This is a genomic window from Candidatus Binataceae bacterium, from assembly GCA_036495685.1.
GTDB lineage: Bacteria > Desulfobacterota > Binatia > Binatales > Binataceae > JAFAHS01.
Genome location: DASXMJ010000066.1, coordinates 1 through 49,966, shown reverse-complemented (window position 1 = coordinate 49,966; position 49,966 = coordinate 1). Strand labels below are relative to the sequence as shown.

The window sequence follows — 49,966 nt, the reverse complement described above, 5'->3', positions numbered from 1 at the left end:
CGGAGAGTTGATGCATCCGAGCATCGACCGCTCTCCCAGGTAGCGCCAGTTATAGTTTTCATTCTTGCCCGCGAAGCACTCGAAATCGTCGGGGTTGTAAGACTCGGGTCCCGCGTCCTGATCGGTGCTCATCAACGTGTCATTAAGCCGGCGCAGCCGATGGGCGGCGGGCAGGTAGCTCCAGGCATCGTCCGCCCGGTTAGGATCCGCGTAGCGATAGCGGAGGAACCCGGCTCCGGCGCCGTCTTGGGGAGCGAGCTGGGGATAAAGTCCAGTCATCGCGTAGCGTCCCGAATGCAGAAAGTCGGGATCAACTGGCATGGGCTGCACTTCAGTGCGGCCCACTTCGTTGTAACCGGCGTAGTGCCCGGTCTGATAGTACCAAAGAGATTTGTATGGCTTACCCTTCCCGGCGTACACGCTCTCCGCATCGAAGAAGCGAAGGTCATAGTCATCGGTGGAAATTGGCCGGAAGAAGTAGTTCCACATGATCTTGGTGGCGACTTCCGGATCGTTGGGATCCATCAGTGGAAACGGCTGCCCCGCCACATAACCGACGAGCGAACGATGGTCCGCAGTTAAACGAACCTGCGGCGAGTACTTCTCAGTTGCCTCCTTGTAGGGCGGGGGCCAATCGATGCGTTCGGTCGGAACTATCCTGATGGTCATGCCGTTTTGAAGACGCCAGAGCACGCCAGGGCAAACGAGGTCTTTTACCTTGTTGGCGTTGTCGCTGTTGATGAAATCCCCGGGTTTGACCTCGGCCGCAACCGGGCCGGCGAGCATGAACAGCAACGCTCCGAGTACAACGAAAAACTCCACAAACCAGGCCCGCAATTCGGTATCACGATGCATAGTTAGCCCCTTCCCCCGGTGTCCGCGCCGGGTCCGTCTTGAGTTGACCTTCCTGCACTATCCCCCGATCGGCAATTAGTAACCTTGCGGACATAAGTCAATAACTCTAATGATAAGCAAAATGCAGCACCATAAAGTCCTTTGTTTAAAGGGAAAAATGATACCTGGTTCACGCTGCCGAGGTGTATGGCAGATTCAGACATTATTAGCGGCTCATTGCAGCCCTGATGACTGTCGCTAATGTGATTGGCGCTGCCTCCCAACCATTAAACGATCGGTACGTGAGGCTTGCCCGCGCAACCAGTCGTCGCGGTTCGTCGGGTGGCGAGGCCTCGCCGGGTCGTTCCAAAACGATTGATTGGAAAATGCGGCGCGCTTCCGATAGTGATATGAGCCAAGCCGTTTGAAGGGTTCGGTGCAGTGGAGACTTGGCTTCCGATCGTGGTGACTTTCGTTGTCGCCGGCGTTATCGCCGGAGTCATGGTTACTATCAATCGGATCGTGGGTCCCAAACGCCCGAGCAAGGTCAAGGGCGAACCTTTCGAATGCGGAAACCCGCCGAGCGGCTCGGCGTGGGGGCGTTTCACGGTTCATTTCTACCTGACGGCATTGCTGTTCTTGGTGTTCGATGTGGAAGTGGTGTTCCTGTATCCGTGGGCGGTGGAGCTGCGAAAGCTCGGTATGTTTGGATTCGTTGAAGCCTTGGTCTTTATCGCTATCCTCACCGTCGGTCTCATCTACGCCTGGCAGCGCGGGGCTCTCGACTGGAACTAACTGAGCATCCGCGCCGTCCGCGTCGCCCCGGTGTCGCTTCGGAGAATCGTGCTCGGAGCCTAACGTCGCCGTCGAACGGAGCGGTCGATCGGACTGCCTGGAAGAAGCGCAATGTTGCTTGAAAAACTGAAGGAACGTTTCGGCGTCGAAATTCTGCAGGCCCAGGAGGCTCATGGCGCGGACTGGGTCGTGGTTTCGCGCGATCGCGCGGCTGAGCTTCTCAAAAATCTGCGCGATGAGCCGGATTTCGCCTTCGACATGCTGACCGATCTGACCGCGGTCGACTGGCTGGAGCGCACGCCCCGCTTCGATGCGGTCTACCACTTGAACTCACTAAAGTTGCGCCATCGTCTGTGCGTGAAGGTGCAAGTCGATATGGCGGATCCGTGGGTGGACAGCGTGATCGAGATCTGGAAGGCGGCGGATTGGCTGGAGCGCGAATGCTACGACATGTTCGGGATTGAGTTTCGCGGTCATGGAGATTTGCGCCGCATTCTGCTGTACGATTCATTCGAGGGTCACCCGCTGCGCAAGGACTATCCCTATCAACGGCGCCAGCCGATCGTTCCCGAAACCGATTCCGTGGTGGCACCGTTGCCGCCCTCGCGCTGACCACTCCAGGTACCAAGTCGTATGGCACTTCCCGCGCGCTGGCAGCAGAAGATCGAAGCGTCGGATCCGATCGAGGAGATCATGGAGATGCAGATGGGACCGTCCCATCCGGCCTCGCACGGCACCATCAAATTCAACCTGAAGCTCGACGGCGAACGCATCGTGGACTGCGATGTGGAAGTCGGCTACCTGCATCGCGCGTTCGAGAAAATGTGTGAGCAGGGTACCTGGACACAATGCTTCCCGTACACCGACCGGCTGAACTACGCGTCGCCGTGTATCAACAACGTCGGGTTCGCGCTCGCGGTGGAGAAGCTGCTGAACATCGAGCTCCCCGAGCGATGCCAATTCGTACGCACGATCATGAGTGAGGTTTCGCGCATCACCGATCATCTGACCTGCCTCGGCATGGCCTCCAGCGAAGTGGGCGCGACCACGGTGGCCTTTTACATGCTCGAGGCGCGTGAGTTGTTGTACGACCTGGTGGAGGCGGTGACGGGAGCGCGCCTGACTGTAACCTGGTGCCGGCTCGGCGGAGTGAGCCACGACCTTCCCGCGGATTTCAACGAGCGGATCGCGCACGCATTCGAAATGCTGGATTCGGTGTTGAGCGACTGCGACAAGCTGCTGTCGCGCAATCGCGTCTTCATCGATCGGATGAGCGGGATCGGCATCATGTCGCACGAAGATGCAATCTCGTACGGACTCACCGGACCGTTGCTGCGCGCGACCGGGGTCTCTTACGACGTGCGCAAGGCGTATCCCTACCTGGTTTACGATCGCTTCGATTTCGAGGTTCCGACTGGAGAGAAAGGTGACAACTACGACCGCTTCAACATGCGCTTTCACGAAATGTACCAGTCCAAGCGCATCATCGAGCAGGCCATGGCGGCTCTTCCCCAGGGACCGATCTCAATAACCGATCCCCGCATCGTGCTGCCCCCCAAACATCAGGTCTACAACTCCATCGAGGGCCTGATGAACCATTTCAAGCTGATCATGGAAGGCGTCAAGGTACCCCCCGGTGACGTCTACTGCGCCGTCGAAGGCGCGAACGGGGAATTGGGCTTCTACGTGGTCAGCGACGGCAGCGGCCGTCCCTATCGCGTGCGGGTGCGCCCACCGTGCTTCTTCGGTATGGCGGCGCTCAACAAAATGCTCATCGGGCGGATGATTCCCGACATCGTCACCACCTTCGGCATGATCAACATGATCGGCGGTGAGTGCGATCGCTGATTAGCCTCTTCCCGGTTTCGGCGCACCGGACCAACCTTTCCGGAGCGCTCCGGTGCAGTTATCATCGTGTGAACGAAGCCGATGGGCATCGCTGAGGAGACCGCCAACCCGCCACGCCGCGTTCTGATCGTTCTGCTGGGCGCGATCGGCGATGTGGTGCGGGCGCTCCCGCTGCTCGGCAGAATCCGCCTGGGATGGCCCGACGCGCATATCGCGTGGGCGGTCGAGCCCAAGGCGAGTCCGATGGTTGAGCGCCATCCGTGGCTCGACGAGGTGATCGTGTACGATCGCAGGCTGGCGCCGTGGTCCTTCGCGCCCTTCCTGCGTGCGGTGCGCGCACGCCAATTCGACCTGGTGCTCGATCTGCAGCGACATCTGAAGAGCGGCGTCACGTCATTCGCGTCTGGCGCCCGCGAGCGCATAGGCTTCGCTGCGGCGAATACCAAGGAGTTGAACCATCTGTTTTCCACCCGCCACATCGCGCCGCAACCGAACATGCGCTTGAAGCTGCTGCAATACCAGGCGTTCGCCGATTCGCTCGGGCTGCCGGCGGCGCCGATCGAATTCGGGCTGCGCGCATCAGCGCAAGAACAGGAACGTGCGCGAGGTCTGCTGCGCGCCACTCCCAGGCCCATCCTGGGAGTCATCCTGGGGTCGTCGTGGCCGAGCCGCCTTTATTTTCCGGAGTCCGTAGCACAAGTGGTTCTTTCGCTCGCACGCCCGGCCAGCGGAACGGCAGCGCTGTTCCCGGTGCTGCTCGGCGGCCGCGCCGAGACCGGAATCGCCGCCGAGGTGATGCGCTTGCTGGGTGAGCGGCCCGCGCTAAACCTCGCCGGGCAAACCACGCTGCGCGACCTGATCGCGATATTTCCGCAATGCGCGGCCGCGTTTGGCCCTGATTCAGGACCGATGCACATCGCAGCCGCGGTCGGATGTCCGGTAGTTTCGCTGTGGGGCTCGACCGCGGCGGAACGTTCCGCGCCCTGGGGTTGTGCAGATTTCGCGATCTCAAGTGACATCCGCTGTCATCCGTGTTACCTGCGCGACTGTCCGATCGGCCGCGAGTGCATGCGACGCATCGAACCTGAAAGGGTTGCGGCGACAATCCGCCGCGCGATCAGCGCCTACCCCGCCGGCATTAGGACCCTAGGTGTGTTGGCACCAGACCGCTTAGGTGGCTCGCTATGAAGGGTGGCGCTCACTTGGAAAGGACGCAGCTAGGAACCCGGTGCCACTAGATGGCCGTGCCCCATGGTTCACAAATAGCGGACCCTCTAACAACCGCGCAGCAAAACGGCTGGATACTCACGCTCGCGGGAACTGTTGCACCCCAATTACGCCAATCACTAATCAGGCTCGCCCTCGACACCACGGCCGGCACCGCAGGGAAGCGGGTGCGGCACTCGCTGCACGCCGACACCTCGCTGGTAGAACTTGGCAACCAGGATCTCTTCGTCAAGATAATTCGTCCCCGGCACGGTCTGAAACGGCTCAGCCGATGGGTCCGCGGCGGAGCGGCTGAGCACGTAGTCGCGATTGCCGCGGCTTTGCAGCGCGACGGGTTTCGAGCTCCAGCGCCTATGTTATGGGGCTCGGAGCTGCGTGGCGGTCGCGAAATCATCGTGACCGCGCGCGCGCGCGGTATTCTGATGCCGCGTTTTCTGCGCGAAGCAGGGCGCGACCTCAAGCGCAAACGTTCGCTCCTGCATGCCCTGGGCGCGGAGATCGCCCGCCTGCACCTTCGCGGCTACCTCCACGGGGATCTAACGCCCTTCAATATTCTTTCGAGCCGTGACGAACCCGACCGGTTTATCCTCCTGGATCACGAGCGAACCCGCCGAACCTGGCTCTCCCGTTTCACGCGGCCACGGCTCAGAAATCTGGTCCAACTTGGGCACTCTTCTTTGCCCGGGCTTACCCGCACAGATCGGATGCGCGTGTGGTGCGCCTACGCGGAGGTTTACCACAGTACCGGGCGGCGGCGCTCCGAGGTGCGCCGCCTGGGGCGAATGATTCAGCAGCGACTCGCGAAAGACTTGCGTAAGACCGCACCACCTGCGGATCGTATGGTTGCGCGCGCTGACGCAGAGAAGGTCCCATGGAGACCGCGAAGATCTCTGTAGTGATTCCCGTCTACAACGAGGTCCACACCATCGGCACGGTGATCGATCGCGTGTTCAACTGCGGTTTCGATGTGGAAATCATCGCGGTGGATGATGGCTCGACGGACGGCAGCCGGGAATTTCTCCAGCGCCTGGAGGATCCGCGAGTGCGCGTATTCTTTCATGCGCGGAACAAAGGCAAGGGCGCCGCGCTGCGGCTGGGCTTTGCCGCTGCCAGAAATCCCTACGTCTTCGTGCAGGACGCCGACCTCGAGTACGATCCGCGCGACTATCACGAAATGATTCGGCCCCTTCTCGACGGCCGCGCCGACATGGTTTACGGCTCGCGCTTTTTGGGTGGACCCCATCGGGTGCTGTTTTTCTGGCATTACGTCGGCAACCGGTTTATCACGCTGCTCTCGAATGCGATTAGCGATTTGAATCTGAGCGACATGGAGACCGGGATGAAGGGGTTCGCGCGCGACAAACTCATGCAGCTCAAGCTTTCCGCCGACCGATTCACCATCGAACCGGAAATTACTGCCAAGGCCGCACGCGCTAAATGGCGGATCTTCGAAGTGGGAATTTCCTACTCCGGCCGATCCTATGAAGAAGGCAAGAAAATCGGCTGGCGCGACGCGATCACAGCCACCTTTGCAATTTTGTACTACCGGTTCTGGGATTGACGACCCGCTGATGCCTGACGCCAAGGCATATAACGACCGCGAGCGTCTCGCGATCGATTCGACCGCGATGCCGCTGCGCGTTGCGGGCGTCGATCCTGAGCGCGAGTTCGCCGGCGGGCAATCGCAAGTGCTCGGGCTCACCCGTGAGCTGCTGCGGATGGGGCATCGCGCCGAGCTGATCTGCGATCCGGCGGGAAAACTTTTCGAACGCGCCGCCTCCGAAGGCATTCGCTGCCACCGTCTGCGATTGCGCAACTCGGTGGACCTCGCCGGAGGGATGCGGCTCAGAAGCATCCTGGCCCGGGAGGGCTACGACGTCGTGCACTTTCATACCGCGCGCGCCCATGCGATGGCGCCCTTTGCCCGCGGTCTCGCACGCGCCCTGATCGCGACGCGCAGGATGGACTACCGGCCCAACCGGCTGTTTGCGCCGTTTCTGTACTCGCGCGCGGTCGATGGTGTGGCCGCGATTTCCGACGCCGTCGCGACTGCGCTGACTTCCGCGGGTGTTCCCCGCGAGCGCATCACGGTCATCCCGAGCGGCGTGGACTGCGAATATTTTCGCCCGCCATCGAACGAAGAGCGGATTGCGGCACGCCAGGCGCTGGGACTTGCGGCGGAGACCATTGCGGTGGGGACCATCGGGGCCCTGGAAGAGCGCAAAGGGCATCGACATTTGCTGGAAGCGATCGCGCCAGCTATGGGTGCGGTGTTGTGTTTCATAGCCGGCGAGGGTTCGTTGCGCTCGGAGCTGGAGCGACGAGCCGAGGTGCTGGGAATCTCGACGCGTACCCGGTTCCTGGGGAGAATCGAAACCTCTCGCGATCTGCTATGGGCACTGGATATCTTTGTGTTTCCGTCGCTCTGGGAAGGTTTGGGGGTCGCGGCGCTGGAAGCGGCGGCAAGTGGGGTGGCCACGGTTGCCAGCAATGCCGGGGGAATCGCAGAAGTGGTGCACGACGGCGAGACTGGGGTGCTGGTCGCACCTGCGGATGCCCGGGCACTGCGCGACGCGATCGCGCGGCTGGCTTCCTGCGCCGGTGAGCGAAAAGCGCTGGGCGAGGCGGCCAGAAAACGGGCCGTCGCTCAGTTTGCGATGGGCGCAATGGCGCGGCGTACAATGGCCCTTTATCGGGCATGTTTGGGGGCGAGGAAGGATCGAACCTAATGCGCAGTATGACCGGATTCGGCCGGGCGCTGGTCGAGCGCGACGGAATTCAGGTGACCGCGGAAATTCGCGCGCTCAATCAGCGGTTCTTCGAATTGAAGCTCAACCTGCCGCGCTCGTGGGGTGAGTACGAGGCGGACATTCGCAAGCTTATTCAAAACCGAGTCGCGCGCGGACGCGTCGAGTTGTTCGTGAAAGCCGTGTCCGTGCGTGCGCCCGCTGCGCGGCTGCAGGTCAACGAGAAGCTGGCCAATCAATACGTCGAGCAATTGCGGCGGCTAGGCAAGCGTCTGCACTTGAACGGTAACCCTGGAATCGAAGCGATCCTGAACCGGCCCGAGATCTTTCACGTGGTCGAAGAAGAGCGCGATGCAGCGGATGCGCCACAGCTGGGAATGGTGGCCATACAGCGGGCGCTGAAGGTCCTCGACATCGAACGCCAGCGGGAAGGCACCAGCCTCAAGAAGGACTTCTCCGCGCGAGTGAAGAAGATCAGGACCGCGATTCCGAAAATCGAGCGACTCTCCGAGCAGACCCGGACGGAAATCATGAAGACCTTTCAGGCCCGGGTGCGGGAGCTGCTCGCCAATCTTCCGGTGAACGAGAAACGCCTCTACGAGGAGGCATCCTCGGCTTCACAACACGGAGACATCAGTGAGGAAATCACCCGACTCAAGACCCATCTGGACGGACTCCACGGGCTCCTGCGCCGGGAAGGGCCGGTCGGAAAGTCGATCGAGTTTCTGTTGCAGGAGATCAATCGCGAAGTGAACACGATGGGCTCGAAGTCGCAGAACGCAGCGCTTTCGCATCTGACGGTGGCGGTGAAGGCGGAGGCGGAGAAGATGCGCGAGCAGGTGCAGAACGTCGAGTAGATATAGTATAAAACATTATTTCCGATTATAACGGACGCGCATAAAGTGGCCCGTGCAAGCCATACTTCGCGGCCCCGACGCGGTATACTCTTTATACTCGCTGCTCCTTCGGGGGCGGGAAAAACCACGATTTGGCGCGGCGCACTTAAGGCGATCGCCAGTCTTGAATTTTCGGTTTCACTCACCACCCGGGGGCCGCGCGAGGGAGAAAAGCCCGGCTTCGATTATCATTTCGTGAGCGAGGAAGAATTCAATCGCCAGCTTGAAAGTGGGGAACTAGCGGAACACGACCGCCATTTCAACGCGGCCTACGGCACGCCGCGCGCGCCTCTGGACAATGCGGTTCGCGAGGGACGTGACATTTTGCTCGACATCGACGTGGAAGGGGCGCGCCAAATCCGCGCGCGCTATGCGGACGATGCGGTGGCGATTTTCCTGCTGCCACCGAGCCCCGCCGATTTGGAGCGCCGGCTGCGTGGGCGCCACACCGAGACCGAGGAAACCATCCAACCCCGCCTCCAACGCGCGACCCGCGAGGCTAGTGAATACCCGGTCTACGACTACCTGATCATCAACTATGATGTCGACCAATCCATTCACGAGCTGGCGGCGATCGTTGATGCCGAGCGGCTCAGAACCTCGCGCCTTCGCGGGAAGATCGCGCCGTGGCAGAGCTAGCCCGAGAGACACCCGACCAGCTCGAAGAGCTGATCCAGAAGGTTGGTACCTACAACCCCCAGGCCGACCTCGGCTTGATTCACAGCGCTTATGAATTTGCGGCAGGCAAACACGCCGAGCAGAAACGTCTCTCCGGCGAGCCGTTCGTCAGTCATCCGCTCGCCGTAGCCACCATCGCGGCAGAGCTCAAGCTTGACGTCGCATCGATCGTGACCGCTCTTTTGCACGACGTGGTGGAAGACACCGCCACCCCGCTCGACGAAGTTCGCGAGAAGTTCGGCTCCGAGGTGGCCGAGCTGGTCGATGGAATGACCAAGGTCTCCAAGATCACCTTCCAAAGCCGCGCCGAGAAGCAAGCCGAGAATTTCCGCAAGATGATCATCGCGATGTCGCGCGACATCCGGGTGGTCCTCATCAAACTCGCCGATCGCCTGCACAACATGCGGACCCTGGATTCGTTGAGCAGCGAGCGGCAGTCGGAAATTTCCCGCGAAACCTTGGAAATCTATGCTCCCATCGCACATCGCCTCGGAATCTACTGGCTTAAGTCGGAACTCGAGGACAACGCATTCCGCTATCTGAACCCTCCCGCATACTCGACGCTCAAGGCCTTCGTTGCCAAGACGCGCAAGGAGCGCGAGGAATACATCCGCGACGTGATCGCGATCCTGTCGCGCCGGCTCGAGGAATCCGGGGTCAAAGCCGAAGTAACCGGCCGGCCCAAGCATTTCTATTCCATCCACGGCAAGATGAGCGACCTGGGTCTGTCGTTCGAGCAGATCTATGACCTGGTCGCATTCCGAATCATCGTGGCTACGGTGCGTGAATGCTACGAAGCCCTCGGCGTGGTGCACGCGAGTTGGAAGCCGGTGCCTGGGCGGTTCAAGGACTATATCGCGCTGCCCAAGGCCAACATGTATCAGTCGCTGCACACCACCATGATCGGTCCACGCGGACAGCGCATGGAAGTGCAGATTCGGACCGCAGAGATGCACCGGGTGGCGGAAGAAGGAATCGCGGCGCACTGGAGCTACAAGGGCGGCAACGCGGGTGCGAAGGATCTGCGCGAGACCGAACGCTTCGCATGGTTGCGGCGGCTGATCGAGTGGCAGCAGAACCTGAAAGATCCCCAGGAATTTCTTTCCACCGTCAAGGACGACCTGTTCCCCGAGGAAGTCTTCGTGTTCACCCCCAAGGGCGACGTCCTCAACTTTCCGCAAGGGGCGTCGGTAATCGACTTCGCCTACCGCATCCATTCGCAGGTCGGCAACCACCTCTCCGGAGCGCGCATCAATGGCCGGATGGTTCCCCTGCGTCAACGACTACGGTCGGGGGATACCATCGAAGTACTCACCTCCGAACGGCAGACCCCCGGCAAAGATTGGGGGAACTACTGCGTCACGGCGCGCGCGAAGTCACGGATCCGACAATGGTTGCGGGCGCAGGAAGCTGAACGCTCGCTCGCTCTCGGCATCTCGCTCATCGATCATGAGCTCACCCCGCTCAGGCTAAACGTCGCGGAACTGCGTAGCGCAAAGCGCCTCGAAACGGTGCTCAAAGACTTCTCGCAGAAGGACGTCGATAGCCTCATCGCCGCGGTGGGGTATGGCCTGGTGACCCCCGGCCAGCTGCTCGCGAAACTGCTCACGCCCGACGAACTCAAGGTCTACCGCGAATCGAAGCTTCCCGCCTCCGCCCAGCCGGCGCTCAAGGATCGGGGCGCGCGCAAGCCCGCCAGTGGTGCGGTCGTGGTGTCGGGGGTCGGTGACGTGCTGGTGCGGTTTGCGCGCTGCTGCAATCCGCTTCCCGGCGAGGCGATCACCGGATTCATCACCCGCGGGCGCGGTGTGACGATTCATCTGGCAGGCTGTCCCCACGCCCTGAATACCGACCCCCAACGGCGGGTGCCAGTGGTGTGGAAGGATGGTGATGAGTCTCCGCGTCCAATTCGACTGGAAGTGCTCTGCGTTGATCAGCCGGGTCTGCTGGCCGCGATGACTCGGACCATCGCGGCGGCCGGGGTGAACATCTCGACGGCCGAGGTGAAGACGCGCGGCAATGACGGTCGGGCGCTGTCGCTGTTCGAGGTGAGCGTCACCAGCGCGCGTCAGCTCAATAACCTGATGAGTTCCATCGGCGCGATCGAAGGGGTGATGCGCGTGTCGCGCATCGGCTACCAGAACGGCAACCGCTTCCTGGCCTGACTCACGATGAAACCCATCCAGACCTCGGGCGCTCCTGCGGCGATTGGTCCCTACTCGCAGGCAATCGAGGAGCAGGGATGGGTGTTTTGCTCGGGTCAGATCGGACTCGATCCGAAATCCGGTGCACTGGTTGCGGGTGGTGTTGAGGCGGAAACCCGCAGAGCACTGGAAAACCTGCACGAGGTGCTCGCGGAGGCGGGGCTCGGGTTTCAGAATATCGTCAAGACCACTATCTTTTTGGCCGACCTCGGTGACTTCGACGTGGTCAACCGCATTTATGGCGAGCACCTCTCGCCGCCGTACCCGGCCCGTTCCACCATGCAAGCCGCGGCACTTCCCCGCAAAGCCCGCGTTGAGATCGAAGCTATCGCGATGAAGCGCGCTTAGCTTGCCGGACCGCACCCGCGGTGCCACCGACCCGTCGACTCCCGGTCCACCCGCTGCCACCAGCACCTGCGCGTTGCGCTCAGCCCCCCCCTTTTCCTGATAGCCCGACCCCCTTAGCAGCTCTCGACTAAGGGGGCACCTTCGGCTTGCGCGCTCCGAGCGAGAAAATCAGCGGGATCAAATCACCTCTGATATGCCACAGACCTGGCCCGGCGCGTTCGCAGAAGGGAAACATCTGCCATGGACACGCGGAATGCTCGTGAAAGAATTCGATCTGGAGCCCGGCCTCGATCAGTGCGCTAATGATACTGTCGACCGTGTGAATCCATTCGGCATTATCATGCTCGTTCTTGTATGAAGGGTCAGCGTAGTCTTGACCGCCAGAAGTAGTGATCATCTCATGGTGGAAATAGGGATATTGGATTGCTAGCTGGGACGAATCGTCCCGATTATCGAAGATACTGGCCAAGGGATGTTGGTCAGCAATATAGAAGAATCCGCCGGGTTTGAGTGACCGCGCGATGATCTGCCCCCAGCGCGGCATATCGGGCAGCCAAGTAATTGCCCCGTAGGAAGTGAAAACTATGTCGAATTGTTGGTCGACCGCCGACGGTACCTCGTAAATATCGGCGCAGATAAAGCGCGCAGGAATTTTGATCTCATTGCTGAGAGATCGTGCAAGCTTGATTGCCTCGTCAGAGAAATCGAGGCCCGTAACCTCTGCTCCGAGTCGTGCCCATGACAGGGTATCGAGACCGAAGTGGCACTGCAGATGGAGCAAGGACTTGCCTCGTACGTCACCGACCTCCGCAAGCTCGAGCTCATGGAGTCACCGACCTCCGCAAGCTCGAGCTCATGGAGCGAGATTCGTCCAGCTTTGAAACCTGCGACATCGTACATCTTGGAGCGAGCGTGCAATGGCACCACCGCGTTCCATTTCGTTAGGTTGGTTCTCAGCCGCTCATCCATGGTGACTCGATAGCAGTTCTGTTGTGAGAATGGTGGCTAGTTAGGCTTGAGCGTGCAGCAGAATGTAACTCGACAACTCGTCAGACATCAATTCTATCCCAGACATTATTAGTGATGGAGTTCATCCACTGGGCGCATCAATGGCGAGCACCTCTCGGCGCCGTACCCGGCCCGTTCCACCGTGCAAGCCGCGGCACTTCCCCGCATAGCCCGCGTTGAGATCGAAGCCATCGCGATAAAGCGCGCTTAGCTTGACGGACCGCACCCGCGGTTCCACCGACCCGTCGACCTCGCCCGGGCCAAGCCGCTACCACCCGAACCGGCGCTGGGCGCTCGGCCCGAGTGATACCGGCTTGCTCCTCCTGGAGGGTGTGAAAAAATGAACAACTATGAGTGGAAAGTGGGATTGGGACAACATTCGGTTCTTCCTTGCCCTCTGCAGAGAGGGCAGCCTTTCCGGAGCCGCGCGGGTGTTGGAGGTCGACCACGTCACGGTGGCGCGGAGGATCGCGGTGCTCGAGGAACGGCTTGCAGCGAAACTGCTGAGCCGCACGCCGGAGGGCTTTTCGATCACTGCAGCGGGGCAGTCGATCTTGCGGCAATGCGAGACCATGGAGTCTGCCGCCGTGAACCTGGAGAGGTTAGTGGCGGGTCACGATACCCGTATCGCGGGATCAGTCCGGCTTACCTCGACCGATGCGCTCGCATACGCGATCATCGTGCCGAGCCTCGTTGCGCTTCGAGAAACTCATCCCGAGTTGCAAATAGATCTCCTTCCGGGAGTTCGCGCGCTCGACATCGCGCGGCGCGAGATCGACCTGGCGGTGCGTTTCAACCTCAGTCGACCGTCGGGTGCAAGCCTAATCTGTCGAAAACTGGGAGCGGTCGGCTTTGCGCTGTATGTGTCGCCCCAATACCTGGCTGCACGCGGAACTCCCACGCGGGGCGAGGGTCTGCGCGGGCATGACATAATCACTTACGCAGGATGGCCCCAGGGAATGGGGCCCCGCTTCACCGGCGAATCGCTCGACGGCGCCCGCACCACGGTGCGGAGCAACGACCGGTTCCTACAGGTGAAGGCCACCGCCGTGGGCTTGGGCATCAGCGAGCTGGCCTGCTTCCTGGGCGACGATTTTCCGGAATTGGTGCGGGTGTGGCCCGATCAGGTGCCAACGCTTCGAAGCGTGTGGCTGGTCATGCATGAAGACCTGCGGCGGACTGCTCGGGTGCGCGCCGTGGCTGCCGCAGTCGCTGCCGCGTTCGAGCAGAACGCAAGCTTTCTGCGTCACGGCCGGCGGGCGCAACGCCGGACTCCATCCCGGGTTTGACACCCGATCCCGAGTCGCCCCTGTGAAAAAATGCACAGGCGCTGTGCGCGTTTTTCCAGTTTCACGAGCGGCGCTGCGTGAGAAAGATGGTTGGGCCGAGTTCGCGCGAACCATAATCGAGCTCGCGAGCGGCGAGGTGAACCATGGCCGAAGAAAGCAAAGAGCGTTGGTTGATCCTGGTGACTCTGTTCGCAACGCTGTTTTTGATCTGGGGACCGGTGAACGCGGGCGGAGTGTTCTTCCTCCCGGTAGTGAGACACTTTGGATGGAGTCGGGCATGGTTTTCGGCATTGAGTGCGGTGGCGCCGCTGGCGGCCGGACTGAGCAGCCCGCTGCTAGGGTCGCTGCTGGATCGGATTGGCGCGCGCCCGGTGATGATCGCGGGCGCCGCGATGGTGGGGGGCGGCTATATGGCGCTCAGCCGTGCGAACTCGGCGGCCGCCTTTCTTCTGATTTTTGTCGTGCTGGGGGTTGGGATTACCGCCTCGACGATCATCCCCACCGCGCTGGTAGTCACCAACTGGTTTCGGGCCCGGCGCGGAGCGGCGCTGGGAGTAGCATTCGCCGGAATTCCGCTCGGCAGTACCGTGGTGACGATCTGGGCCAACTACCTAGTCCTTCATTTCGGCTTTCGGGTTGCGTTTTTCGCCATGGGCATGCCGATCTTGCTGATCGTGATTCCACTACTGACGGCATTCCTGCGCACGCGGCCCGGCTCGTTCCCCTCGCAGATCGCCGCCGAATCGACTCTCCCGGGTCTCGAAGTCGGCGAGGCGCTGAAGACGAGATCGTTCTGGATGATCGCCATCGCGGAGGTGCTCTTTGCGACCGCCGGAGTCGGACTCAGGGTACACCTGGTTCCATACCTGAGCGGAATCGGTTACACGCCGACCGTGGCCGCGGGGATCTTCGGCGCGATGTTCATTTTTGGTGCGATCGGCAGTTTTTCCATCGGTCTTTTCGCGGATCGTCTCGGCGGGCGTGCCACCCTTGCGAGCGTTTTCGTGGCAGGCGCGATTGGCATTGCGGCATTGCTGCGAGCATCATACCCGGCTGCGGTCGCCGCATTCCTGCTGACCTTTGGCTTGACGAGAGAGACACCGGTCTACCTCAACCCTCTGGCAATCGGCGAATCACTCGGCAACCGGCGGCTCGGAGCCCTGCTGGGAATAGTGGCGTTCTTTAACACCCTCGGGTTTGCCGCCGGACCAGTAATCGCCGGACGGATCTTCGATCGATCCGGCGCGTACACCGGAGCGTGGCTGCTGTTTGCATCCATCGCGCTTGTGAGCGCAGCGGCGATGCGGGCGACGCTGCCGTTGGCAAAAGAGCGGGCGCGAATCGTGATCGGAGAAACCGCTGCGGCGTAAGAGGGCGGGTCAGCTCACATCCAGAATCGATAGGGCACTCGCGTCGAAGTAGCGACCCGCGGGATCGAGCTTGCGCGCCGAGCGCAACAGGCGCCGCGCGTTTGCGCTGCGCAGTGACGGATGCAGCGAAGCATCGTAGATGCGCGCCTTGTCGAGATCGAGGATCATCACTTTGAAGCTCTCGCCCGCCTGGGTGACCATAAGATTGTGCAGATTCAAGTCCGCGTGAAACACTCCCTTGTCATGCATGGTCACGATCGCGACGCGAGCTGCCATCAGCACGTGCTTCAGCACTATCGGGTCATCATCGGTACGGACGAAGTCCCACAGCGTCATTCCCGCGATGGCACGCGATAAAAAAAATCCGCGATACAGTCCCGGCGCGAGCCACCAAACCATCGCGCCCATCGGCTCCGCGACGGGGACACCGCGACGGAACGCTTTGGTGGCAACGATCACTTCGTTGAAAGGGCGTGCGCTGATTCCAAAAAAGGTCTCGCGCACCAGGAAACGCGCCAGTCCACCCCGTCTCGCCTGCCGGGCGAAAAGTTCGGGACCGTCGTCCAGCTTCAAGCGGTGTCCGCTGCCACGATTGCCCGTACCCGGGGAAGCGCCCGGCGAGATCTTCTCGCGCAGCGCTGCCACGATCGTCGGAGCATGTCGCAGAATATCGCGGCGCAGCAGAACCACGCGCCGTCCCAGGGTGAGCCGCGCGAAGCTGGGATCGGGTTTCCATTCGGTTTGCGCCTGCGGCCTCATACTAGAACCCGCCGATAATTTATCCTGCGTGATCAGCTTGCGCCGAAATCGGAACCGATGCCATCGGATTTCGCGTCCGGGCCAGCGCGACGAGCGCGACTGCGGCCAGCACCATCAGTGATGAGACGAAATTGGCCGAGTAATAGAGGGCGATCCGGTTCAGTCGACGTCCAGGCAGGAAGTTCAAAAGCACCGACCCGACCAGCAGCGCCCACGCCGCGGCGGAAAGCCTTCGCGGTCCCCAGAGCTCATCGGTCAAGAGCATGTAAGGAACCACAAGCGCGGCAAAATAGCTCTTCCAGGAAATTGGTGCGAAACTCGGCATCAGGCAGAAGAATCCCGCCACCGCGTAGCGATCGCCGAAGGTCCGGCTTTCGTCGGCACACGCGCCGAGCACCGTCCACAGTGAGACCGCTCCGACCAGGAGTCCTTCGATCACCATCCCGATGCGGAATGGCGCGGCTCCCTCGGCCTGCGTCGGATCCACAAAGCGGACCATCAGGCGCGCAGCCGCTGCTACCGCCGATTGGTTGGTGAGCATGGTGCGGTACTGGGTGGTCATAGATGCGACCGTGCGCAGGTACGCGGAACTTTGCTCCCCCAGTCGGCCGGCGCCGAAGAAGAAGATCGGGAGGACAAACATCGCCGCACCGGCAATGAGTGCACACCCAAGCGCGGTCCACTTTCTTCGCAGGCCAAGATAGAGGGTGGCGAGCAGTGCGAACGGCTTGACCAGGACTGCCGCAGCGAGCATCACGCCCGCCAACCGGGGGCGGTCTTCGCGCGCATACACGATTGCCCACGCGCATAGCGCCAGGATGGGCAAATTAATCTGGCCGTGCTCGATATTGTTTCCGATAAATCGAACGGAAAGCAGCACTGGAATCGCGAGCAGCGGGGCGGACAGGCGGCGCGCGCGGCCGAACAACATGATGACCGTACCGCTGATGAACGCGACCAGACCCAAGGCGTTGAAAACAAACCATAACCCCTGCGCCGCGTGCCTCGGAAGCAGCGCGAAAGGCGCGAAGGCGATGGCGAAGATCGGTGCGTAGAGAAAGCGATCGGTGTCGTCTGCGGGATAGATAGCCAGCCCGTGCAACACGCGGTGCCCGGCGCGGTAGTAAACAAAAAAATCACCCTGCAGGCGCAGCACCGCGGAGATTCCCAGCCCGACGATGTAAACCCCGAGCGCCAGCCACGCCAGCCGCCGCGCGCGCTCGCTATCCAACCAACTCATTATGGGTGCGGCATTGGCCGATAACGGAGGTTCCGCGGGCGCGCCCCGCTCACTTGAGCGGCTGGGCCTCCTCGATGAGCATGATCGGGATGTCTTCCTTGATGGGGTAGACCAGCTTGCACGCCTCACACGCCAGGCCGTCCTTGGCCGCGGTCAGGTGCAAGTCGCCCTTGCATTTGGGGCAGGCGAGAATGTCGAGCAGCTCCTGGCTAACGGGCATTGTCAGAGACCTCCTGTGCGGCCGCGCTCTCAATTTGTCCTGGCACCCGCAGGCGCGAAAATATCAGCTCATCCAGCGTCTTCAATTCTTCCTCGGGGATCGAAACCTCCAGCCGCAAAGCGTACAGGGAATCGCGCGCGAACGGAAACCGCTCCAGCTTGATAAGGTCCTTCTCGGTGGTGATGACCGCATCGGCCGCACGCGCCGCTGCGGCGATCGTCTGCCAATCGGCCCAGGTGTAGGCATGATGGTCCGGGTACTCGAGTACTCCCACCAGGTCCGCGTCGATCTCACGCACCATGGAGTGGAACGTCGCAGGATTGGCAAGTCCGCTGACGGCGATTACTCGCCGACCCCCAAGCAAAGGCGCGCTTTCGTCCCATTGCCCGTGGGTGGAGGTAACCAGGCCGCGCGGGCGCAGGCGCGCGTAAAAGACGCGATGGCGCCGCAGCAGTTCCATCTCGCCCGGCCGGATGGCGCTGCGATAGTCACTGCCGAACGACACGATCACGATAGCGTCGGCGCGCTTCAGCGCGGCCAGCGGTTCTCGCATTGGTCCGGCCGGGAGCATTCGCCGGTTGCCGAAACCGCGCTCGTCACTGACCAGGACCAGATCGAGATCTCGCCTGAGCCGCGTATGCTGGAAGCCATCATCGAGGATCACCACGTCAAGCGGCCCCTGCCGGGCAAGTGTCGCGATCGCGTTTAGGCGGCGTCGTGCAATCGCAATCGGTCCGGAGAACCGGCGTGACATCATCGCAGGTTCGTCGCCCGACTCTTCGGGCGGGTACTTCAACTCGCCGCGGTCGGCGACGAGCGAGGCGCTGGTGACCGACCTGCTTCCACTGTAACCGCGGCTTGCGATCGCGACGCGCAGGCCGCGGCTCTGCAGACGCGAAGCAAGGAACAGGGTAAACGGAGTCTTGGCGTTGCCGCCGACGGTCAGATTTCCAACGCTGATCAGCGGGACCTCGGCGCTCAGCGCCATTCGCCGCCACCATAAATTGCGTGCCGCGACCGAACCGCGAAACAGCACTCCAGCGATCCGCAGTGGAACCATCGCGAGCGCACCGCCCACAGAAGGCTCGCGCTGCCACAGTCTCTCCAGCCTGGATCGCCGCGCCGGATTACGTCCCATCGAGCGGGTCAGGCTTGCGCGAGGCGACGCAAATGATGGAGCGTGGCCCTGGCTCCACCCGCGGCTTGGTGGGCAGTGACGCGGCCGCGCTCGCCAGCAGCGGCGCGGGCGGCTTCATCGGCGAGCCAGCGAGTGCAGGCATCAACGATCTCATTAGCGTTTCGCACCACGGCCCCTGCTTCGGCGGCCATCAGGGCAGATGCCATCTGCAGTTGGTTTTCATAGTACGGACCGAACAGCACCGGCACCGAAGCGGCGGCGGGTTCTCCCACGTTTTGTCCGCCGCGGCCGGCAAACAGGCTTCCGCCCACAAACGCGACCGCCGCGTGGCGATAGACCGCGCGCAGTTCTCCAATGGTGTCAAGAATCAGCACGTTGGCCGCACCGGCGCGGGACGCGCCTTCCATTTCGCTGGCGCGCAGAAAACTTATCGCTTGCGAATTCAGCAACTCTTCCACTTCCGGGGCGCGCGCCGGATGGCGCGGCGCCAGCACCAGGAGCAATTCCGGGAAGCGGTTTAGCAGTTGGCGCCACGCCTCGACGAGGATCGCTTCTTCGCCCTTGGCGGTCGAGCCGGCTACCAGCACCGTGCGACCCGCAACCACGCTGTGCAAGGCCTTCCGCAGGGTCGCTGCGCTCAGTTCTTCAAGATCAAACTTGGTGTTGCCGGTGACCAGCACCCGTTCGCGCGCGGCCCCAATCCGGGTATAGCGGCGCGCATCGTCGACGGATTGCACGAGGATGAGGTCGGCCGCGCGCAGGGCTGGTCCGAACAGGCGCTTGGCCCGGTGGTAGCGCGCGGCGGAACGCTTGGAGATGCGGCCGTTTACGATTACCACGCGGGCACCGGCGCGTTTTGCTTCGATGAAATAGTTGGGCCACAGCTCGGTCTCAACGATGACCAAAAGATGGGGCCGGACGCGTCGGATGAAGCGCCGCACCACCGCGCGGCAATCCAGTGGCGCGAGCGCGCAGACTTCCGCGCCCGGGATGCGCCGCCGCGCCGCGTCGCGCCCGGTCGGAGTCATGGTGGTAACGATAAGGCGAGCGCGTTCGAACTCGCGCAGCAAGCCGTGCGCGACGGAGCGGATCGCTTCGACTTCGCCGACCGACGAGGCATGAATCCAGATGCGTGGCCGATCGCGGTCGGACGCGAGTTCCAGCTTGCCCATCCGCTCACGGCGGTCCTGCCGTCCGCGCGTCCCACCCGCCATCAGGGCAAAAGGCAGAGCCGGATACCAAAGCGCGTTATACAAAATTCGCAACATCGAAAAGGATGAGTCGAAAGGACCAGCGTGCGCACCGGCGGTCAGGGCTGCACACTCAGTTCACGAGACCGCCGTTGCCGGGTGCCTCCTCAGCCGTAACGAACTGCAGGTCATAAAGCTTGCGATATTCGCCATCCCGCGCAAACAGCTGGTCGTGGGTGCCTTCCTCAACGATTCGGCCGTGCTCGACGACGATGATCCGATCGGCACGGCGAACGGTGGAGAGTCGATGCGCGATGACCAGGGTGGTGCGATTCTCCATCAGTACCTCGAGAGCCTCCTGCACCGAACGCTCGGCCTCGGAGTCGAGCGAGGAAGTCGCTTCATCAAGCACCAGGATGGGCGCGTCCTTGAGAAGCGCCCGGGCGATCGCGACGCGTTGACGCTCACCGCCCGACAGCCGCACACCCAGCTCACCTACCACGGTATCGTAACCCTGGGGCAAGCGCAGGATGAAGTCATGAGCGTTGGCGAGCCGTGCAGCCTTCACGATGCGTTCGGGGTCGCGATCCGTGGAGCCATAAGCGATGTTGGCGCGAACCGTATCGTTGAATAGGAAGGTGGCTTGGGTGACCAGTCCTATCTGGGCGCGCAGCGATGCCAGCTTGATTCGGCGAATATCAGCGCCGTTGACGGTGATGCGTCCTTCCTGCACGTCGTAGAACCGCGGAATCAGGTCCGCGATTGTCGACTTGCCTCCGCCGCTCATTCCCACCAAGGCGATCACCTTGCCGGCACCGATTTCCAGATTGATGTCGTGCAGAACCCATCCCACGCCGTAACGAAAACTGACGTGATCGAAGCGGATGCTAAGGGGTCCCGATGGAATCTCAACCGCGGCGGGGTCGTCGGGCACGTCGCTCGGCTCGTCCATCATCTCGAAGACTCGTTCCGCGGCGGCTAGCCCGGCCTGGATGGTATTGTTCGATTTGCTGAGACCCTTGAACGGATCGTAGACCAGGATCATGGTCGTGAAAAACCCCGCGAACGAACCCAAGGTGCGGGTGCCTGTCATCAGAGAAGAAGTCGCGTACCAGACCACTGCCACCACCGCGAATGCGCCCATCGTTTCGATCAACGGCCCGGTGAATGCCTTGATGCGGGCCACGCGCATATAGATGCGGAACAGGCGGCGCAATTCCGTGTTGAAGCGGCGGCGTTCGTAATCCTCCATGCCGAACGCTTTGACCACCCGGTTGCCCTGGAAGGTTTCCTGCAGGAGTGCCTGCAATCCGCCGAGCTGCTTCTGGGCGTTCTTGGTTTCTTTGCGCACGCGCCGCGAGAATTTCACGACCGGACTGACCCCGATCGGGAAACCGACCAACATGATCAGCGCCAGTTGCCAGTCCATATAGAAGGCCGTGACGATGAGCGCGATCATCGACACACCGTCGCGCCAGATCGAGAACGCGCCTTCGGTAAGGCCCGCAACCACCACGTTCACGTCGCTGATGACACGGGACACCATCATGCCGGTCGGAGTCCGGTTGAAGAAGCTGAGCGACTGACGCTGGAGGCTCTCGTTCAGGTCGGCGCGAATGTCGAGCACCAGTTTCTGCTGGATATAGGCGCTCAGGCAGTCGTTGAGAAAGTTGCCGAGCGCGCGCAACAGAAACAACCCGGCAAGCAAAATTGACAGCTCATGAAGGCCGCCGACCCTTTTGAGGTGGACCAACTGGTCGAGAAACTTCTTGATGATGAACGGTATACCGGCATTCGCCCCCGCCAGGACCAGCATGGCCAGGGCAAGCAGCACCACATAAGGGAACAGATAAGGGCGCAGGTAGCGGTACAACCGCTGCTGCAGAGGTGTGCCGAGCTTCATGTCCCGACCATCTCCAGTGCCGTGAGCGCGACCCGCCGGGCGGCACCCGGGGTGCCCAACTTTTCACGGAGCGTCCTAAGCTCGCCAATCGTCTGGGCGCGCATGGTCGGATTCAGGAGCGGTTCGGCGACGCGCACCAGGTTGCGCGCGTTCATCTCGCTTTGAATCAGTTCGGGAACGATCTTCTTGCCGGCCAGGATGTTGGGCATCCCGATGAAATCAACGCCGGTGATGAGTATCCGCCCGACGATATAGGTCAGCGCTGACACCTTGTACGAAATCACCATCGGGCACTCGAGCAGGGTAGTTTCCAAAGTCGCGGTGCCCGACGCAACCAGGGCCAAGTCACTGGCCGCGATAATACTATAGGTGTCGCCCTCGATAATACGGATGCCCGACAGGTCGACGTTGCCCTGTCGGGCAAGTTGCTCGGAGGTCAGAGTGGGAGCCAGGGCGACCACCGGCGTCAGGCCGTGGTCACGGGCGAGAATCCGCGCCGCGGCGACGAATTCGCTCAGCATGTAGTGCACTTCCGCATGACGGCTACCCGGAAGGAGGGCGAGCAGCCGGGCGCCAGGGGGAAAGCCATGACGCTCCAAGGTAGCCTTGCGGTCCTGCACGGGCTTTACGCGGTCGAGCAGCGGATGTCCGACAAAGCGCACCCGATCGCCCGCGGCGGCGAAAATTTCCTTTTCAAACGGAAGCACGACTGCGAGTCGATCCGCGCGCGCGTTAATCTTCCCAATTCTTCCGCGCCGCCATGCCCATACTTGCGGGGTGATGTAGTACAGCACCTTGGCGCCCGCGCGCCGCGCCACCCCGGACAGGATGAGGTTGAACTCGGCGTAGTCAATAAGAATCACCAGATCCGGGCGCTCGTGGCGGATGGTGCGACGCAGCTCACGAAACGCGTTCACCGTCCGGCCGATAGTCGAGGCGAGTTCGGAAATGCCGAGGGCGTGAATATCTTCCATCCTCACAATCGGCCGCACGCCAGCCGACCTCATCTGTTCGCCGGCGATGCCGAACAGCTCGCAATCGGGCTCGAGCGACAGTATCTGGCGTGCCAAGTCACCGCCGTGAAGGTCGCCGGACGCTTCTCCAGCGACCATCAGGATTCGCGACGGCCGCCGTGGCGCGGAACTCCGCTGCCTGGTGTCGGTCTCGGCCTCAGAATGCATCCGTGGAATTGTGGTGGAAATTGGACGATTGTACCACCGGGGGTCGACCGTGCCGCCTATCCATGCTCGTTCACCAGCGCCCGGTGCAATTCAATCCAAGCTCTAGCCGTGGGTTTAGGCCGGGAGTGATTCTGTGGACATGCTTTGGCGAATTCGTTCGCTGAGTTCCATGACTCGGAGACCATCCTCAGCCGTAACCGCAGGAGTTCTGCGGGTGCGAACCGCATCCACGAATGATTTGATCTCATCGGCGAGCGGGTCGCCTTCGCTGAGATCGAGCTGCTCGGCCGAGATGACAGGAAACTTTGCGCCGGCCGGGGGAGGGCTCTTGCGATACACCTGCACGCGGCGTGCCTCGTAATCGACCGAGATGTAGGCGTCGGGCTGGAAAAACCGAATCTTGCGTTCGCGACGCGGCGCGACACGGCTGGCACTGACGTTGGCGATGAGCCCGCTCTTGAAGCGAATGCGGGCATTGGCCACGTCTATGGTGTCGGTCAGCACCGCGACACCGACCGCTTCGACACTGGCGATCTCGGCGGGCGCCAGCGAGAGGATTACATCCAGGTCGTGAACCATCAGGTCGAGCACAACATCGACATCGGTACCGCGTTCGGTGAAGGGCGCGAGCCGATCGCATTCCACGAAACGTGGTCCACTCACGATCGACCGCAATCGAACGATCGCGGGATTGAAGCGCTCCAGGTGGCCGATCTGAAGAACTCGTCTGTGCTCGGCGGCCAGCTCCGCAAGTTGGCGAGCTTCGGCTAGCGACGCGGCCATCGGCTTCTCCAGCAGCACATCGATTCCGGCGCTTAGCATCGCGGCGGCGACTTCATAATGGGTAATTCCCGGCGAGGCCACGGTAACCAACTCGACCTTGCCGCGCAGTTCGCGACAGTCGTGGATGGCACGCGAACCGGTTTCCTGAGCGAGCTTTTGCGCACGCCCGCGATTGATATCGACAACCCAGGTGAGCTTAACGCCCTCGAGTGCGGCGTACTTTTGCGCGTGGAGCGTGCCGAGCCGTCCCGCGCCGATCACCGCGGCGCGTAGCTCAGCCATACCCATAGACCGTCACGCCCGCCCTCTGTGCCGCCTCGATGGTGTGCTCGCGTTCCAACAGCAGCGTGACTGCCGCTTCGATCCCGAGCAGCGCTGCGCCGATTTCGTCGAGCAGGGCGATGGTCGCCGGCCCGATCGCGGGACGATCGAAGCGCAGGTCCTGCCCGGGCTTGGCGGACTTGGCGACCACCAGTCGCTTACCCATGAGTTGCGCGGCGCGCCGCAGCGCAGCGTCCGTTCCTTCGACCGCTTCCACCGCGGCCACCGTGCCGTCACGGACGGCTACCGTTTGACCGATGTCGAACGCGCCGATCTGTCGGGCCACGGCGAAGGCGAGCTCGAGATCGCGGAGCTGAGCAGCGGATGGATCAGGACCAGCAATGCGGCCCGCGCGGGCCAAAGCGTCGGGAATGAAGGGCACCGGATCGATCATCGGAATTCCTTCCGCTTCGACTTCGCCCGCCACCCCGCGCAGGACCGCGTCGTCACTGAAGCGTCCGATGCGTGACAGCATCCGCAGCGCGCGCGCATCGGGGGCGAACGAATCGCCCAGCCGCGCCCGCGAAATTCCTCCAGCCATCGCTGCCTGCTCGACCCCGCTGCGCTTGAACACCTCAATGATGCGTTCGAGTTCGCCTACCTTAATCCAAGTCAGCTCATCGACCTCGGCGGAAAGCGCGTCGGCGGTTTCGTTCAGATGGGCGACTGCGACCACGCGAATGCCCTGGCGGCGCGCGGCTTTTGCCACCTCGACAGGGAAGACACCGTTGCCTGCGATTAGACCGAGTTTATTCACGCTCGCGGCCGACCACTCCGCGTTCCGAACTCGCGACGAAGTCAACGAGGCGACGGACTTCGGCAAAGCCGCCCAGCTCGTCGAGGACTTTCTTGAGCGCATCCTCGCGCGCAAGCCTCGAGTAAAAAATTGTACGGGTCGCGGACTTCAGCGCTTTTATCGTCTCGGGCGCAAAGCCGCGCCGCTGAAGCCCGATCTCGTTGATTCCCACCAGCCGAGCCCGTTCTGCGCCTGCCACCATCACATAAGGCGGTACATCCTGGGCGGCCAGCGCTCCGGCCGCGAGGAAGGCATGAGCCCCGACCCTCGAGAACTGGTGAACCGCGGCCATCGCACTAAGGTTAGCGCACTCCTCGACCACGCAATGACCACCGAGCTGGGCGCCGTTGGTCAAGATAACATCGTCGCCGATCCGGCAATTGTGCGCGACGTGCACGTAGTTCATCACCAGCACGCGATTGCCCAGCTTGGTTAGCATCCCGCCGCCTTCGGTGCCGCGGTGGATGCTGGCGAATTCGCGGATGCGGCATTCGTCGCCGATTTCCAGGCGCGACGGTTCGCCCTTGTATTTCAGATCCTGGGAATCTTCGCCGACCGAGGCGAATTGAAACACCCTGGTCCGCACGCCGATCGTGGTGTTGCGCGCTACGACCGCACAGGGGCCGATCCAGCTGTCTCGGCCGATTTTTACGCGCGGTCCGATTACCGCGCCTGCGCCGACTTGAACGCTGGAATCGAGCTCGGCGCTTTTGTCGATCGTGGCCGCGGGATGAATACTGCCGGCTATCGGTCTTTCTCCTCGACTTCCATCGCGGACAACTCCGCTTCGGCGGCAAGCTCGCCATCGACCCGCGCCTCCGCCCACATCTTCCATAGGGGACGATGAATTTTAACCGCCTTGACCTCGATCTTGACCTGGTCGCCGGGGATTACCTGGCGGCGGAAGCGGACCTTGTCGAGCCCGGCCAGCATGAACAGGGTCTTGCGGTCCGGACCCAGGTGACCAAGCGTGATAAATGCTCCCGCCTGGGCCATCGCCTCTACCAGCAGTACGCCGGGCATCACCGGGCGCCCGGGGAAATGTCCCTGGAAGAACGGTTCGTTGAAGGTGACGTTCTTGATCGCGACCACGCGGTCTTTTTCAAGCTCGAGCACACGGTCGAGGAGCAGGAAGGGATACCGGTGAGGCAGCATCCCGAGCACCCGGTCGAGCTGCGCTACCTTGTCTTGGGCCACAACGGTTCTCAGCCTTGAGGCGAGTGCCAGCTACCTTGAGATGGTGGAGCGCTTGGCGGCGGCCGAACCGAAGTCGCTGGACACGGGCGCACCCGCCGATGGCGGCGGCTCATAACGGGCCGAGGCACCTTCACCCAGCGAACCGACCTGGGAATGTGAACTATTGTAGGACCGGATGACCTGATCGGTAATGTCGAGGTTGGACGCACCCCACAGAATCGAACCTTTCTCCAGCACCATCGTAAAACCGCTCTGCTCACCGATGTTGCGGATGACAATCCCCAGGTCATGCAGAATTTTGCCGGTCACTTCATTGTCCTGGCGCTGCAAGTCGTCCCGCGCATCCTTCAAGTTGCGGTCGAGGTCCTTGGCTTTCTTGACGTATTCGTCCTGAAGGCTCTGGCGCTGCTCGGGGTTCATCAGCATCCCTTTCTTTTCGATCTCGTCCTTCAGCCCTTGAACTTCGTTTTGCTCGCGCTGCAGCTTGGAATCGAGTGACTGGATCTTGGTCTGAAATTCGCTTTTGGCGCGCTTGCCCGCGTCACACTCGTTCAGCGCTCGCTGGACATCGACGTAAGCCAGCCTTACCTGCGCGTGGCCCGGCGCCGACACGGCCAAGAAGGCCATCAGTAGCGCGCCGACGGATAACCATTGCCTCATCTCGCTTCGAATCCTCCCGTTACGCTCCATGCCCTCGATCAAGCTGGATTGGCAGGACCGCGAATTTCCGATCCGACATTAAAGCGGGTTTTGGGTGTGCGGCGCTAGAGCCATCCGCAACCGAAAATGGCCGAATATTCCATGCGAAAACAACCTTCGACTTGACTGTTGCGCGCTCGTCCAATCACTCTTTGCGTTCCGCGATTTGATGGGACTAGAGCGGGGCGCCCGTGCCGATTTCGAAAACCGTGCTCTTGTCGGCCGGACGCGGATTGATCGGGCGGGCGATATCGATACTCAGCGGACCGAAGGGCGACTTCCAGCGCACTCCGAATCCGTAGGAGGCCTGCAGGCTCTCGGGATTCATGCTCTGCTGCAAGGTGTAGGATTGGCCGGCGTCGCTGAAGACCACGCCGCGAAGACCCAGGCCCGTCAGAATCGGGAAGGTGATCTCGTTGCTGAGAATCAACATCTTGCTGCCGCCGATGTTCTGCACGCTGATGGGCTGGCCGGAGGAATTGAATAAAGTGACCAGCGGCCCCAGCGAATAGAGCTGATAGCCGCGCACATCATAAGCGCCCGCGACGCCGCCCGGGAAGAAGCGCTCGTAGAGGGGCAAGTTCCCCGCGCTTCCAGTGCTCAGATTGGTGCCAATGCCGACGGTCACCCCCTGCGACGCGACCCAAGTCCCCCAGGTTGGACTCTTCAGAAAGGAATAGAAGTAGCGAGCGTGTGCGACGGCCTTCAAGAACTTGTTTCCCCCGCCGAGTCCGCCGCCCTGGGTGTTCAGGCTCAGCACGGTTCCCGAACGCGGATCGGCCCGGTCGTCCACCGTGAAGCGCTGGATGCTTGGCAGGAACTCGGAGGTTTGGGTGTAGCCCTTGTACTTCAAGATTTGAAAGGTGGTCAGCGCATTCAGACCGGTAATGCCCACGCTCTCGAAGGTGTAGCCAAGGCCCGCGGTAACGTCCTTCAGCGAGAACGGGCCTAGTTTTTTGAATCCCAGCTCGGTGAGTGGGTAAGTGGTATTGAGCGTGAAACCGGCGGCGGACTGGTTGAAACTGAGCAGGTAGGACTTGGTATCGAACAGTTGCATGCCCACGCTCAAAGGAATGTCCAGAAACCACGGTTCGACGTAGCTGATGGAAAAGTTCTGGAACAAAAATCCCACCTGGGCATTCAACATCAACGACTCGCCGCCGCCGAACAGATTGCTGTTGCCCAGCGTGAAATTGCCGAACACCGACGAATAGCTGTCGAAACCCCCGGCGACTTGCAGGGCAGCGGTGTTCCGCTCTGAGACACTCACGTCCAGGTTGACCTTGTCGGGCTGGGTCGCCTGCTCGGTGGTGATGCGCACCTCGTTGAAGAAGCCGAGGCGGTCCAAGCGTACCTTCGATTCGCGGATTGCCTCGGCGGAATAGGGTTCCTGTTCCTGAATCTGCATCTCGCGGCGGATTACCTTGTCGGAGGTCCGGGTATTGCCGGCGATGATGATTCGGTTGATCAAAACCTCGTGGCCAGGAGTGATGTAGAAGGTGACGTTGATGCGATGCGGCTGCGGCTCGAGCCTGGTCTTGGGGTCCACGTTGACGAACGCGTAGCCGCGGTTGGAATAGAAATCCGACAGCACCAGCACGTTGTGCTGCATCGCGGCGCCTTCGAAACGCTGACCGCTTTTGATGGTCAACAGCGCGGTCAACTCGTGGCGCGGGAACCTGAGGTTGCCTGCGATCGTGATGCGGCCGAAGCGATAAGCCTCACCCTCGTCGATCGCGATCAGGATGGTAATCGAATCGCCGGTCCGCGTGATTTGCGGCTGCGAGACCTGCACGTTCAGGAAGCCGTTGTCGTAATAGAAAGCACTTATGTGATCGATGTCGTCTTGCAACTTCTTCTTGTCCAATGCGCCGGAACCGAAAAACCAGCTCAGGAAGTTGCGCTGACCGGTTTCCATTACTCCACGTAGTTGCCCACTCGAGAATGACTTGTTGCCGGTGAAGTCGATCTTAGTAATCTGGACCTTCGGCCCTTCATCGACATCGAACACCGCGATTACCGTGTTGTCGGGCTCCAGGACCGTGCGGAAGGTGACCTTGGCGTCCAGGTAACCTTTGTCTTGGTAGACCGAGGTGATCCCGTTGATCGATTCCTTGACTCGCGTGGGATCCAGAATCGCACCCGGATGGACCTTCACCGCGGTAACGATCTTGTCGTCGGTAGAGCGGATCGCCTTCATGCCGCCGAAGCGAACATCGCTGACCTGAGGACGTTCCTTGACGATATAAACCAGGACGTTCTTGCCGCCGATGTTACGAATGTCGGCATGGACATTGTCAAAGAAGCCCATTTTGTAAATGGCCTTGACGTCCTGATTTACAACGTCCCGGTCGTAGGGTTGTCCCGCCTGCTGAGTAACGTGGATGCGGATGGCGTCGGTTTCGACGCGCTGATTACCTTCGATCTGGATTTCGTTTATGACTTGCCCCTGGGCAAGCGCCACGCGGGCCTTAAGGAGCCAGGCCGCTGTCAGCACCAACGCGAGGCAGCCCAGCACGCGTGGAGCGCGAGACTTGCATTTTGCAGAAGGCACTTAGAGGGCACCAAGAAAGAGCGCGGACCACCGTAACGAATCGGATTTGGTAAGTAAACCAAAACCCCGCGCAGAGGCTGTTGTGCGCGCGATGAAGAATGCTGGTGATTTAGTAAAGCGCAAGTTATGGAACAGCAGCAGCCAACCCGACCTCCGATCCGCTTGCTCGTTTGAGAGGAGGAACGAGCGGATGATCAGCAGCTGAGTGGTCGGACTCAAGATCCCACCAAAAATTCATCCTTGGGTAGCGCCGGCTTCTCGCTGGTGACTTCCAGGGTCTAGGGCGCGTCAAAAAAAGCAGCCGCCGCGTTCCACACGTCTGGTCTGCCCAGGTGCAGCCCGAGCACAACTACGTAACGAGTGGTCGCTGATTGGCGGTTCCCCGCTCGCAAATTGGTCACGGGCCCTGGCGCTCGTCATAGAGCTTACCGTCATGTAGACGGAGGGCGCGGCTCATCCGTTTCATCAGGCGCTCGTTATGGGTCGCGACTACCAGGGTAATTCCCAGCTCGCGGTTCAAAACGTGGAATAGCTCGTGCACTTCATCGGCAGTGTGCGGATCGAGGTTTCCGGTCGGTTCATCTGCCAGCACCAGACGTGGATGGAGCACGACCGCGCGCGCGACCGCGACCCGCTGCTGCTCGCCCCCGGAAAGCTCGGCAGGTCGGCGATGGAACTTGTTGCCAAGCCCCACGAATTCCAGCACTTCCTTTGCGCGCTCACGCGCTTGTGGGTCTGGCATTCGCGCGATCAACCCCGGCATCATCGTGTTCTCCAGCGCGTCGAAGTCCGCGAGCAGGTAGTGAAACTGAAAAACAAAGCCCAATTTGCGATTGCGAAACTCGGCCAACGCGACCGGGTCCAATGCAAACAGGTCTTGCCCTTCAAAGAACACCTTGCCTGCGGTCGGAGTTTCCATGCTGCCCAACACGTAGAGCAAGGTGGATTTGCCGACCCCGGATTGTCCGACGATCGCGATTTCCTCGCCCGCGCGGACGCTGAGGTCGAGGTCGCGCAATACGTGAATTTCCCGCCCCGCGTCGTGGAAGTCCTTGGCGATACCCTGAGCCTCGATAAGCAGACCGCCCGCGGGCTGCACCGCGCGAACGGCGGCAGAGCCGTCACTCATAGCGAATGACCTCCACCGGCGAGAGTGATCGCGCATGCAGCGCCGGATACAGAGCGGCCGCGACGCACAGCGCGATTGCCGCGCCCGCGACCGCGATAAAATTCAGCGAATACAGCCTCACCGGCACGGCACTCACCATGAACAGGTCGGGCGGGAGATGGATGAGATGATAGGTGCCGATTGCCCATGAGGTTACGAATCCCGCTCCTACCCCAAGCACCGTGCCGATCACGCCCAGCGCAGCGCCCTCGCACAGGAATATCGTGGCGATCGAACCTGAGCGGGCGCCCATCGCGCGAAGAATCGCTATCTCTTTGCGCCGTTCCATCACGACCATGACGAGCGTGGCGATAATGTTGAAAGCCGCAACCAGCACGATCAGCAGCAGAACCAGGAAATAAACGAACTTCTCGAGCTGCAAGGCGGCGAACAGCGCCGCGTTAGTGTGGGTCCAATCGGAAACCTTGTAGTCGGGCCCCGCAATGCGGCGGATGCGATCGGCGATTGCGGGCGCATCGAACATGTTGTGCAGGCGGAATTCGAGGCCGGTCTGGAGTTGGGGATCATCGGCCAGCAGCGCGCGCCCGCTCTTGAGCGACACGAAGATGAGCGCCGAATCGAACTCGAACCACCCGGAGTGAAAATACCCGGTAACCACGAAGCGGCGGAGCCGCGGCGCGCCCATTCCTCCGGCTAGGCTGGCCGGGGAAATGATAGTCACCGGGTCACCGATGTGAAGCCCGAGCTCAATGGCCAGCGACCGGCCAACGATAGCACTCGGGAGATCGACCTCGCGCCCTTGCCCACGATCGACGATGGTGACTTTTTGATCGGTGTCGAGCGACTGGACGTCGCCTTGCTCCAGGGTCTTTTGCAGTTGCGTGAGGACCGGATTGTCGCGGGCGACGACCCCCCGCAGTACGCCGCCTTCTACGTAGCCGGGCGCGCCTGAAGGAGTGCTCGATACCGCCATCACCTGGGATGAGACGTAGGGCGATGATGCCACGATGCCGCCGACCGCCGAGATTTTGCGCTGCAGGTCGGCAGGGGCCCAGACGGCCCCATCGACGCGCTCGAGGGTTATTTCGGGCGTGAAGGAAAGCAACCGGCCGCGCAGATCTTCCTGGAAGCCGCTCATTACCGAAAGCGCCACCGTCAACGCCAGGGTGCCGATTGCCACTCCACCCAGGGAGATCATCGCGATGGTCGACACGAAGCGTTCGCGCCGGCGGGCGCGCAGGTAACGGAGTCCTATCAGGTATTCGAAGCGCATCGCGTTCCCGGCGCAGACTATGCTACCACGACGGGCTCGCGCTTTTTCGCTGAACTTGGCAGAGGGTCCCGAGCATAGGTGGTGTGGGTGCCCAATAGTCTCCGAGCATCGGGTTTTTTGCAACGGCCCTTCTGCCTAATCGAAGGGCTCTCGGCTAGCTGGTCGCCGGATGCGGTCGGGGAGCAAATCGAAGGCTCGAAAATCCAAAAAATCCTGGACATCGCTGCGGCGACCTTCCGGATCTTGTACCGAGAACCCGCGGAGACTTCAGAAACCGGTGGTCGGGATGCGGGGGGGCCTTGTGCAATGATTCGTCCACAATTGCGTCTCTTCTAAATGGGATGGGTGAGCGGTTTGAAGGTTGCGCTTCGAGAGTCGGGTACCATATGCTCTCTCGCGAGTCGGGGGACTAATTTCGGAGGTGTTTCGGATGGACCGCTACCGTGCGGCAGCTTTGTTGTTTGCCGCGACCCTCCTGGTTTGCACCGCCGCTCGGACCGTCCGGGCGGGGGACGATCCACCCATACCGCAGGACCAGATCACGATGAATTTCCAGAACGTGGACATCCCCGTGCTGGCCAAATTCATCAGTGAAATTACCGGCAAGAATTTCATCATCGATGAGAGCGTACGCGGCAAGGTAACCATTATCTCGCCGACCAAAGTGACACCCGAAGAAGCGTACCAGGCGTTTCAGTCAGCGTTGCAAATCAAAGGCTTCACCACGGTCCAAACCGGCAAGACCATCAAGATCATTCCCTCCCGCAATGTGCGCTCGGACGCGCCGCTGACCGAATCGCAGCTGCCCGCCGAAACACGCGGCGACGAATACGTCACGCGGATGATCAAGCTGAAGAACGTCGACGCTTCGTCACTGGTGACTGTTGTCCAGCCAATGATTTCGCACGACGGCCTGGTGGCCGCCTACCCGGAAGACAACACCCTCATCATCACCGACGACGCCTACAACGTTGAACGGCTACTCAAGATAATCGGCAGCCTGGATATCCAGGGACTGCAGAAGAATGTGGCTGTAATCCCGCTCAAGTTAGCCTTCGCGGGCGAGCTGGCTCCCGAGATCGAGCAGATTATGGGCGCGCGCGAAAATCAGCAGGCCGGTCAGCGACCTGGAGTTGGTGTGGTAGCGCCTGCTGCGACCAGCGGCGGGACCGCATTCAAAATTATTCCCGATGAGCGGACCAACTCACTGATCGTGCTGGCTGGGCCGCTTCAGATGAATCAGATTCAGGACATCGTGGCCAAGCTGGACATTCAGCCACCCAACGCAACCTCGCGGATTCACGTCTATCGGCTCAAGAACGCGCAAGCGCTCGAGATGCTGCAGGTGTTGAGCAACCTGCTTGGCGGAGGCGGCTCGCCGACCACCCTTTCTCCCACCACCGGCAAAGGATCATTGGGCCGCGGCAGCGCGCTCGGGATGTTCAATGGTCTCGGTAGCGGCTTGTCTGGTGGTGGTGGCGGCGGTTACGGCGGTTACGGAAGCAGCGGTTACGGAAACAGCGGCTACGGCGGCCTCGGTGGTGGGATGATGGGTTCGTCATTGGGCGGCGGCGGCTTCGGTGGTGGCATGAGCGGTATGGGCGGCGGCGGCGGGGGAATCGGCGGTGGAATGGGCATGATGCGGAGCAGCGGCAACTCCTTGGGCTCGAGCGGAGCAACGATGAGTGCGTCTTCCGGTGGAGGTGCCACCGGTCCGGGCGGCAGAAACCCCGACTTCGTGAGTCCCGTGAATGTAACCGCCGATCCGGCGACCAACGCACTGGTAGTCAGCGCGGCGCCGCAGGATTGGCAGACTTTAAAACAGATCATCGATGAACTCGACGTCCCGCGCACGCAGATTTTCGTGCAGGCGATAATTGTCGAGGTTTCGGCGGAGCGCACCAAAGATATCGGCGTCGAGTTTCAGGCGTCCACGAATCTCGGCGGCAACACCATTGGTATCGGACAACTTAATTTCGGTAACCTTCAGAACGCGCTGGGCAATCCTCTCGGACTGACCGGACTCGGGATCGGTCTTGCGTCCGGCAGCATGTGTAGCATTCCGGTCGCGGTGGCGGGGGCAGTAAGTGGCAGCACCACGACCGGTACCACCACCAGCAGCACCATCTCGGCTCCCTGCGACGTAGCACTCATGACTGCGCTGGAAACCGATACTCATGCGAACGTCCTTTCCGCGCCGACCTTGCTGACCGCGGACAATGAAGAAGCAATGATCATCGTCGGACAGAATCTGCCCTTCGTCGGCTCCGCGGCCGCCAATGCGGGCCTGCCCGGCCAGATCTTCAATTCGGTCGATCGACAGAACGTCGGCATCACCCTCGACATGGTGCCGCAGGTCTCCGAGGGCGACTACGTCAAGCTCGACCTGTATGAAGAAGTGTCCAACGTGGTCAATGGAACGCAAAACAATTCGCTCGGTCCCACCACGACTATCCGCTCGGCATCGACCGAAGTGTTCGTGCAAAATCATCGCACCGCGGTAATTGGCGGCCTGCTCTCCAGCCAGGACACAATTGAAAACCAAGGCGTGCCCTACATCTCGAATATCCCGGTGCTGGGCAATTTGTTCAGCAACAAGTCGTCGGACCGACAAAAACTCAATCTCCTGGTGTTTCTGACGCCTCATGTGGTCCGGACCCGCGCGCAGTTGCGTGCGCTGGCATTGGACGAGCGGCAGAGATTCATTAATTCGCTGGGCCGCAGGGAAATGCATGACATGCCGGCCTCGCAGATTCACGAGCTGTACAAGCCAAGCTTCTCGATTTCGGTACCACCGGAGGCTGACTTGGGAGGTACGACGGAAGCGCCTGGGGTTCCGCGCGGTTCCGCTCCGCCCCTGGCGGCGCCACCGCCTGCTAGCGGCGAGACGCCCTTTAACACCGAGGAAATTGGACCGAGCAGCATGAGTGCGCCCGCGACCGGCTCGGTCGCTGCTTCGGGAGTGCCGGGAGTGCCGGTCTCGACGTCGGGTTCGGCGGCCGCCGGCGGCAGCACACTCGGTGCGACCCGGGCAACAGTCGCTCCCGCGGCACCTTGAGGAGCAAAGTTGATTGCTGATTAACGCAGGGCGCGGTTTTGGCAGGCTGTTAATGGAGTATTCCGCGGCCCGCTTCTGGCGAGTTTGTCCCGGAGGGGAGAACTAAGGCGGGGGCGCGCATCTCTTCCTAAGACAGTGTTGAGAACGGGTCTTTCCTGCAGCGGACGGTCCGCGGTCACTCAACTCGCGACCCGGCCCGCAGGCCGTTGCATTCCCAGCCGATGGCGCGACAGATAGGCGGGGTTCAGGCGAGAATCGAGTATGCCGGCATCGCTGCCGGTCTCGCGGCATTGCGCACCCTGCCACTTGAACGTGCCTTCAAATTGGGCGAACGACTCGGTGCGATGGCGATGAAGATCGACCGGCCGAATCGGCCGATCGCGATGAAGAACCTGGAAATCGCGTTCCCCGAGCTTTCCCGCGAGGAACGGCTCAGGATAATCCGCGGCATGTATCGCAACTGGGGCCGGATGCTTGGCGAATGGGCGCATATGGGAAAGCTCGACCGGTCCAATATCGAGCGCTTTGCCGTGTACGAGGGCAAGCAGTACTGGGACGAAGCCGAGAAAATGTCGAAGGGGCGGGGCGGACTCGTGTTGACCGCCCACTTCGGCAATTTTGAGCTCCTGCCACTGGCGCACTCGATCTATGGTTATCGCATCGCGGTGGTACATCGACCGCTGCGAAACCCGTTGATCGATAAAGCAGTACGGGAAGCTCGAGTTCGATCGGGCAATCAGATCGTCACGCGCAAAGGCGGCGGGATGGAGATGATGCGGATGCTGCGGCAAAACTGGCATGTCGGCGTCCCGCTCGACCTCGACGTTCGCAAGGGCGTGTTTGTCGATTTTTTCGGGAAGCTCGCGTCAACCAGTGACGGCGTGGCGCGCCTGGCGCGCGCCAGTGGGGCGCCGGTGGTGCCGTGCTTCATCGTGCGCGAAGGTGACACCATCCGTCACAAGATCCAGATCCAGCCGCCGGTGGAAATCGTCAAAAGCAAGGATGTTGAAGCCGATCATCGCGAGAACACGCAGCGCTTCGTAAAAGCCATCGAAAAAGCGATCCGCGAGCATCCGGACCACTGGAACTGGATTCATCGCAGATGGAAGACGCGGCCCCCCGGCGAAGCGCGCTTCTATTGATCACCTGCCAAGTACGAAAAGCGCAAAACCCTCAAGGTCGGGGAAAAGCAGGCACGTGCGAGTTGTAAGAAGTAGAACCGACTCGTCGATGATGAATCAAAGCGCCATCGACGAAGCCACGTCGCCTGCCCGCCAAGCGACGGACCCGAAGCCGTACCGGCATGGACGACGCGCGGTGAAAGCCGGCCTGAGCCCGGGTTGTCCAACCTTGACTCCGCTCGGAGTGGCGCGCTAGTCGGACAGCATCATCTTTTCAGAGAGTACGTCGCATGGATTCGGAACAGATCCGCAGTGTGAGAGCGCTCCGCGCAAGGCTCGACCATCCGGTAATCGACGGTGACGGCCACCTGATCGAAGCGGCGCCGTTGTTCAACGACTACCTGCGCCAGGTCGGCGGCGACCAGCTGGTGGAGCGCTACCATCGCGAACTCCGCGAGCATCCCACGGCGGCGCGTGCGAATCGCGCCCAGGGGGAAATGCGCGGAGCGTGGTGGGGGGTCGGCAACAACGCCTACGATCTTGCCACCGTCATGGCGCCGCGGCTTTTGCATCGGCGACTCGAGGATATCGGAATCGATTTCGCCATCATGTATCCGACTCTCGGGTTGGCGCTGCCCACCATCTTCGACGCCGACGTGCGCCGCGCCGCGTGCCGCGCGATCAACACGATGAATGCGGAAATTTGCGGGCCCTTTCGCGATCGGATCGCACCGGCCGCCGTGGTTCCGATGCACACGCCCGAGGAGGCAATTGCAGAGCTTGAAAATGCCGCGCGTCTCGGGCTTCGAGTGGTGATGATTCCCCCAGGAGTGGCGCGGCCGATTCCGGCGCTGGAGCATGAAGCTCCCGCCGCCTTTCCGCACGCCGCATACTTCGACAGCTACGGCGTCGACAGCTTTGATGACTACGACCCGGTGTGGCGCAAATTTGCCGAACTCAAGTTTGCGATTACATCGCATGGCGCGGTGGGATTGCGCTACCTGCCGCTCGGCCGGCGGTCACCCTCGAACTACATGTTCAACCACATCGGCGGGCACGCCTATCAGCAGGGGGAATTCTGCCGATCGCTGGTCTTCGGCGGAGTGCCGATGCGGTTTCCGGAACTCGCGTTCGGATTTCTCGAATGCGGTGCGGGATGGGCGGTCGACTTGCTGCATTCGCTGGAAGAACATTGGGAAAAACGGAACCTGGAGGGCCTCAAAAACTACGACCCTGCGCTGCTCGACCGCAAGCGGCTCCACGAACTTCTGCGCGAGTACGGTGGCCCAGGGTTCGTTAACGCGGAACGCGCCGGCGGAATGTCGCGCGCCTACGACGAGGGAATTGCGCGGCACGATCGGGCCGTGAACCGCGACGAGTGGGCACAATCAGGTGTGTGCGATGAACACGGCTTCGTCCGAATTTTCGAAAACTTTTTCTTCGGATGCGAAGCCGACGACCCCAGTGTCTTTCGTGCGCTTGATGCGCGCGCGAATCCCAAGCGGACGCGCCTCAAGCCCCTATTTAGCTCGGATATCGGTCACTGGGACGTTCCCGATATCACGACGGTCCTGCTGGAAAGCCACAAGCTGGTGGACAAGGGTTTGCTGAAAGACAGCGACTATCGCGACTTCGTGTTTACTTATCCGGCGCAGCTCCATCTCAAAGCGAATCCGGGCTTCTTTGCCGGTACCGCCGTGGAAAGTGCGACTGCGCGCCTGGTCATGTAACGCGACCACAGTCTCAACACAGGTGAAATCATGAACGGAGCCGAGAGCCTGATTCGTACCGCGGCCGTGGCGGGAGTCCAAGTATGTTTCGCTAATCCGGGCACGACCGAGATGCCGCTGGTCGCGGCGCTCGACGCGGTCGACGGCATCCGCGCGGTACTCGGACTGTTTGAGGGGGTTTGCACCGGAGCCGCCGACGGCTACGCGCGGATGAGTGGCAAACCCGCGCTTACGCTTCTGCATCTGGGGCCAGGCTTTGCCAACGGCATAGCAAACTTGCACAATGCGCGCCGCGCGCGATCACCAGTCGTCAACCTGATCGGAGACCATGCGACCTGGCATGCTGCGGCTGACGCACCATTGGCCTCGGACATTCATTCGCTCGCCCGGCCGGTCTCTGGTTGGATTCGCAGCGTCCAATCCGCGAAAGCCGCGGCCCCAGACACGGCCCAGGCGATTGCGGCTGCGGGTGGCTTCCCTGGGCAGATAGCGACGCTGATCGTTCCTTCCGATTGTCAGTGGGATCCTGCCGAGGGACCGGCGCAACCTGCTCCACTCGCGCGAGTGCCCAAAGTTGGCGATGCCGCCGTGAAACAGGCGGCAGAAGCCCTGGGCGCAGGCCGCGGCGCGGGATTGCTCCTCGGCGCCACCGCACTGAGTGAGAGCGGACTGAGCGCGGTCGCGCGAATCGCGGCGAAAACGCAATGCCGACTGATCTGTGAGACCTTTCCCGCGCGAGTCGAGCGGGGCGCGGGAATGCCTGCGCTGGAACGGCTGCCCTACTTTCCAGAGCAAGCCATCGAAGCGCTCACCCCCCTCCAGACAATCGTGCTCGCCGGTGCGAGAAGCCCGGTCGCTTTTTTCGGCTACCCAAAAATGCCCTCCAGCCTGGTACCCGAAGGGCGCAAAGTTGTGCCGCTTGCCGAGCCGAGTAGCGACGCCGTCGCGGCCCTGGAAGCCTTGGCCGAAGCAATCGGCGCGCCCCGCGCAGTGTCACTTCCTGCCAAGGCGACGCGGCTCGGGCGGCCTTCCGGCAAACTGAACGCCGCAACCGTGGGCGCGGCGCTCGCGGCGTTTATTCCCGAAAACGCGATCGTCATGGATGAAGCCGCAACGACCGGACTTCCATTTTTTGCGGCCTCGTCTGGCGCCCCTCGACATAGCTATTTGGCGTTGACCGGCGGGGCGATCGGGCAGGGACTACCGTGCGCGACCGGCGCCGCAGTGGCGTGTCCGGATCGCCGGGTGATTGCGTTCCAGGCGGACGGGAGCGGGATGTACACACAGCAATCATTCTGGACGCAAGCGCGCGAACAGCTCAACGTGACCACACTGCTGTGCAACAATCACAGCTATCGCATCCTGCAGGTAGAACTCGCACGCGCCGGGGTGACCGAGCCGGGCCGCAAAGCAAGGTCTCTAACCGACCTGGCGAATCCGGAGATCGATTGGACGCGGCTTGCACGCTCGATGGGGATCCCAGGGGTCCGCGTGGAAGACGCGGAGTCGCTATGCAAGGAGCTGGAGCGCGCGCTGGCAACGCCTGGCCCCAGTATCATAGAGCTGATGCTGTAACGCGCCTCTGACCACCAGAGCCAGGGTGCGCATTCTAAGCAGATGCCTTGGTGGGTTAGGGGGTGAGCGCAGATTTCCGGGCCAGCTTCTCGAGCGTCGCCGGCAGCTCCCCGATGGTCTTGATTCGGTCGCTGTGGTCGACGCGGGAGCCGACTGCGATGAAATGGGTGCCCGCTTCGAGCGCGGCCTGGCAATCGATTGGGCTGTCGCCTACGTACACGCTGCGCTCGGGCGCCGTTCCCGCCCGCTGCATGCAGAGCTGAAGGATGTCGGGAGCCGGTTTCGGGGGCACGCCATCGAGCACACTGGCGATGGCATCGAAAATACCCTCGAGCTTAAGGTGTTCCACCAGCCTGGGTACGGTTTGGGATCGATTGGTGGCCAGGCCCAGCCGATACCGGGTGCGTAAGTGAAGCATGAACGGGCGCAACTCCAGAGGCGGTCTGAGCATTTTGAAAAACGCCGAGCCATCGAGCGAGCGTGCGACGGCCCGCATCGCTTCCAGCTTCGCCGGGTCGCCGCGGGCGCGCCCTATGAACATCTCCTCCGCGGCATAGGAGATTGACCTGCTCTCTTCCGCCGCGTCCAGGGGCGGCTCTCCAACCTGTCGAAAGATCGCGTTGTAGTAGGCAATGTTCGATTCAATCGAATCGAACAGGACGCCATCAGCGTCAAAGATTACGAGCTCAATCACGGAGAGCCTTATTGTGGGTGCCGGGGCGGAACGATTCTAGCGCGCGCTGTGCTTGCGCGCCTCGCGTTGGGAGCGACGGGCGGGATGTGAGGTGCGGCGCGGTACCGCGAGCATATCGCGCGCGCTGACATTCTCGCCGCAACTTGGGCAGACAAACGCGGGAGTCGCCTTCGCCCCGCATCCGCGATGCACCAGAGTCAGGGGGGGACCCTTATCACCACATAGCCAGGTATCGCCCCAGCGCAGCATCGCCACCATCACCGGGTAAAGGTCCATGCCTTTCTTGGTGAGCCGATATTCGACCCGGGAGTGCTCATCCTGGCCCTCCGCGCGCTCCAGGATGTCGTTGCCAACCAGCGCACGCAGCCGGGCCGCGAGGATATTGCGGGCGATTCCGGTGTTCCGCTGAAAATCGTCGAAACGGCGGCGACCGAGGAACGCCTCACGCAAAATCAGCATCGTCCAGCGCTCACCAATCACCGAAAGGGTGCGCGCTACCGAGCAATTTGCCTCACTGACCGAACGCCATCGCATCGATCTCCAGGTTCCCCCGAGCGTGTTTCGCGCAAACGCACTGTCCCCACAGTGGCGTCGTGCTGTGCTCCCTATCGTCTCATTTTGAAACCAACCGCGCCAGCCGCCGGCAACTGAAACATGCCGGTTCCAAAATGCCGCCCCGCGGGGGTCCTCGCAGAGAAGGAGACACCCGACGAAAAAGCAGAGAGATTCTAATCAGCCCATTCGAGAAGCGGCTACGCTGGGGACAAGGAAACCGCCAAACGCGATGCCACCCCGACCATCGTGACGAGAAGTTCCGGAGCCCTAGGACAGCTTGATCGAAGAAGCGCGTGGCTCGATGCGTGACCAATGAGCCTCGCACTGCAGTTGTTTTTCAAGACCGCGAATAAGTTGCAAAACGCAACTATTAGTCCGCACCACGCCGATTCATCACGCTGCTTAAGAACGGCTGATGACACATCGCGCGAAATCGCTTTCGCCGTAGCGTTTCGGTAAACGCGCGTTTTGGCGGACCCGTCTCACACTCCCAGCTATCGACGTTGCTCATCGCATTGTGCGAGGAACGCGTGTCCCGCACCGCCGGAAACTCGCCGTCATCTCGGTGTCGCAAGCGTGGCAGGAAGATTGCTGGTGCGTAGCGACCTCGTCGCGAAGGAGGAGGAAATATGAGCCTCACGAGTATTCGGAGAAACGAGCGAGCAGTGGGTGTCGCCTGCGCGATCGCGCTGGCCGCCGCGATTGCTTTGTCTATCGCGTCCGGCCTTGCCCACGCCGAAGTCAGGCCGGGCGACATGATCACTGCCGATAACGCGGCCAAGGTCAAAGACCTGGTTGCGCCGGGAGTCTACTACAAAGTGTTGGCCGGAATGTCGATGAAGATTGTTCCGTCATCCCGCATCGATTGGCCGCCGCCGTACAAGGACGCGACCGAGAAATATTCGGCGCAGGTGCGCCTCAGCAAGGACAATCGCACTCTGATTGGCTATGTGGCTGGCCAGCCCTTCCCGCTGATCGATCCCAACGACCCGTCGGTGGCCACCAAGATTATGTGGAACAACGTGTTTCGGCCACTGCTCACCGATGATTATGATCTCCGCTTTTACGATTGCGACAGCCTGTATGGCGGCCGCAACCATTCGTTTTCTCCCATCCAGTACTACCAGATAGGTCACTACGCCGGTTACGACCTGGTCGGCAGGGTGGAGGTTGAGCCGATTCCAACCGATCCGGATTTCAAGAAAACCGGCCGGTTGTGGGTGTTCGGACTTTATCCGGTACTCGCGCCCGCCACCGAGCGCGGCGACGGTTTCATACGCTATCGCTACGCCGATCCGAGTCGTGGCGACGACGACTGGTCGTGGACCCACGGAACCCGACGCGTGCGGCGGCTTGACGAGAGCATTATGAGCACCGCGTCCGGTCCAACCGCCTGGAATCCGGATCACTATTCCGGTTTCAACGCCAAGACCGAGGAGTATGACTATCGCTTCGTGGGCGATAAGGAGATGCTTGCCGCGGTGCATGCCGAGCATTCTCCCGAGGTGCGTTGTGCGACCGACGGCGGTGCGAGCGCGTGCCCCGAAGCGTGGGAGATGCGTCATATCTATGTGGTCGAGGCAACCCCGCGGCGCGATAAAATTGCCGGTGCGCTCCAGGGAAAGACCCTGGTTTACATGGATTCCGAATCATGGTTCGAACCGTATATCGACGAATACGACCAGCGCGGCCAGCTCTGGTACAACCACATCTGGTGGATGACCTATCGCGACCGGCCGGTGCCTGACGCACAAGTCGCGATCTATCCGTTCAAGCGCGAATTCGAAGTGGGCGCGGTTTCGACCGACGTTCAATCCGGCTTCGCGACCATGTGCTACCTGCCCGGCCTGAACACACCGGAGCGCGAGTGCTGGTACATCAACATGGGCGCGGTCGATCGACAATTCTTCACCACCCAATCGATGGTGAAAGCGGCTTTTTCTCCATAGCCCCCCACGCGGCCTTCCAAGCGGGCGGTTCCGCCGACGCACCGACGGAACCGCCCACCGCGCGTGCCGATTTTCGCCGAAACTGAAAGGCCCTCACCGAAGGCCGTGATCTCGCAGTTGCGTTTTGCAACTTAACGCGCGACGATATGCGTAAACCGCATGCAGGAGCCGCAAAGAACGATGCCCACCTACACCTCGATTCTTTTCGAAGTGCGCGACGCGGTTGCGCAGATTGCGCTCAACCGGCCGCAGGCCGCCAATTCGCTGAACTCCGTGGTCTCGGCAGAGCTGATGGATGCATTCCTCCGGTGCGAAGAGGATTCCGTGGTTCGCGCGGTCATAATCACCGGCACGGGGCGGTTTTTCTGCGCCGGCGCGGACCTGAAAGGGTTCTACTCACAAGCGAGCGAACTCAAGAGCCGCGTATCGCTGTTTCATGCCGTGATAGGACGAATCATCCGCGCGCGGGTGCCGGTAGTGGCGGCGGTGAACGGGGCCGCGGCCGGAGCAGGGATGGGGCTCGCGTGCGCATGCGATTTGGTGGTGGCGGCGGAATCTGCGAAATTCACTATGGCCTATACGAAAATCGGACTCAGTCCCGACGGCGCTACCACCTATCTGCTGCCACGGCTGCTCGGCGTCCGCCGCGCGATCGAGCTGGCGTACCTCAATCGGGCGCTGAGCGGGCAGGAAGCGGTCGAGTGGGGAATTGCTACCGAAGTGGTGCCCGATGATCGGCTCGCGGAAGAAGCCTACGGATTGGCGACCCAACTCGCGGCCGGTCCGACGCGCGCGTACGCTGCCGCCAAGCGCTTGATGCATTCCGGCTGGCTCACGCCCTTGGAGACTCAGGTGGAGTATGAGCTGAGGAGTATTGCCGAACTGGCTGCCAGCGAAGATGCGCGTGAAGCGATCGCCGCATTCGGCGCCAAGCGACCCCCGGTATTTCAGGGGCGATGAGGTCCAGGCCCAACTCCGCCCGCTTGGACTCGCGCCTGCGGCGGATTCGTGATGCCTGCCCGGATGCGCGCGTAAATGACGGAAGCAACCCTGGGACAAAATCGCAAGCACTCCCGCGCGGATTAACCAGAGGTAATTGCCGGAAGAAATATGGCTAACGCAAAGAAAGTTGCAGCGGTGGTCGGGGTTGGCGCCGGACTGGGTAATGCGCTCGCACGACGTTTTGCCAAAGAATACGCGGTCGCATTGGTCGCGCGGGGCGCGGACAAACTGACCGGGTTTGCCAAGGAAATCGAGGGCGAAGGGGGACAGGCCCTGGTGGTACCGGCCGATGTTAGCAAGGCCGCGGAAATCGAAGGCGTCTTTGCGCGGATTCGGGGCGAGCTGGGCGACGTGGATGTGCTTCTGTACAACGCGGCGATGCGCCCCTTTGGCCGCCTGCTCGAAACCAAACCGAGCACCTTTGAGAACACCTGGCGGGTAACAACCTTCGGCGCGTTTCTATGCGCACAGCAGGTGGTCCCGGCGATGCTCGCAAAGGGTGCGGGCGCGATCATCATTACTGGCGCGACTGCTGGGGTTAAACCCTTTGCGACCTCGGCGGCGTTTGGACCGGCGAAGTTTGCGGTGCGGGGATTGGCCCAGGTAATGGCGCGCGATCTTCATCCTCAGGGAATCCACGTCGCCTACGTCAATGTGGACGGGGCAATCGACATGCCGTTCATCCGCCAGCGGTTTCCGCAGATCAAGGACGAGGACATGCTCAAGCCGTCTGCGATCGCTGAGACCTTTTGGCACGTCGCGCACCAGGACCGCAGCGCGTGGTCTCACGAGATCGACGTGCGCCCGTTCAAGGAGAATTGGTAGCAGCCTCGGTCGAGCCGGCGGGAATCGCAAGCGATCGGCCGATTTCGTCTACTTGAAAATCGCTGAGTGCGGTGCGCAGCTCGTCGGTGGTCGTGCTCGGTTTTGAGCACGCAGTTCCGGCGCAGACGAAGGCCAACGGCTCATTGCGGTCCGCCGCGGCTTCGTACATTGCGCGCACCGCCGCGGGCATGGCCGCGTGCTTCGCCTTGGATGGATCGATTCGAAGGATGACCTTGCCGGGGCGAAAGGTACTGAGCGCCATGGCGACCAGCGATTGCGTACCGGGATCGTCGGAGGTGCCGACGATCGCAACGGTAGCGCCACCGTCAGCTCGCTCTTCGAGAGCGAGTCCCAAGCTTCCGAGCGTTGCGTCGGCGGTCGATCCGACCATGTGGGGTGCAGGGGCAAGCAACGTGTCGGCGATCTTTGAATAGCGCGGATCGGAGGTAATTTCAGCCAAGGTGCGCAGCGCGTGCGCAGCCTCCGCCTGTATCGACGGCATCGGTTGATCGTACATCACCTGCGGCCCACCCGCCGCCGCAAATCCACCCTGATCCTTGCTCGAGCTGCGATTGACGATCAGTCGGGCGCGGTCCCGGTAGTGGGCGACTATAATGTCGGCCAGGGAGCGAGCTTCCTTCAAATACTTTTCGTTGCCCGAAGCCTGGTACGCTTCCAGGAGTGCATTCTGCAAGTAAACCTGGTCGGCGGCTATGCCCGGCACCGAGGCGCCCTGTCCATCAATCCACACGTGAAAGAAGTCGCCCTTCGGACTGCGCAGGTTCGCCAAGATGAAGTCGAGTGCGACCAGTGCAGCCTGTCGAGAAATTCGATCCCCGGTTGCGCTGGATGCGGCCAGATAGCCGGAGATCATCAACGCGTTGCGATCGGTCATGATTGACCGATCGACCGGCGGGGCAGGGCGCTTTTCGCGCACTGCCAGCATCGGTAGCTTGGCACGCGTCTGGAGGCGTTTTGCCGCTGCACTCCAGATACCCATCTGCTTGCTGAGTTGCTCATCCGTGATGGGTCGGCGCAGAACGATGCGCCCGTCGGGTGCGAGCGCGGGCGCATCGCCCATCCCGTAGAAAATTATTGCCGCGCGCGCGACATCTGGCGGCAAGAACTTTTTTACCTCGGCAATGGTCCACGTGTAGTAGCTGCCGTCGTCGCGCTTGAACGAGTCCGCGTCCTGATCGGCGAAGAACGCATGGGTGACGGGATCGAGCAGGGCCTGATTCACGTACGATCTGATTGCCGCAATCGTGACCAGCAGGGCGGAGTCTCCCGTGAGCTGGTAAGCTTCCGAATAAGTCCGCAGCGCCATGGCCTGGTCATAGGCCATTTTCTCGAAATGCGGCACGCGCCAAGCCTGGTCGGTCGAATAGCGATGAAATCCGCCGCCGAGCTGATCGAAAACCCCGCCGCGCGCAATCTTATCCAGGCTTTCGACCGCCATTCGGCGAAAGGAATCGTGCTGAAAAAAGCCATATGCGATCGCGAGGCGAATCGCAGGAAAATCATAGAAGCGCGCTCCGCTGCCCCGGCCGAATCCGCCCGAGGTTTCGTCGTACGAGGTCGCCAGCGCGGCAAGTATTTTTCTACGCAAGCTAGCCTGGTCACTTCCGCCGGTGGGGACGGCGGGCAACGCCTGCGGCGCAATCCTTTTTGCCAGCGCGGCGGCCTGCCGCTCCACGGCGTTGGGGTCTTTCTGATAGGCCGACGCGATGCGCTCAAGAAGCGGTAGCATCGCCGAGGTTGCCTCGCCGTTTGGCTCCGGCAGAGGCGGCAGATAACCGGCGGCATATAGTAGCGTTCCCGATGGTGTCGCAAAACAGGTGAGAGGCCACCCACCCGCGCCGGTGAGACGCGCGGCCGCGTCCTGGTAGAAGGAATCGATATCCGGCCGGACATCCATGTCGACTTTGACCGGGACGAAGCTGCTGTTTAGTTTGACCGCAACTTGGGGATCCGCATAGGTGGTGTCGTCCATGACGTGGCACCAATGGCACCAGCCTGCGCCAATATCGATGAGCAGCGGGCGTTTAAGTCTGCGCGCCAGGGCCAAGGTCGTCTCAGCCCAGGGCTGCCATCGAATCGGTCCGGCGGCAGCCTCACGCAGGTAGGGGCTCGGCGAGGTGTTCAAAGCGCCTGCCGGGAGCGCATCGGTCAGATCGCTGCCCCTACGGTTTGCACCACTATCCGCCCGGGCGTGGGCGGAGAAAAAAAGCAGCAAACCGAGGAAGATAGCCGATACGAAGCGAATTCGCGTTGACAAGCTCATTTTCTCGCGATACCAAAGCCCGTGGAGAGATCGCAGCGCTCGCGCTGTTAAGACATTAACGACTCGCGTAGGTTGATAACTCAAACCGCATTCGCCGGGTTCCACTATGAGCGGAAGATCGGCTACTCGCCGCGGAACGTCGGGGTACAATCGAGGTCCTGCCAAAATTATTCGTATGCCCACTCCCAGAGTGGTCCGGCGCCGCCGCGCGATCAAGGCTGGAATGGGGCTGCTGGTGCTCTCCCTGATGAGCATCGCGATTCTGCGCATCTATATGCTATCGACCGAAGCGCCCTCGCCCGAGCAGGCGACAGGGTTGACCGATCAGGAATCCGCAGTTCTGAACCGGGTCAACGCCGAGCGCATCCGTTCCGGCCTCAGACCGCTCAAGATATCCGCACGGGCTGCGGTGGTGGCGCGAGGTCATAGCCTGGATATGGCGATGCGCCACTATCTCGCGCACTTGAGTCCCGACGGCATTGGCCCCGCGGAACGCCTGAAGGGCGAGGACATCTCGTTCGCCGCGGTCGGTGAGAATATCTACGCTGATGACTATCGGGATCGAGAGCATCTGGCCGAACGCGCGGTCGAAGGATGGCTTAACAGCAGGGAGCATCGCGCGACGATGCTGTCAGACAAATTCACCGAGACCGGGGTTGGGGTTGCGCAGTCTGACGACGGCAAAACCTACATAACTGAGGACTTCATCCGCTAGCCTCCGATCACTTGCCAATGGAATTCGCGGAGCTGGCCGCGATGGCCGGCGCGCACGCAGAAGCGCGCGCCATTCAGGTCGCACTTAAGCTCGGGATTTTTGAACTGCTCGCGCAGGGATCGCAAGCCGAAAGCGGAATCGCCGATACCTTAGGGACCGACCGGCGTGCCACGATGCTGCTCGCCAATGCGATGGTGGCACTCGGGTTGCTCGAAAAACACGTGGGGAACTATCGGCTTTCCGCCGCGGCGGGCCGGTATCTGGTGAAGTCGTCGCCCGAATACCTGGGCGGCATGATTCTTTTCGATGAAGCGATTTTCCCATACTGGGCGAAGCTCGAGGATTCCATTCGCAGTGGAGCGTGGGCGCGATCGCCGGACATGTTTCAGTCGGCGCCCGAGGACACGGAGCGATTTATCCGCGCGATGGACAGCCTGACGCGGGCGCGTGGAGACGCGGCATGGGTCGCCGACCATCTCGATCTAGCTGGTATCCGCACCATAGCGGATCTGGGCGGCGGTCCCGGGACTTACCTCGCGGCGATCTTAAGGCAGCACTTGAAGATCCGGGGCGCGGTCTGGGATTTGCCGGCTACCCTCAAGGTCACGCGCAGAATCCTCGCCGAGCGCGCACCCGAAGTGACGGCGCGAATCGAGCTGTTGGAAGTGGACTATCTGAAGGCCCCGTTGCCGGGGCCTGTCGATGCGGTATTCATGTCAAACATCGTTCACAGCGAGCGGGACGCTGACAACACCCACCTGATGGCCAAGTGCTTCGATGCGATCGCACCCGGGGGGTTGATTGCGCTGAAGGACCACGTAATGAATCGTGACCTGACCGACCCACGCGCAGGGGCGGTATTTTCGCTATACTTGCTACTCACGACGCGGGGACGCGACTATTCTTTTGACGAAATCGCTGGATGGCTGAGCGCCGCAGGCTTTATCGATACTAAGATGCAGAGGCTACCTAGCCCGCCGTTCACCTCATCGCTCGTCACTGCGCGCAGACCGTGACGCGAATCTTTCTGCTGAGGAGCTTGGGATCTTGCTCGCTGGGCCTAGCACTGGCGGCACTCCCCCTCGCGCTCGGTGCCTGCGCGGCTGCCGCGATTCCCGGGCTTGCCGGGATGGCGACGACGGCGCTGCAAAACGGAGCGGGGGCGGCAGAGATTGCGGGGGTCCAGATAGGAGAAAAAAACGCCGACCGGCATACTCCCGGTGCACTGGAAGATCAGCAAGACCGCTGCGATGCGCTGGTCGGTGCGCCGCCGCAGATCGAGGAAGTCAGAAAGAACAAACAAGACGTGATCGAAGCTCGTCAATGGCGGCTGGTCAATCCCGAGAAGCCCCGTTGGATGATCGTGCCGAGCAAGACCGGGCCCGCGAATGGTTGGGAACCGAAGCCGAGAATCAGCAAGCTGCAGTTTTCCCCGCCGCTCATCGATCAACTCGACTACGAGAAAACCCAGTTCATCGCCTACGCACCAAACAATCTCGACAGCGTCGACAACAGCCGTGCCATGACCAGTGTCACCGAGGCATTCGGCGAACCCGCCGGCACCTTTCAATGGCACGGCACGACCTATGGGTACACGATGGTTCCGCGGTTGCCGTGTTTTCCGACCGAGAAGTAAGGTCTCTTCTTCGGACGACGGCTGTGGCGGTGCTGACGCTCGCTCTGGCGCCGTGCATCGTCACCCCATACGCTCGGGCCATGGACCCCAACCAGATTCCGATCGCGGCAACTCCCCGGCCATCGACGTGGCCTGACGACGCGCTCACCGTCGCTTACCTGGGCCATGCCACCCTGTTAATGAACTACTTCGGGGTCCGAGTTCTCAGCGACCCCGCTTTCTTCGACAAGGTGGGACTCTCTTTCGACTCGATTTTCACGATCGGCCCGCGTCGACACACGGCGGCGCCGCTAGCGCCGGCGGCGCTCGGACGAATCGACGTGCTCCTTATCACCCACGCTCATATGGACCATTTGGACCTTCCCTCGCTCAAAGCGCTGCCCAAGGACCTGGTGGTCGTAGCCTGCGACCAATGCTCCAGCCTGCTTAGGCCTATCGGCTTTGAGGACGTTCGAGAACTTCGCTGGGGCGGGGAGACGCAAGTCCGTGGTCTCAAGATCAGCGCGATGGGAGCGAATCATTGGGGCAAGCGATGGCCGCCCTACGGGCGCAACTACGGCTTCAATAGCTACGTGCTTGAAAAGGACGGGCACCGAATGCTGCTGGCCTGCGATAGCGCCAACACCGATATTTTTGCAAGCCTGGCTGACAACCCTCCGGAAGTCGCCGCCTTTTCGATTGGCGCATATGACCCCTGGATCTGGAACCATGCCAATCCCGAGCAAGTGTGGCAGATGTTCCTGCAGACGGGGGCGAAGTACCTGATCCCGATTCACTGGGGGACGTTCAAGCTCTCTAACGAACCGATGATGGAACCTCTGACCCGACTGATTGGGGCGGCAGGCAATCAATCGAGTCGCATCGTAGTGCGCGAAATCGGCTCGACCTGGACGCTGCCCGAAGCCTCACCCCTACGGGCGGCTGCGCCCTAGCGGAAACCTTTTTCGTCGCGCCGCGGGTCTCGATTCCGCTACCATGAATTCGCGGCCGGGTGCTTTTCCAGACAAGTGCCACGCCGACGAAGGTTCTTGCCAGTGGATGGCAGGAGTGTGCGGACTCGGGCTGTCCCTCTCCGATAGCGGGGCTTATGAGACTTTGGTCCAATAGCGCGACGTTGAAGGTTGGTAAGATAGTGTAAGGCGACCGGCGGGGTGCCAAAGGGGGACTCCAAAAAGGAATCTGAAATGGCAAGTAT

General features: G+C 61.5%; 44 protein-coding genes. 24 read left to right on the top strand and 20 right to left on the bottom strand.

The window, feature by feature from the left end:
• Positions 1 to 855, bottom strand: an 855-nt coding sequence (locus tag VGI36_07440) for a DUF1329 domain-containing protein (GenBank protein HEY2484966.1), incomplete at its 3' end; no start/stop codon positions are given.
• 420 nt (positions 856 to 1,275) lie between these two features.
• Here VGI36_07440 and VGI36_07435 point away from each other — a divergent pair.
• From VGI36_07435 to VGI36_07385, 11 genes are all read left to right on the top strand, one after another.
• A complete protein-coding gene (locus tag VGI36_07435) occupies positions 1,276 to 1,629 on the top strand; it encodes an NADH-quinone oxidoreductase subunit A (GenBank protein HEY2484965.1) in 354 nt (117 codons plus the stop codon).
• A gap of 111 nt (positions 1,630 to 1,740) precedes the next feature.
• On the top strand, positions 1,741 to 2,241 hold the full coding sequence (locus VGI36_07430) for an NADH-quinone oxidoreductase subunit C (GenBank protein ID HEY2484964.1): 501 nt from the start codon (positions 1,741 to 1,743) through the stop codon (positions 2,239 to 2,241).
• A gap of 21 nt (positions 2,242 to 2,262) precedes the next feature.
• On the top strand, positions 2,263 to 3,477 hold the full coding sequence (locus tag VGI36_07425) for an NADH-quinone oxidoreductase subunit D (protein ID HEY2484963.1): 1,215 nt from the start codon (positions 2,263 to 2,265) through the stop codon (positions 3,475 to 3,477).
• An 81-nt stretch (positions 3,478 to 3,558) separates the two neighbouring features.
• Positions 3,559 to 4,665: a glycosyltransferase family 9 protein gene (locus tag VGI36_07420; GenBank protein HEY2484962.1), complete on the top strand. Its 1,107-nt coding sequence runs from the start codon at positions 3,559 to 3,561 to the stop codon at positions 4,663 to 4,665.
• Between the two features lie 50 nt (positions 4,666 to 4,715).
• Positions 4,716 to 5,600: a lipopolysaccharide kinase InaA family protein gene (locus VGI36_07415; protein HEY2484961.1), complete on the top strand. Its 885-nt coding sequence runs from the start codon at positions 4,716 to 4,718 to the stop codon at positions 5,598 to 5,600.
• The gene (locus tag VGI36_07410) at positions 5,576 to 6,265 is read left to right on the top strand and encodes a glycosyltransferase family 2 protein (protein ID HEY2484960.1); all 690 of its coding nucleotides are present in this window, start codon (positions 5,576 to 5,578) and stop codon (positions 6,263 to 6,265) included. Before VGI36_07415 ends, VGI36_07410 begins: the two co-directional genes overlap by 25 nt.
• Positions 6,266 to 6,275: 10 nt before the next feature.
• A complete protein-coding gene (locus VGI36_07405; protein HEY2484959.1) occupies positions 6,276 to 7,433 on the top strand; it encodes a glycosyltransferase family 4 protein in 1,158 nt (385 codons plus the stop codon).
• On the top strand, positions 7,433 to 8,308 hold the full coding sequence (locus tag VGI36_07400) for a YicC/YloC family endoribonuclease (protein ID HEY2484958.1): 876 nt from the start codon (positions 7,433 to 7,435) through the stop codon (positions 8,306 to 8,308). Before VGI36_07405 ends, VGI36_07400 begins: the two co-directional genes overlap by 1 nt.
• A gap of 45 nt (positions 8,309 to 8,353) precedes the next feature.
• The gene (gene gmk / locus VGI36_07395) at positions 8,354 to 8,986 is read left to right on the top strand and encodes a guanylate kinase (protein HEY2484957.1); all 633 of its coding nucleotides are present in this window, start codon (positions 8,354 to 8,356) and stop codon (positions 8,984 to 8,986) included.
• On the top strand, positions 8,974 to 11,190 hold the full coding sequence (locus VGI36_07390) for a bifunctional (p)ppGpp synthetase/guanosine-3',5'-bis(diphosphate) 3'-pyrophosphohydrolase (GenBank protein ID HEY2484956.1): 2,217 nt from the start codon (positions 8,974 to 8,976) through the stop codon (positions 11,188 to 11,190). Before gmk ends, VGI36_07390 begins: the two co-directional genes overlap by 13 nt.
• 6 nt (positions 11,191 to 11,196) lie before the next feature.
• Positions 11,197 to 11,577 carry a RidA family protein gene (locus tag VGI36_07385; GenBank protein ID HEY2484955.1) on the top strand — a complete coding sequence of 127 codons (381 nt, stop codon included), beginning with the start codon at positions 11,197 to 11,199 and terminating at the stop codon, positions 11,575 to 11,577.
• A 127-nt stretch (positions 11,578 to 11,704) separates the two neighbouring features.
• Here the strand turns inward: VGI36_07385 and VGI36_07380 are convergent, their stop codons facing one another.
• Positions 11,705 to 12,358 (bottom strand): class I SAM-dependent methyltransferase, encoded by a 654-nt coding sequence (locus VGI36_07380; protein ID HEY2484954.1) that lies wholly within the window; start codon positions 12,356 to 12,358, stop codon positions 11,705 to 11,707.
• Between the two features lie 577 nt (positions 12,359 to 12,935).
• Between VGI36_07380 and VGI36_07375 the strand changes: the two genes are divergently transcribed.
• Together VGI36_07375 and VGI36_07370 are read left to right on the top strand one after the other, a co-directional pair.
• The gene (locus VGI36_07375) at positions 12,936 to 13,874 is read left to right on the top strand and encodes a LysR family transcriptional regulator (protein ID HEY2484953.1); all 939 of its coding nucleotides are present in this window, start codon (positions 12,936 to 12,938) and stop codon (positions 13,872 to 13,874) included.
• A 143-nt stretch (positions 13,875 to 14,017) separates the two neighbouring features.
• Positions 14,018 to 15,244 carry an MFS transporter gene (locus VGI36_07370; GenBank protein HEY2484952.1) on the top strand — a complete coding sequence of 409 codons (1,227 nt, stop codon included), beginning with the start codon at positions 14,018 to 14,020 and terminating at the stop codon, positions 15,242 to 15,244.
• A gap of 9 nt (positions 15,245 to 15,253) precedes the next feature.
• On the opposite strand, the gene VGI36_07365 is transcribed toward VGI36_07370, so the two are convergent.
• The 15 genes from VGI36_07365 to VGI36_07295 form a co-directional block, all read right to left on the bottom strand.
• Positions 15,254 to 16,003, bottom strand: coding sequence for a lipopolysaccharide kinase InaA family protein (locus VGI36_07365; protein HEY2484951.1), 750 nt, complete (start codon positions 16,001 to 16,003; stop codon positions 15,254 to 15,256).
• A gap of 19 nt (positions 16,004 to 16,022) precedes the next feature.
• Positions 16,023 to 17,243, bottom strand: coding sequence for a glycosyltransferase family 87 protein (locus VGI36_07360; protein HEY2484950.1), 1,221 nt, complete (start codon positions 17,241 to 17,243; stop codon positions 16,023 to 16,025).
• Positions 17,244 to 17,292: 49 nt separating this feature from the next.
• On the bottom strand, positions 17,293 to 17,463 hold the full coding sequence (locus tag VGI36_07355) for a Trm112 family protein (protein ID HEY2484949.1): 171 nt from the start codon (positions 17,461 to 17,463) through the stop codon (positions 17,293 to 17,295).
• The gene (gene lpxK / locus VGI36_07350) at positions 17,453 to 18,523 is read right to left on the bottom strand and encodes a tetraacyldisaccharide 4'-kinase (GenBank protein HEY2484948.1); all 1,071 of its coding nucleotides are present in this window, start codon (positions 18,521 to 18,523) and stop codon (positions 17,453 to 17,455) included. Before lpxK ends, VGI36_07355 begins: the two co-directional genes overlap by 11 nt.
• A gap of 86 nt (positions 18,524 to 18,609) precedes the next feature.
• Positions 18,610 to 19,857 (bottom strand): glycosyltransferase N-terminal domain-containing protein, encoded by a 1,248-nt coding sequence (locus VGI36_07345; GenBank protein HEY2484947.1) that lies wholly within the window; start codon positions 19,855 to 19,857, stop codon positions 18,610 to 18,612.
• Between the two features lie 67 nt (positions 19,858 to 19,924).
• Complete coding sequence (locus VGI36_07340) at positions 19,925 to 21,694, bottom strand: ABC transporter ATP-binding protein (GenBank protein HEY2484946.1); 1,770 nt, start codon at positions 21,692 to 21,694, stop codon at positions 19,925 to 19,927.
• Entirely contained in the window at positions 21,691 to 22,875 is a 1,185-nt protein-coding gene (gene lpxB / locus VGI36_07335; protein ID HEY2484945.1) for a lipid-A-disaccharide synthase, read from the bottom strand. The genes VGI36_07340 and lpxB overlap by 4 nt, the downstream gene beginning before the upstream one ends.
• Positions 22,876 to 22,989: 114 nt before the next feature.
• Positions 22,990 to 23,940: a Gfo/Idh/MocA family oxidoreductase gene (locus VGI36_07330; protein HEY2484944.1), complete on the bottom strand. Its 951-nt coding sequence runs from the start codon at positions 23,938 to 23,940 to the stop codon at positions 22,990 to 22,992.
• Positions 23,933 to 24,736 (bottom strand): UDP-2,3-diacylglucosamine diphosphatase LpxI, encoded by an 804-nt coding sequence (lpxI, locus tag VGI36_07325; protein ID HEY2484943.1) that lies wholly within the window; start codon positions 24,734 to 24,736, stop codon positions 23,933 to 23,935. Before lpxI ends, VGI36_07330 begins: the two co-directional genes overlap by 8 nt.
• A complete protein-coding gene (gene lpxA, locus VGI36_07320; GenBank protein HEY2484942.1) occupies positions 24,729 to 25,610 on the bottom strand; it encodes an acyl-ACP--UDP-N-acetylglucosamine O-acyltransferase in 882 nt (293 codons plus the stop codon). Before lpxA ends, lpxI begins: the two co-directional genes overlap by 8 nt.
• Complete coding sequence (gene fabZ / locus VGI36_07315) at positions 25,520 to 25,972, bottom strand: 3-hydroxyacyl-ACP dehydratase FabZ (GenBank protein HEY2484941.1); 453 nt, start codon at positions 25,970 to 25,972, stop codon at positions 25,520 to 25,522. The genes lpxA and fabZ overlap by 91 nt, the downstream gene beginning before the upstream one ends.
• Before the next feature lie 30 nt (positions 25,973 to 26,002).
• Positions 26,003 to 26,632, bottom strand: a complete 630-nt coding sequence (locus tag VGI36_07310) for an OmpH family outer membrane protein (GenBank protein ID HEY2484940.1) — start codon at positions 26,630 to 26,632, stop codon at positions 26,003 to 26,005.
• A gap of 214 nt (positions 26,633 to 26,846) precedes the next feature.
• The gene (bamA, locus tag VGI36_07305) at positions 26,847 to 29,189 is read right to left on the bottom strand and encodes an outer membrane protein assembly factor BamA (protein ID HEY2484939.1); all 2,343 of its coding nucleotides are present in this window, start codon (positions 29,187 to 29,189) and stop codon (positions 26,847 to 26,849) included.
• A 433-nt stretch (positions 29,190 to 29,622) separates the two neighbouring features.
• Entirely contained in the window at positions 29,623 to 30,354 is a 732-nt protein-coding gene (locus tag VGI36_07300) for an ABC transporter ATP-binding protein (GenBank protein ID HEY2484938.1), read from the bottom strand.
• Positions 30,347 to 31,627, bottom strand: a complete 1,281-nt coding sequence (locus VGI36_07295; GenBank protein HEY2484937.1) for an ABC transporter permease — start codon at positions 31,625 to 31,627, stop codon at positions 30,347 to 30,349. The genes VGI36_07300 and VGI36_07295 overlap by 8 nt, the downstream gene beginning before the upstream one ends.
• 430 nt (positions 31,628 to 32,057) lie before the next feature.
• Between VGI36_07295 and gspD the strand changes: the two genes are divergently transcribed.
• The 4 genes from gspD to VGI36_07275 all read left to right on the top strand — a co-directional run bounded on the left by gspD (position 32,058) and on the right by VGI36_07275 (position 39,111).
• Complete coding sequence (gene gspD / locus VGI36_07290; protein ID HEY2484936.1) at positions 32,058 to 34,685, top strand: type II secretion system secretin GspD; 2,628 nt, start codon at positions 32,058 to 32,060, stop codon at positions 34,683 to 34,685.
• 221 nt (positions 34,686 to 34,906) lie between these two features.
• On the top strand, positions 34,907 to 35,827 hold the full coding sequence (locus VGI36_07285; GenBank protein ID HEY2484935.1) for a lysophospholipid acyltransferase family protein: 921 nt from the start codon (positions 34,907 to 34,909) through the stop codon (positions 35,825 to 35,827).
• Between the two features lie 269 nt (positions 35,828 to 36,096).
• The gene (locus tag VGI36_07280) at positions 36,097 to 37,536 is read left to right on the top strand and encodes an amidohydrolase family protein (protein ID HEY2484934.1); all 1,440 of its coding nucleotides are present in this window, start codon (positions 36,097 to 36,099) and stop codon (positions 37,534 to 37,536) included.
• A 30-nt stretch (positions 37,537 to 37,566) separates the two neighbouring features.
• Positions 37,567 to 39,111 (top strand): acetolactate synthase large subunit, encoded by a 1,545-nt coding sequence (locus VGI36_07275; protein HEY2484933.1) that lies wholly within the window; start codon positions 37,567 to 37,569, stop codon positions 39,109 to 39,111.
• 55 nt (positions 39,112 to 39,166) lie between these two features.
• Here VGI36_07275 and VGI36_07270 read toward each other — a convergent pair whose 3' ends face one another.
• Positions 39,167 to 39,805, bottom strand: coding sequence for an HAD family hydrolase (locus tag VGI36_07270; GenBank protein ID HEY2484932.1), 639 nt, complete (start codon positions 39,803 to 39,805; stop codon positions 39,167 to 39,169).
• Between the two features lie 36 nt (positions 39,806 to 39,841).
• A complete protein-coding gene (locus tag VGI36_07265; GenBank protein ID HEY2484931.1) occupies positions 39,842 to 40,339 on the bottom strand; it encodes a helix-turn-helix domain-containing protein in 498 nt (165 codons plus the stop codon).
• Between the two features lie 650 nt (positions 40,340 to 40,989).
• Here VGI36_07265 and VGI36_07260 point away from each other — a divergent pair.
• The 3 genes from VGI36_07260 to VGI36_07250 all read left to right on the top strand — a co-directional run bounded on the left by VGI36_07260 (position 40,990) and on the right by VGI36_07250 (position 44,136).
• Positions 40,990 to 42,309 (top strand): DUF1329 domain-containing protein, encoded by a 1,320-nt coding sequence (locus tag VGI36_07260; GenBank protein ID HEY2484930.1) that lies wholly within the window; start codon positions 40,990 to 40,992, stop codon positions 42,307 to 42,309.
• 180 nt (positions 42,310 to 42,489) lie between these two features.
• A complete protein-coding gene (locus VGI36_07255; GenBank protein HEY2484929.1) occupies positions 42,490 to 43,269 on the top strand; it encodes an enoyl-CoA hydratase-related protein in 780 nt (259 codons plus the stop codon).
• Between the two features lie 150 nt (positions 43,270 to 43,419).
• A complete protein-coding gene (locus VGI36_07250; GenBank protein HEY2484928.1) occupies positions 43,420 to 44,136 on the top strand; it encodes an SDR family NAD(P)-dependent oxidoreductase in 717 nt (238 codons plus the stop codon).
• On the opposite strand, the gene VGI36_07245 is transcribed toward VGI36_07250, so the two are convergent.
• On the bottom strand, positions 44,120 to 46,414 hold the full coding sequence (locus VGI36_07245; GenBank protein HEY2484927.1) for a thioredoxin domain-containing protein: 2,295 nt from the start codon (positions 46,412 to 46,414) through the stop codon (positions 44,120 to 44,122). The genes VGI36_07250 and VGI36_07245 overlap by 17 nt on opposite strands.
• A 181-nt stretch (positions 46,415 to 46,595) precedes the next feature.
• Between VGI36_07245 and VGI36_07240 the strand changes: the two genes are divergently transcribed.
• Genes VGI36_07240 through VGI36_07225 form a run of 4 tightly spaced genes read left to right on the top strand, consistent with a single transcriptional unit; the run spans position 46,596 to position 49,703 of the window.
• Entirely contained in the window at positions 46,596 to 47,135 is a 540-nt protein-coding gene (locus VGI36_07240) for a CAP domain-containing protein (GenBank protein ID HEY2484926.1), read from the top strand.
• Between the two features lie 17 nt (positions 47,136 to 47,152).
• On the top strand, positions 47,153 to 48,151 hold the full coding sequence (locus VGI36_07235; protein ID HEY2484925.1) for a methyltransferase: 999 nt from the start codon (positions 47,153 to 47,155) through the stop codon (positions 48,149 to 48,151).
• On the top strand, positions 48,148 to 48,771 hold the full coding sequence (locus VGI36_07230; GenBank protein HEY2484924.1) for a hypothetical protein: 624 nt from the start codon (positions 48,148 to 48,150) through the stop codon (positions 48,769 to 48,771). Before VGI36_07235 ends, VGI36_07230 begins: the two co-directional genes overlap by 4 nt.
• A gap of 23 nt (positions 48,772 to 48,794) precedes the next feature.
• Complete coding sequence (locus tag VGI36_07225) at positions 48,795 to 49,703, top strand: MBL fold metallo-hydrolase (protein ID HEY2484923.1); 909 nt, start codon at positions 48,795 to 48,797, stop codon at positions 49,701 to 49,703.
• Positions 49,704 to 49,966 lie beyond the last annotated feature (263 nt).

Coding starts and splice junctions, on each gene's coding strand:
- VGI36_07430 (HEY2484964.1), top strand. CDS start 1,741: ATGTTGCTTGAAAAACTGAAGGAACGTTTCGGCGTCGAAATTCTGCAG.
- VGI36_07425 (HEY2484963.1), top strand. CDS start 2,263: ATGGCACTTCCCGCGCGCTGGCAGCAGAAGATCGAAGCGTCGGATCCG.
- VGI36_07420 (HEY2484962.1), top strand. CDS start 3,559: ATGGGCATCGCTGAGGAGACCGCCAACCCGCCACGCCGCGTTCTGATC.
- VGI36_07415 (HEY2484961.1), top strand. CDS start 4,716: ATGGCCGTGCCCCATGGTTCACAAATAGCGGACCCTCTAACAACCGCG.
- VGI36_07410 (HEY2484960.1), top strand. CDS start 5,576: ATGGAGACCGCGAAGATCTCTGTAGTGATTCCCGTCTACAACGAGGTC.
- VGI36_07405 (HEY2484959.1), top strand. CDS start 6,276: ATGCCTGACGCCAAGGCATATAACGACCGCGAGCGTCTCGCGATCGAT.
- VGI36_07400 (HEY2484958.1), top strand. CDS start 7,433: ATGCGCAGTATGACCGGATTCGGCCGGGCGCTGGTCGAGCGCGACGGA.
- VGI36_07385 (HEY2484955.1), top strand. CDS start 11,197: ATGAAACCCATCCAGACCTCGGGCGCTCCTGCGGCGATTGGTCCCTAC.
- VGI36_07375 (HEY2484953.1), top strand. CDS start 12,936: ATGAGTGGAAAGTGGGATTGGGACAACATTCGGTTCTTCCTTGCCCTC.
- VGI36_07370 (HEY2484952.1), top strand. CDS start 14,018: ATGGCCGAAGAAAGCAAAGAGCGTTGGTTGATCCTGGTGACTCTGTTC.
- VGI36_07365 (HEY2484951.1), bottom strand. CDS start 16,003: ATGAGGCCGCAGGCGCAAACCGAATGGAAACCCGATCCCAGCTTCGCG.
- VGI36_07360 (HEY2484950.1), bottom strand. CDS start 17,243: ATGAGTTGGTTGGATAGCGAGCGCGCGCGGCGGCTGGCGTGGCTGGCG.
- VGI36_07355 (HEY2484949.1), bottom strand. CDS start 17,463: ATGCCCGTTAGCCAGGAGCTGCTCGACATTCTCGCCTGCCCCAAATGC.
- lpxK (HEY2484948.1), bottom strand. CDS start 18,523: ATGGTTCCACTGCGGATCGCTGGAGTGCTGTTTCGCGGTTCGGTCGCG.
- VGI36_07340 (HEY2484946.1), bottom strand. CDS start 21,694: ATGAAGCTCGGCACACCTCTGCAGCAGCGGTTGTACCGCTACCTGCGC.
- lpxB (HEY2484945.1), bottom strand. CDS start 22,875: ATGCATTCTGAGGCCGAGACCGACACCAGGCAGCGGAGTTCCGCGCCA.
- VGI36_07330 (HEY2484944.1), bottom strand. CDS start 23,940: ATGGCTGAGCTACGCGCCGCGGTGATCGGCGCGGGACGGCTCGGCACG.
- lpxA (HEY2484942.1), bottom strand. CDS start 25,610: ATGGAAGATGTGGGCGGAGGCGCGGGTCGATGGCGAGCTTGCCGCCGA.
- VGI36_07310 (HEY2484940.1), bottom strand. CDS start 26,632: ATGAGGCAATGGTTATCCGTCGGCGCGCTACTGATGGCCTTCTTGGCC.
- VGI36_07300 (HEY2484938.1), bottom strand. CDS start 30,354: ATGAGTGACGGCTCTGCCGCCGTTCGCGCGGTGCAGCCCGCGGGCGGT.
- VGI36_07295 (HEY2484937.1), bottom strand. CDS start 31,627: ATGCGCTTCGAATACCTGATAGGACTCCGTTACCTGCGCGCCCGCCGG.
- gspD (HEY2484936.1), top strand. CDS start 32,058: ATGGACCGCTACCGTGCGGCAGCTTTGTTGTTTGCCGCGACCCTCCTG.
- VGI36_07285 (HEY2484935.1), top strand. CDS start 34,907: ATGGCGCGACAGATAGGCGGGGTTCAGGCGAGAATCGAGTATGCCGGC.
- VGI36_07280 (HEY2484934.1), top strand. CDS start 36,097: ATGGATTCGGAACAGATCCGCAGTGTGAGAGCGCTCCGCGCAAGGCTC.
- VGI36_07275 (HEY2484933.1), top strand. CDS start 37,567: ATGAACGGAGCCGAGAGCCTGATTCGTACCGCGGCCGTGGCGGGAGTC.
- VGI36_07265 (HEY2484931.1), bottom strand. CDS start 40,339: ATGCGATGGCGTTCGGTCAGTGAGGCAAATTGCTCGGTAGCGCGCACC.
- VGI36_07260 (HEY2484930.1), top strand. CDS start 40,990: ATGAGCCTCACGAGTATTCGGAGAAACGAGCGAGCAGTGGGTGTCGCC.
- VGI36_07255 (HEY2484929.1), top strand. CDS start 42,490: ATGCCCACCTACACCTCGATTCTTTTCGAAGTGCGCGACGCGGTTGCG.
- VGI36_07250 (HEY2484928.1), top strand. CDS start 43,420: ATGGCTAACGCAAAGAAAGTTGCAGCGGTGGTCGGGGTTGGCGCCGGA.
- VGI36_07240 (HEY2484926.1), top strand. CDS start 46,596: ATGCCCACTCCCAGAGTGGTCCGGCGCCGCCGCGCGATCAAGGCTGGA.
- VGI36_07235 (HEY2484925.1), top strand. CDS start 47,153: ATGGAATTCGCGGAGCTGGCCGCGATGGCCGGCGCGCACGCAGAAGCG.